Raw genomic sequence first — 57,671 nt, forward strand, 5'->3', positions numbered from 1 at the left:
GAAGCAGGCAATCCTGTTACCGTAGCATCAGTTGCATTTCCTCCCCAGGTAAAAACAATTGAGCCAATTGCAGTACCACTTGCTACTGTTTGGTTATTGTTTGAAGTAGAGGTCAAGGTTTGTGTTCCTGCTGGTGTAACCGTAATTGTTCCAGATCCTGTAGCCGGAGTTCCGGTTCCTGTAGTTGCAATTGAATAGGATAATGTTGCAGTTGGAGTTCCTGTAATTGTGATCGTTTTGGCGGTAGTGTTTTTTACAAAACTAATTCCTGAAGCAGGCAATCCTGTTACTGTAGCATCAGTTGCATTTCCTCCCCAGGTAAAAACAATTGAGCCAATTGCAGTACCACTTGCTACTGTTTGGTTATTGTTTGAAGTAGAGGTCAAGGTTTGGCTTCCTGCTGGTGTAACCGTAATTGTTCCTGAACCTGTAGCCGGAGTTCCGGTTCCTGTAGTTGCAATTGAATAGGATAATGTTGCAGTTGGAGTTCCTGTAATTGTAATTGTTTTGGCTGTAGTGTTTTTTACAAAACTAATTCCTGAAGCTGGTAAGCCTGTTACAGTAGCATCTGTAGCATCTCCACCCCAGGTAAATACAATTGAAGCAATTGCAGTTCCGCTAGTTACAGTTTGATTGTTGTTTCCAGTAGAAGTTAATGTTTGAGAACTTGTTGGCGGATTGCCTTCGCCCTGAACAGCAACTAATGTTCCTGTATAATTGGTTAATGCCGATTTAAGAGCTGCAATAACAAGTGAAGATGTATCGTCTACACTATTATCAAAAACCCATTTTAAATCTCCTCCTGAAACACGGCCGGCATACTGTGTTGTTTTTGTTTTGGCAGCGGCAGGCTGATCCACAACTAAGTTTTTTACGTACAAAGCTGCATTGGTATCAAAGTTATTATACGTGTTTGCTCCAGATTTAGATTTAACTGCACTGCTTACGGTTTCGCCTCTTGTTGTTGCCACGTATGCATCAAAATCAGTTGTTGAACTAATTTTCCCTGAGATGTTGTATAAAGGATTCGGATCATTGTAAGCAACAAAACGCATATTGTTTGTTCCATTTGAAGCATCAAAAGTGTTGTTGAACGCTTTGATAGACCCTCCATCTTCTCCAGAAAAGGTTCCCATAGTTCCGGCATTATTAACTTGATTAGCTTCATCCCAGATGTCACTTCCTTGTAAAGAAGTCATCATCGGATGTTTGCTATTTCTGTAATAGTTTCCTTCAACAAATAGCGACGAACCCAACGTGGAACCGGCACCGTATTTTGAAACACCATCATAATAATTGTTGTAAATATGAGCAGAGTAGTAGCGAACACGAGGATGACGAGAATCAGAGTGGTCAAACCAGTTATGGTGATACGTAATATATAAGCCAGTTGTGGTTCCTTCGCTTAATCCTAAAAGGCTCGCTTTTCCATTATCCCAGAAATGGTTGTATGACAAGGTAATGTATGTCGAAGCTTTATTATCTAAAGCTCCGTCGCCTTTAATTTGATCAGCGTCGCTTCCTGCATTTCCATAAAATAAATCACAGTTATGAACCCAAATATGATCGTTATCTTGTTGCATTCCAACGTTATCTCCTGCAGTACTGTTACAATTCATGAATCCAAGATTACTAACTTCTATGTTAGAAGCTGTTTTAATACGTACACCCCAGCCATTAGCTACAGCATCGGTTCCTACGCCTTCAATGGTAACATAACTTGCAGCATTATTAGCGTTCTCGATTACAACATCTCCGCCTTCCATAACGGTCATGTCCGTAATATTTCCAATTAATCTAATGATAAACGGACGAGTGTCTTTTCCTTTTTTGATGGCATACAAAATATTTTGCAGTCCAACACAAGGATTTGCACTTGCGCCAGTAATGTTCATTGAAATTGTGTTTTTGGTATTTTGTGTAATGTAAAGTATTACAGCATTGTCTTTTGGTGTTCCATCAGCTTTGTATCCTCCGGGAACACGACCTCCGTCAAAAGCGAAGCCATTACGATCTTGTGCTATAACAGTAAGATTACTTGTCGTACTTCCAGTCCCTTCAACGCCTGAAATTACAGGTTTTACTTTGACTGTGTAAGTTCCGGCTTGTAGCCCTGGGATATCAGCACGGAAATAATTTCCGTAACTTCTGATCAGTTGATCATCAATTTTTTTGTCAGTCACTCCTTGCCCGGTGTAGTAGACATTGTACGTTTGGGCACCGCTAACAGGTTGCCATTTTACAAAAGCCGACTCCAGCCAGCCGGATGCTTCATTAATTTGAACTTGTTGTGCCCAAATTTGAATAGTAATAAAAAACACAGTCAGAAAAAGTAGGTTTTTTTTCATAATTGTTTTGGTTTAAGTGGTTAAAATAGTTAAAGTGGTTTTTTGTCGATCACTTTTAATTTTAATTGTAATCGATTACACAAAAGTATATGAATTTTTTAAATTCTTAATATTTTTAGAATAAAAAAACATATAGTGTAAAAATATATATCTTGAAACTGTAATTATGTAATTAATTACACTAATTGTAACTTATTACATACAAAAAATAAAGCACGAAAAGTCTTAGTTTTACTCGGTTTTTTAAATATAACGAACAAGTCTATTTTAAAAAAAAGCTCTTTTTTTATTGAAATTTATTGAGGAGGAGAATAATTTTTATTTGAATGAAAAAGATTACTTTTTTATTTTTTAAAGCAGTGAATTTTCAGTAAAAAAGAATTAAATAGATTACTTTTTTGGAATTTTCATTTGAAAATTTAATTTGTTTTCCAGAAGCACTGTGCTAAAGAAGGAAAAAAGAATGTATAAAAAAAGCCTTTTTGAAACTCAAAAAGGCTTTTTAAAATATAGTATAAAGTAAAATTAGTCTTTACTTGATAATTTCGACAGTAATCTTAAAAATTCAACGTATAACCAAACTAAGGTGATCATTAAGCCCATAGCGCCAAACCATTCCATGAATTTTGGCATTCTTTGCTGAACTCCTTTTTCGATCTGGTCAAAATCTAAGAAAAGATTTAATGCTGCAATAATAATTACAAATACACTTATTCCAATACTCATCATACCATTGCCATAATGTACGGGAGTGAAATTAAAAATTAGAGAAGCTAACCATGAAAACAAATAGTAAGTCGCTATCGCCAGTGTAGAAGCAATAACTACAGATTTAAATTGCTCTGTAACTTTTACAATTTTAAATTTATATAAACCTAAGCAAACTAAGAAGGTTACTAAAGTTGCACTAACAGCATTAATAACGATTCCAGGATATTTAATTTCAAAAATAGCAGAGATTCCTCCAATAAATAAACCTTCAAATAAGGCATATCCTGGAGCTAAATAAGGTGAAAGCTGAGGTTTGAAAGAAGATATAACAACTAGAATTAAACCAATAATGGCACCTCCAAAAGCAGGTACGATTGGGTTCATTCCGTTAAATGCCATCCACCATGTTACCATAGCACCAGCCGTTAAAATTAAAAACAAAATAGCTGTTTTATTGATAGTACCTGACAAAGTCATTTCCTGATTGTAATCAATAATCTTTGCTTCGTGCACTTCTTCAGCTTTTGAAACAGCATTTGATGAAAAACGCTTGTCGCTTAAAAATGGATTTTTTGAATTGAAGTTCATATTTCTAATACATTTAATTGTACTCAAATATATGGAGTTTTTTTGAAGTGCAATTATTTCTCTAAAATTTTTAACATGAAATTTTCTTTGTTTTAAAAAGGCTTTAAAATAAAAAGTCCATCAAAAAAACTCTTGATGGACTTCTATTTATTTTGATGAAATTTTTACTTCAATAAATCTAAAACTAAAGACGGGAATAAACCTAAAACAATATTTAATACTATTGAAACTATCGCAACAGCATAGATAAGGAATGGTTTTCCGGTACGTTCCTGATTTGGTTCTTTAGAGTACATGGCTAAAATTAGTTTGAAATAATACCCAACACTTATAATTGAGTTGATAACAGCAACAATAACTAAAGCAATATATCCTGACTGAATGGTTTGATTAAACAAGAATAATTTAGCAAAAAAACCAGAGAAAATTGGAATACCGGCCATCGATAATAAGGAACCCGTTAAGATTGCAGCCAATAGCGGATTTGTTTTTCCTAAACCGTGAAAGTTGGTAATATCTTCGTTATCCTGATTTTTGCAAACATATAAAATAACACTAAATGCAGCAATTCCCGCTAATGCATAAGCAGCTGTGTAATATAATAAAACTCCTGCTGAAGTTGCAATTGTCAATAAAGTCATCAACATAAAACCTGCATGCGAGATTCCGGAGAATGCCAACATACGTTTTACATTTACCTGACGCAATGCCATTATATTTCCAACTGTCATAGAAGCAATAGAAATGATAACCACAATGTTTTCAAAAGTTGGTAATAAATCCTGATTTTCAAGTGATGGAATTAAATTCAATACTGAGATTAGTTTATATAATGTTGCAATCGCTACTACTTTTGCCAAAGTACTCATTAAAGCAGTTGTCAGAGCAGGTGATCCTTCGTAAACGTCCGGAGCCCAAAAGTGAAACGGAACTGCAGCTACTTTAAACAACATTCCGATTACCATTAAAACCATTCCAATAGGAAACCAGATTGGTAATTCGGCAGATAAAGAACTTTCGCTGATTTCAACAACATCAAAACTTCCCATTGCACCGTAAATCAAACAGATACCAAACAAAATAATTCCTGATGCGAAAGATCCCATCAAAAAGTATTTCATACCAGCTTCGTTACTTTTTAAATTCAAACGCTCACTTGCAGCAAGTACGTATAAAGCAATTGACAGAATTTCGATTCCTAAGAAAAACATTGCTAAGTTTCCAAAAGAAACCATTGCAACTCCTCCAGCTAATAAAAATACTTTTATAGCAACAAAATCTGAAATTTTGGTTGGATGGTTTTCGTAGAAATTATGACTTAATGCAACCAGGAAAATGGTCAGGATAATGAACAATGATGAGAACGCAGTAGAGAATTTACTCACTGTGATCATATTGTTGTAGTAACTTTCTGTTGATCCAAATTCAGAAAAATTAAGTGCCAACACACCCAATAAACCCAAAATGGTAATGGGAACAATGGCTTTTCTTAAATTAAGAATTTCAAATAATAGGCAGAAAATACCCAATCCTGTTATAGCTATTAATGTATTCATTTTTGCTTTTTTGATTTAGGAAATCCAAACTACAGATGTCCTAATTTATTTTTATTTAAAATATTAATTTTTATTGATAACGCTCAAAATTGTTTCTAAACTTGGTGTAATCAAATCTGTAATTGGTTTTGGATAAAATCCGAAGAAAATTAAAACAGCAATAATTACTACTAATGAAATTCCTTCATTAACAGATACATCTGCAAAAGTTTTCGAATTGGTTTCTCCTAACATTACACCTTGAAACATCTTTAGCATATAATAAGCTCCTAAAATAATAGTTGTTCCACCCAGAACGGCGAACCAAATATTGATTTGTGAAAGACTATACAAAACCGTAAATTCTCCAACGAAGTTAAAAGTACTTGGCAAAGCCACAGAGGCTAAAACCAAAATTAAAAACATAGAAGTGAATTTTGGCGATTGCGTACGGATACCACCCATTTCTGAAATGTTTCTTGTTTGAAATCTTCTGTAAATAATTTCTGCAGCATAGAATAATCCAACTACAACAAAACCGTGGGCGATCATTTGTAAAACGGCTCCACGTAAACCATCAACAGTTAGTGTGTAAGTTCCCGCAGCAATTAATCCAACGTGAGCAAGAGAAGAATAAGCCAATAATTTTTTTAAATCTTTTTGTCTCAATGCAACGATTGAACCGTAGATTACACCTGCAATTCCTAAAGCGATGAAAATATTCATGTATTCTTTTGCAGCAAGAGGTGCAATTGGCAATTGCCAACGAATTACACTATACAATCCCATTTTTAGCATGATACCAGATAAAAGCATAGTTCCAACTGTGGGCGCTTTTTGGTAAACATTAGCCTGCCAGGTATGAAAAGGAATAATTGGAATTTTAATTGCGTAAGCTAAAAAGAAAGCTAAGAATATCCAAAGCTGCTCATTAGCAGATAAGTTTACTTTGTATAAATCGTCGATTAAGAAACTTCCTGCCTTTTGGTATAGGTAAATGAAAGCTACTAACATGAACAATGAACCGGCAAGTGTATAAATAAAGAATTTAATCACTGCTTTTCTGCGCTCTTCAGCATCTCCATTACCCCAAATAAGTGCAATAAAGTAAATCGGAATTAAAGCTAATTCCCAGAAAATATAATATAAAAGACCATCTGCCGCCAGAAAAGTTCCTGTCATTGCAAAAGCCATAAATAAGATTAAAGCATAAAAGCCTTTTGCATTTTTATATTCATTCCCAAAAGAAGAGAATATAATAATTGGCGTTAAAGCTACCGTTAGTAAAAGCATAGCAATTGCCAATCCATCAGCATTTAAAGCAAATGAAATTTTAGGTTGTGTAATCCACGCATTAATTACGCTGATGTTTTCACCAGCACAAAAATGGTTTAACAAGACAACCGAACAGCCCAAAGCTGCCAAACTAAAGAACAAAGCTACTTTTGATGCTAGTTTATCACCAACAAAATAAGTGACAAATGCACCAATTAAAAGAATAATTAATATAAGAGAAACGTTCATAGTTATAAAATTATTGAGCTAAAAATATATAGGAAATAATGGCACAAAGACCCAAAACAAAAGCAAATAGATATAATCCGATACTTCCGTTTTGTAATTTTTTACCTTGAAAAGCCAGTTCATTAGTTACTTTACCTAATCCGAAAACAACTGCTGATAAACCAGTTTCAACATAGTCTCTAAAGAATTTTGACAATCCGTTTATTGAGCGTACAAATAGGACATCGTAAATTTCGTCTACATAATATTTGTAGTATAAAACCTTGGTTAAACCAGTGATGTTTTCATCTGATTCAGGAACATTATCTTGTTTGAAATATTTAATATAAGCAATCAAGATACCGATCAATCCACCTAAAACAGCAACTCCCATAAGAGTATATTCTGTTGTACCTAAATGGTGTTCTTCTCCCGCCACTTTTGTAAAAAGTGGAGCCAAGTATTCATTTAACCAGCTATTTCCAGGAAGACTGATTAGACCTCCAAAAGTTGCCAAAATGGCTAAAATGATTAAGGGAAAAGTAATTAATCCATCACTTTCATGTAAATGATGTTTTTGCTCTTCAGTTCCTCTAAAATCTTTAAAGAAAGTAAGGAACATCAATCTGAACATGTAAAATGCTGTCATGATTGAAGCAACAGAGCCAATAACATATAATGGAATACTATGGTGGAAAGCCGTTAATAAAATTTCATCTTTAGAGAAGAAACCAGAGAAAAACGGTACACCTGAAATTGCTAATGATGAAATCAACATCGTCCAGAAAGTGACTGGCATTGCTTTACGCAAACCACCCATTTTGCGCATATCTTGTTCGCCATGTAATCCGTGAATTAGAGATCCTGATCCTAAGAACAAACAAGCTTTGAAGAAAGCGTGCGTGATTACGTGAAAAACGGCTACTTCATAAGCGCCAAAACCTAACGCTAAAAACATTAGACCTAATTGAGAAACAGTAGAGTAGGCCAGCACTTTTTTAATATCTGTCTGTACCAGACCAATTGTTGCTGCTACTAATGAAGTCACAGCTCCAATAATCGCAATTACAGTCTGAACGTCTGGAGCTAAATCAAATACAAAGTTTAGTCTTGTTACCATAAAGATACCAGCGGTAACCATTGTTGCTGCGTGAATCAATGCAGAAACCGGAGTCGGTCCAGCCATCGCATCAGGTAACCAGGTATATAATGGAATTTGTGCTGATTTACCACAAGCTCCAATAAACAGACATAAAGCGGCTAACGAAAGCAAAGGTATGTTAAGGTTTGTTGCTCCGGCGATCGCTGTTTTTAAAGTTGCATAATCTAAAGTGGAGAACATTGAACCAATAATGAACATTCCGATTAGCAAACCTAAATCTCCAATTCTGTTCATGATGAACGCTTTTTTCGCAGCATCATTGTAATCCTGGTTTTTATGCCAGAATCCAATTAATAAGTACGAACAAAGTCCAACACCTTCCCAACCAATAAACAATACTAATAAGTTACTTCCAATTACAAGTGTAATCATGAAGAATACGAACAGATTTAAATACGCAAAAAACTTATGCATATTCTCATCGTCATGCATGTAGCTGATCGAGTATAAGTGAATCAATGATCCAATACCGGTTACAAAGAGCAACCAAAGAACAGATAATTGATCTAATAAAAATCCTAAATCAATATGAAGATTACTGATCTGGATCCAGTCAAATAAAGTTACCTGAATGGCTTTTCCAGTTGAAGTAATTTGATTAAAAAGTATAAGAGTAACCACAAAAGAGACTGCTACGGCAACTGTTCCGATAATACCCGAAACTGTTTTTCCTAAGCTTTTCCCGAAAAAAACATTGATTAAAAATCCTAAAAAAGGAGATAAAACTAAGACTAAAGCTAAATTGGTATCCATTTCCATTTATCCTTTTAAATTTTTTAAATTATCGATACTAATTGAGCCTAAATTTCTAAAAATAGAAACCAAAATGGCCAATCCTACCGCAACTTCTGCTGCAGCAACTGCCATCGAAAAGAACACAAAAACTTGTCCTTGTGCATCTTGATGATACGTTGAAAAAGCAACAAATAAAAGGTTAACTGCATTCAACATGATTTCGATAGACATGAAAACGATAATAGCATTTCGTCTGTACAATACACCAAAAACACCAATACAAAAAAGTACAACACTTAAAAAGATGTAGTTTTCAATACCTATTTGATTTAATATATTACCCATTATTTATTTAATTTTTCTTTTTTAGACAATAATACTGTTCCAATCATGGCTACTAAAAGCAAAATCGAAGCAAATTCAAACGGAACCATATACTCGTTCAATAATATTTTACCCAATACTTTTATAGATTGAAAATCTTCTCCAGTTGAATCGTATTCTCCAACAATCGGTTTAGAATTGATGAAAATTGCAATCAATACAATGCAAATCAAACAAAAAGAAACAATAGCGCCCAAACGAGTAATTCTAGGTCTGTGCACCTGATGGCGTTCGTTTAGATTCATTAACATAATCGTAAACAGAAACAAAATCATAATCGCCCCGGAGTAGACTATTATATGTACGATAGCCAAAAATTGAGAGTTTAATAATAAATAATGACCAGCAATTGAAAAGAAACAGATCACTAAATAAATAGCACTGTGAATTGGATTTCTACTAAAAATGGTCAAAAATGCGGTCATCACCGTAATAAACGCTAAGAAACAAAATATAATTTGTACAGTTGTTGCGTGTGCAAAATCAGGAATATGTATCATTTAGTTAGCATTATTAAGTTGAGCATTTTTGATCGCCACGTCAAGAGGCATAACTAATCTGTCTTTTCCAAAAATGAAATCTTCTCTTTCATAACTAGAAGGAACCAAAACTTTTGAAGTTGTCAAATAAATGGCATCTTTCGGACAAGCTTCTTCACAAAGACCACAGAAAATACATCTTAACATGTTGATTTCATAAATCGAAGCGTATTTTTCTTCTCTGTATAAATGTTTTTCATCTGGTTTGCGTTCAGCAGCTTTCATAGTGATTGCTTCAGCAGGACATGATAAGGCACATAATCCACAAGCTGTACAGTTTTCACGACCTTGCTCATCGCGTTTCAACTGGTGTTGACCACGATAAACCGGACTCATTTCACGTACTTGTTCTGGGTAATGAATGGTTACTTTTTTTCTGAAAAGGTGTTTAAGTGTAATAAACAATCCTTTCACAATCGCCACAAGATACAATCGCTCCCAAAAAGTCATCTCTTTGTTTGAGACCATCTTTTTTCTACCCGATAATGATATAGTTTCTATTGACATTTTTTACTGTATGATTTACGATTCATAATTTGACGGTTAAATCAAATCCAAAATCTGTTTTATTTTTAATTTGTAGCTAATCCCGCTATCCGCTTGTATCTTTTATGGTGAACCCCACCATAAAAGGATACCGCTTCTATCGGGGCTAGGGCACTCAGGTATTAAAATCCTAAGTAGGCTGCGATATCATGTCTTAAAATTACAGCCCCTGTAATCATGATATTAACGATTGAAAGCGGAATCAAAATTTTCCAGCCTAAATTCATTAATTGGTCATATCTAAATCTTGGAATCGTCCAACGTACCCACATATAGAAAAAGATCCAGAAACATATTTTGGCAAATAAAACCGCAATTCCTAAAACGTTAGCTACATTAACTCCAACATTTTCTACCATCCATTGCATTCCCGGATAATTATATCCTCCAAAGAATAATACAGAAATAATAGTTGCTGAGATAAACATATTAGCATACTCGGCAAACAAATAGAATCCCATTTTCATGGATGAATATTCAGTATGATAACCTCCAATCAATTCAGACTCACATTCTGCTAAATCGAAAGGTGTTCTGTTTGTTTCTGCGAAAGCACAAATCAGGAAAATTAAGAAGGATAATGGCTGATAAAAAACATTCCAGTTCATTCCTGCTTGTTGCTCAGAAATTTCTTTTAAGCTTAAAGTTCCGGTCATCATCAATAAGGCAATCATTGACAATCCCATAGCAACTTCATAAGAAACCATTTGTGAAGCCGCACGAACTGCTCCCATCAAGGAAAATTTATTGTTTGACGCCCATCCACCAATCATGATTCCGTAAACGCCAACAGAAATTACTCCGAAAACATATAATAAAGCAATATTTACATCTGTCGCCTGCAAAAGAACATCGCGTCCAAAAACGTGCAATCTGTCTCCCCACGGAATAACAGCGCTGGTCATCAAAGCAGTACTCATGGCAATTGCCGGACCAACAACGAATAAAAATTTATTTGGCGTGTTTGGTTCAAATTCTTCTTTTGAGAATAATTTCATACCGTCAGCAAGTGGTTGTAATAAACCTCCCCATCCGGCACGGTTTGGTCCTACACGATCCTGAAGAAAAGCCGCAACTTTACGTTCAGCCCAGGTAGAATACATCGCCATAATCATTGTTATAGCAAAGACCACCACAATTACAACACTTTTCTCTATAATAAACGTACCATCTACCATCATTAAGAAATTTTGTTGTTAGTGTTTAATGGAATTTCAGCCATACTAATTTTTTTACGGTCAATATCTCTACCCATAAGGATAGTTTTTTCAGTATCAATTTCTACTTTCTCTAATTTTTGAGTGTAGTTATTTTGGTTGATAACAGAATCTTTTTCAAATTCTCTTGGTCCTTCAATAACCCAGTCATTTACATTTTTGTGATCAAAACGACAAGAGTTGCAGATGAACTCTTCAACTTCATGGTACTCATCTTTACGACCTGTTACACGTTGAATTTCACCACCAAACATCCAAACTGTAGTTTTTCCACAACATCCCGGAGTTGTACATTCTCTGTGTGCATTGTAAGGTTTGTTGAACCAAACTCTTGATTTGAAACGGAAAGTTTTATCAGTTAATGCTCCAACCGGGCATACATCGATCATATTTCCAGAGAATTCATTGTCGATAGCTTTTGAGATTCCTGTTGAAATATTAGCGTGATCTCCACGATCTAATACTCCGTGAACTCTGTTGTCTGTTAATTGATCTGCAACTTGTACACATCTTTGACATAAGATACAACGGTTCATATGTAGTTGAATATTTGGACCAATATCTTCTGGTTCAAATGTTCTTTTTTCTTCAATAAAACGCGACTTCGGATTTCCGTGCTCAAAACTTAAGTTTTGCAAATCACATTCTCCAGCCTGATCACAAACTGGGCAATCAAGTGGGTGATTGATTAATAAAAATTCTGTTACAGATTTACGGGCTTCCGTTACTCTGTCAGAAGATTTACTGTTTACTTCCATTCCGTCCATACATCCTGTTACACAAGATGCCATTAATTTCGGCATTGGTCTTGGGTCAGCTTCACTACCTTTAGCAACTTCAACTAAACAACAACGACACTTTCCGCCGCTGCCTTTTAATTTTGAGTAATAGCACATGGCTGGCGGTACCAAATCTCCACCAATCATACGTGCAGCCTGCAGGATCGTTGTTCCTGGCTCTACGTCTATACTTTGACCGTCTATGGTTACTTTCATCTCTTAATTTTGTTTTTTTAGTTTCAGGTTTCACGTTTCAGGTTTTCACTTGAAACTAAAAAAACTTGAAACTTGAAACTTTTTTATACTGTTAATTTGCCTACCAAATGTTTCACTTGCGAGAAAGGTTCAGCAACAAAATGCTCTCTGTTTTTAATTTTTTCAGGGAAACGAACGTGGTATTCAAATTCATCTCTAAAGTGACGGATCGCTGCTGCTACTGGCCAGGAAGCGGCGTCTCCAAGCGGGCAAATAGTGTTACCTTCAATTTTACTTTGAATACTCCACAATAATTCGATATCTTCTTCACGGCCCTGACCGTTTTCAATTCTCCACAAGATTTTTTCTAACCAACCTGTTCCTTCACGGCAAGGCGTACATTGCCCGCAAGATTCGTGGTGGTAAAAACGTGCAAAATTCCAAGTGTTTCTTACTACACAAGCAGTATCATTATAAACGATAAATCCTCCAGAACCTAACATTGATCCGGTAGCAAAACCACCATCACTTAAAGATTCATAAGTCATTAATCTGTCTTCGCCATTTGCTGTTTTGAAAATCAATTCAGCCGGTAAAATTGGCACTGAAGATCCTCCGGGAACAAATGCTTTCAAAGGTCTGCTAGAAGACATTCCACCTAAATACTCATCAGAATTCATGAATTCATCAACACTTAATCCTAATTCAATTTCGTAAACTCCCGGATTTTTAATGTGTCCTGAAGCAGAAATTAATTTAGTTCCGGTTGAACGTCCAATTCCGATTTTTGCATAATCATCTCCAGAGTTGTTGATGATCCAGGGCACAGTTGCAATAGTTTCAACATTGTTTACTACTGTTGGATTAGCCCAAAGTCCAGAAACCGCTGGGAAAGGTGGTTTAATACGAGGGTTTCCTCTTTTACCTTCCAAAGATTCTATAAGTGCAGTTTCTTCACCACAAATATAAGCTCCGGCTCCACAGTGAACGTAAAGTTCTAAATCGTAACCTGTTCCTAATATATTTTTCCCTAACCAACCAGCAGCTTTAGCCTCGGCGATTGCTCTTTCTAAAATTTTGTAAACCCACATATATTCTCCACGAATGTAGATATACGAAAGGTTAGCACCCAAGGCAAAACTAGAAGTAATCATTCCTTCGATCAATAAATGAGGGATAAATTCCATCAAATAACGATCTTTGAAAGTTCCTGGTTCAGACTCGTCGGCATTGCAAACTAAGTGTCTTGGTTTACCTGATTTTTTATCAATAAAACTCCATTTCATTCCGGCAGGGAAACCCGCACCACCACGGCCACGAAGTCCTGATTTTTTTACTTCTTCAACAACTTCGTCTGGCGTAAGTGTTTTTAAAGCTTTTTCTACAGAAGCATAACCACCATTTTGGCGATATACTTCGTAGGTTTTAATACCCGGAACATTGATTTTATCTAATAATATTTTCTGTGACATCTTATTTATCGTGTAATATTATTTTATCATCTCTACAATCAGCGATTAACTGATCGATTTTTTCTTCTGTCAATTTTTCTTTGTAGAAATCACCAAGCTGCAGCATCGGAGCATATCCGCAAGCACCTAAACATTCTACTCCGGCAATAGTAAACATTCCGTCTGGAGTTGTTTCTCCCATTTTAATGCCTAATTTTTCAGAAGTATAATCCATTAAATTTTCAGCACCATTTAAACAACAACAAGAAGTCTGGCAGAATTCGAACATGTATTTTCCAATTGGTTTTTGGTTGTACATGGTGTAAAAAGTAACCACTTCATAAACCTCAATTGGTTTGATGTGCAAAATTTCAGCAACTTTATCCTGCAACTCAGTACTCAACCAGTTATCATGCGCATCCTGCACTTCATGCAAAACAGGCAACAAAGCTGATTTTCTTTTGTCTTCAGGATAATGACTGATCAATTCATTGATGCGAGTCATCAATGCTTCAGTCATGTTTATTTCTTGTTTGTAATGTTTACGTTCCATTTTTATTTTAGATTTTAGATTTTAGATTTTAGATTTTTCAATCTTTGTCCTTAATCCATATTCTGCAATCTCTTTTATTTTAGATTTTAGATTTATTATTTTTAGATTTTTCAATCTACATTCTAAAATCTAAAATCAACAATTTTTTTAGGCGTCTAATTCTCCTGCAATAACATTTAAACTTGAAAGGATAACAATTGCATCTGATAATAAAGCGCCTTTAATCATTTCTGGATATGCTTGATAGTAAATAAAGCAAGGTCGTCTGAAATGTAATCTATATGGAGTTCTGCTTCCGTCTGTAACTAAGTAAAATCCTAATTCTCCGTTTCCTCCTTCAACAGGATGGTAAATTTCTGCAACTGGTACAGGAACTTCTCCCATTACAATCTTAAAGTGATAAATTAAAGATTCCATTGAAGTGTAAACATCTTCTTTAGGAGGGAGGTAATAATCAGGAACTTCTGCGTGATATTCATTTCCGGCTGGCATTTTGTCTAAAGCCTGACGAATGATGCTTAAACTTTCGCGAACTTCAGCATTACGAACACAGAAACGATCGTATGTATCACCTGATTTTCCAACCGGAACAATAAAATCGAAATCTTCGTAAGAAGAATAAGGTTGTGCAACACGAACGTCGTAATCAACTCCGGCAGCACGTAAATTAGGACCTGTAAATCCGTAAGCCATGGCTTGCTCTGCTGAGATTGCACCAACGTTTACAGTTCTGTCAAGGAAAATTCTGTTTCTTTCGAATAAGTTTTCAAATTCTTGCCAGGCGACAGGAAAATCTCTTAAAAACACATCTAATTTGCGGAAAGCTTCTGGCGACCAGTCTCTTTCGAAACCACCAATTCTTCCCATATTTGTTGTTAAACGAGCACCACAAATTTCTTCGTAGATCTCGTAAACTTTTTCTCTAAATTGAAAAACGTATAAGAAACCAGTATAGGCACCAGTATCTACACCCAAAATTGAGTTACAGATTAAGTGATCTGTAATACGGGCTAATTCCATTACGATTACTCTTAAATATTGCGCTCTTTTAGGAACTTCAATATTTAACAATTTTTCTAAAGTCATCCACCATCCCATATTATTAATAGGAGAGGAGCAATAGTTCATACGGTCTGTAAGAGGCGTAATTTGATAGAAAGGACGATTTTCGGCAATTTTTTCGAATGCTCTGTGGATATAACCAATAGTTGGTTCAGCCTCAAGAATTCTCTCTCCATCCATCAATAAGATATTTTGAAAGATACCGTGTGTCGCTGGGTGTGTTGGACCTAAATTCAGTACAGAAAGTTCACTTCCGTCGTCGTTTAGTTTCTCCTGTATTATTTTAGCATATCGATGCTCTGGTGGTAATAATAGTTCTGACATTTTATAATGTTGAATTATTTATTTTTTAGCAATTTGTTGTTGTTCTTCCAAAGAATCTATCGTCTTTATCTGTTCTTCCGCTGTCTTCCATTGGGAATTCTTTTCGCATTGGAAAAGAGATCATTTCATCCATATTCAAAATACGTTTCAATTGTGGATGTCCAATAAAGTTGATCCCGAAGAAATCGTATGTTTCTCTTTCCATCCAGTTGGAGCTTAAGAAAATATTCGAAATGGTTTTTATCTCTGGTTTTTCACCATTAAGATATACTTTGATTCTGATACGTTTGTTTTCGTACCAGTTGTGCAAATGGTATACTATCGCAAACTGACGGTCTGTCTCATTGTCCGGATAGTGAATACCGCATAAATCGGTTAAAAAGTGAAAACGTAAATCGGAATCGTTTTTCAGGAAAAGAATCAAAGCCGTGATTTTATCAGCTGTTGTTTCTATAGAAAAAATATCTCTTTCTTGTTGAAAGTTAAAAACACTTGCATCAAATGTTTCTGTAAGTTTATCTTGAATCAGGGTATTTTCTAAGGCCATCTTATGAAATATTATATGAAGCTAGTAATTCTTGGTATTCTGGAGAGCTTCTGCGTCTAACAGATTCGCTTCTTACCAATTCCTGAAGTTTCATTACTCCATCAACAATTTGTTCTGGTCTTGGCGGGCATCCCGGAACATAAACGTCAACCGGAATTACTTTGTCAATTCCTTGTAAAACAGAATAAGTATCGAAGATTCCACCTGATGAGGCGCAAGCTCCAACTGCAATTACCCAGCGAGGCTCAGCCATTTGTTCGTAAACCTGTCTTAAAATAGGTGCCATTTTTTTAGAAATAGTTCCCATTACCATTAACATATCTGCCTGACGAGGAGAAAAACTTACACGCTCAGAGCCAAATCGTGCTAAATCGTAATGTGAAGCCATTGTAGCCATGAATTCGATACCACAGCATGAAGTTGCAAAAGGTAATGGCCATAATGAATTGGCTCTTGCTAAACCTACAACGTCATTTAGTTTTGTAGCGAAGAAACCTTCACCTACAACTCCTTCTGGCGGCGCAACCATATTTACATTTGAATCGCTCATTTTATTTTAGATTTTAGATATCTGATTTTAGATTTTGTAAATCTTGTAAATCGAAATCAATATTTTAAAAGTCAATATTATATTTTGAGAAATTGTCTTTCAAATCTAAAATTCTAAATAATCTAAAATTTAAGATCTGAAATCTAAAATTCCTTATTCCCAGTCTAAAGCTTTCTTTTTGATAATATAGAAAAAACCAACTAAAAGAAGTGCCATGAAAACAATCATTTTTAACATTCCTTCTATTCCTAATTCCTTGAAGTTTACTGCCCAAGGATAAAGGAAAATTACTTCTACATCAAATAACACGAACAAAATAGCTACCAGAAAGTATTTTACTGAAAACGGAATACGGGCATTACCAACAGATTCGATACCGCACTCAAAGTTCTTGTCTTTAATTTCTGAGGTTCTTTTTGGTCCTAATTTTCCGGAAATTATGATTGTTCCTACCACAAAACCAACAGCTAAAATGAACTGCATTAAAATAGGAATGTAACTGTATTGATCAGATTGCATAAACTTAGGGTTTTTACTTAAAGAATAAGCCACAAAGATAACTTTCAACTCTGTAAATCACAAGCTAAAAAAGGATTTAAGTGTGTAACAAAAGGGCTTATAATTGTAATTTTTATTGATTATAAATAACAGCTAACTATTTTAAGTTTTTTTTAAGATTTGAGCAAAAAAAAACGTTTCGAAATAAATCGAAACGTTTTAAAACCATTCAGAGGCAAAAAAAATAAATTGCTATATTTTTCTTAGATTACTGCTACTTTAGCAGCAACTTTCCCTTTTCTTCCTTCTTCTTCTTCGTAGCTTACACGGTCACCTTCGCGTAATTCTTCCGCGTTAATTCCTGAAGCGTGAACGAAGATATCTTTTCCTGTTTCTTCGTCTGTAATGAATCCATAACCTTTAGATTCATTGAAAAATTTTACTGTACCTGTACGCATTGTAATTGTAATAATAATTTATAATGAAGCAAATGTAAGATATAAATTCATACAAAAGACAATAAGGTGTTAATTTTTTGTAAAAATTATTGATTCACAGTCTTTTCGCTATTTATATTGCATCAAATCCTTTACAGGTGTGCTTTAATTGAGAATCGTTAATTGTAGGAAACGAACTAAGAAAAATTAACCTCAGTTTAAGGTCAATTTGACAATTATCTTATTTTGTGCAATAATTTTGAAGTAATTATTGTAAAGCCTCTTGTTTGTTATGTTTTTTAAGAATTTGTCCAGATTACAAAAAAGAAATAAAAAAAACTGCAATTAAATGATAATTGCAGTTTTGTATTTTAAAATTCTTTAAAGTTTTTATTGAATAGCAACTTTAATATGTAATTCTTTTAGTTGAGCATCATCAATTGTTGCAGGTGCATCAATCATAACATCACGACCAGAATTGTTTTTCGGGAAGGCAATAAAATCTCTAATTGTTTCCTGACCTCCTAAAATAGCAACAAGTCTGTCCAATCCAAATGCCAAACCTCCGTGTGGTGGTGCTCCAAATTGAAAAGCATCCATTAGGAAACCGAATTGCGCTTTTGCTTCTTCTTCGGTAAATCCTAAATATTTGAACATTAATTGTTGTGTTGCTTTATCGTGAATACGAATCGATCCTCCTCCAATTTCATTTCCATTTAATACCATATCATAAGCATTGGCACGAACTTTTCCAGGTTCTGTTTCCAATAATTGCATGTCTTCTGGTTTTGGAGATGTAAAAGGATGGTGCATTGCATGGTAACGGCCACTATCTTCATCTAATTCTAATAATGGAAAATCTACAACCCATAACGGAGCAAACTCAGCTGGATTACGTAATCCTAAACGAGTTGCTAATTCCATACGAAGTGCCGAAAGTTGTGCACGTGTTTTGTTTGCAGGACCAGAAAGTACAAAAATCATATCGCCAGGTTTTGCGCCTGTAATTTTTGCCCATTGTCCTAAATCGTCCTGATCGTAAAATTTATCTACAGACGATTTAAAAGTTCCGTCGTCATTGCATTTTGCATACACCATTCCTGAGGCTCCAACTTGCGGACGTTTTACCCAGTCAATTAATCCGTCAATTTCTTTTCGGGTATAATTTCCTGCTCCAGGAACTGCAATTCCCACTACTAATTCTGCAGTATTGAATACTGGAAAATCTTTATGTTGTGCAAATTCGTTTAATTCACCAAACTCCATTCCGAAACGGATGTCCGGTTTGTCATTTCCGTATGTTTTCATAGCATAGTCGTAGGTAATTCTTGGGAATTTATCTACTTCAATACCTTTGATTTCTTTTAATAAATGTCTTGTCAATCCTTCAAAAACATTCAAAATATCTTCTTGCTCCACAAAAGCCATTTCGCAATCGATTTGTGTAAACTCCGGTTGACGGTCTGCGCGTAAATCTTCATCACGGAAACATTTCACGATTTGGAAATACTTATCCATTCCACCCACCATCAATAACTGTTTGAAAGTTTGTGGAGATTGTGGCAAAGCATAAAATTGTCCTTCGTTCATACGACTTGGTACAACGAAATCTCTTGCTCCTTCAGGAGTAGATTTAATTAAATAAGGAGTTTCAACTTCGCAAAAATCTAAATCAGATAAATATTTACGAACTTCCATCGCTACTTTATGACGAAATAACAAACTGTTTTTTACAGGATTTCTTCTGATATCTAAATAACGGTATTTCATTCGGATATCTTCTCCACCATCAGTCTCATCTTCAATTGTAAATGGAGGCGTTAAAGCTGCATTTAAAATGTTTAATTCAGAAACTAAAATTTCGATTTCGCCAGTCGGAATGTTTTTGTTTTTGGCTTCACGCTCAATAACAGTTCCTTTTACCTGAATTACAAATTCTCTACCAAGCGTTTTTGCCAATTCAAAAACAGTTTTATCAGTACGACTTTCGTCGAAAATAAGTTGTGTAATTCCGTAACGGTCGCGTAAATCAACCCAATTCATAAATCCTTTATCGCGTGATTTTTGCACCCAACCCGCTAGTGTAACTTCCGTATTAATATTTGAGGCGTTTAACTCGCCACAATTATGACTTCTATACATGATCAAAATTTTAGACTGCAAAAGTAAACACAAAATTCAAATTAATTATGAAAAGTGTGCAAGTAGATGACTATTAATTTTAAATATTTTGTTAATTGTGCAATTTTGCCGCTGTTATTTCTTTAGATTTGATTCACTAAAAACAAATTTTAATTTATATGAACAAACTTTTTGTTACGGGTCTGTTGATTTTTAGCGCATTGAACGTCATCAGTCAAACCAAAAATCAAATTAAATTTACAGCTAAAATTGCCAATAGAAATAGTGACACTTTAGTCATTCAAGGGAAAGACTTTAAACAAGTTATTCCTATTGACAAAAAGGAAACTTTTGTAGCTTCATTTGATGCACCAAAAGGATTTTATGTGTTTTCAGATGGTATAGAATCTTCTCGTTTATATTTAAAGCCAAATTCAGAAGTAAATTTAACAATGAATGCCAAGGAATTTGATGAAACTATTGTATATAAAGGGAAAGGTGTTGAAGAAAGTAATTTTTTGGCGCAACAAGCTTTAAGAAATGAAAAACTTGAGGAAGCCTATTCTAAAGAGCCGGCTGAATTTGCAGTAATATTAGAGGCTAAGAATAAGACAGATAAGGAAAGTTTGGAGAAAGGAGCTTTTGATCCGGAATTTGTAACTGCAATGAAAGGTAATTTTGAGCGTTTTAATGAATTTGCTATTAGAAATTATGAAAGTGCAGCTAAAGCAAATAAATTTACCGGAAAACCTTCGCCTGAATTTGATTATGAAAACTTTAAAGGAGGCAAAACAAAATTGGCTGATTTAAAAGGAAAATATGTTTATATCGATCTTTGGGCTACTTGGTGCGCGCCTTGTAGAGCGGAAATTCCGTATTTACAAAAAATTGAAGAAAAATATCACGGAAAAAATATTGAGTTCGTAAGTATTTCAATTGATAAATCGAAAGACAATGAAAAATGGAAAAAATTTGTAACTGATAAAAACCTTGGCGGAATTCAATTATTTGCTGATAAAGATTGGGAATCTGAATTTGTTACAAGTTATGGTGTAACCGGAATTCCACGCTTTATTTTAATTGATCCAAATGGTAATGTTGTGAATGCAGATGCTGCAAGACCTTCAACTCCAGAACTTCAAACACAGTTAGATTCATTATTGAACTAATTTTTGTATGAAATTATAACGTTATCGTAATTTTATATTTTGTGTAAAATTCCAATGAAACCAATGCCTCAGCGTTGGTTTTGCTGTTTTTAGGAAATTCCCAATGTTAAGTTTTTATTCAATGTTACCAAATTGTTAAGTAAAAGTTTGTTTAATGTAAACAATTAACTATATTTGATAACGATTTGATAACATTAATACCTAAAGATATGAAAAAATGTGTGATTTTAGTTGCAATGATGTTCTCTGGAATTTTAGTTGCACAAGAGACAAAACCAGAATTAGAAGCTGTTGGAAATAAAGTAAAAGCTACTTATTACTTTGAAAATGGTAAAGTACAACAAGAAGGTTTCTTTAAAGAGGGTAAATTAGATGGCGTTTGGGTATCATATGATCAGAAGGGAAATAAAGTTGCCGAGGGAGAATACACAGACGGATTGAAAACTGGAAAATGGATTTTCGTTAATGAAAATACGCTATGCGAAGTTGCTTATGAAAATAACAAAGTGAGCTCAGTTAAAAACTTACAGAAAAATGCTTTAGCAAATAGAAACTAAGGTAATTTCTAAGATACATAAAAGAACCGCTTATATAAGCGGTTTTTTTATGCCTTTAATTTTTTTGCAGCTTTTCTTTCTTCTTCCATACCAAATTACAAAACCGGTTACCGGCAAAGCGGCAGCTATTAAACTTGCAATAAAAGCAATGATTTTTCCGGGTAAATCAAGAATCTGCCCAGTATGAATTCCGTAATTCATTTCGACAACCTTAAGTCCTAAGGTTTTTTTATCGTAAGGATCACTCTGGATTAATTTTCCGTCAAGCGGATGAAAATAGTAATTGCTTTGATGATCATATCGTAAGGTGTGAGGATAAGCTCCAGTGCTAATTATGTCACCTTTTTTCTGCGGAAGCAAAATAAAAAACATTTCTGCTTTTGGTTGTAATCTTGCAGTTTCAATAAAAGCACGATCTACTGCTGTTATGCTATTTGTTTTGAATTTTGTGGTGTCAATTACTGGTGTTTTTGTTTCTTCAGCTTTGTCTCCGCCAAGATTGAATGTTTTGTAAATGCTATCACCAACCCATTCGTAGGTAAAGGTTAAACCCGTTATAGCAAGAACAAGTACGATTAATGAAATGTAAAACCCAGAGGTATTGTGCCAGTCATAATTTACGCGGCGCCACTTCGCTGACCATTTAACGGTAAAACTTCTTTTAATGTCATATTTTCGTTTTGGCCACCATTGAATAATTCCGGAGATTAACAACAAAATAAAAATTATGGTTGCTCCGCCAATAATATGTTTTCCAATATAATCGGGCAGGAGTAAATACAAGTGAATGTATTCAACAATGATAAAAAAATCTGTTTTTGGATTTTCGGTTTTTAAATATTTTCCTGTGTACGGATTAAAATAGAGGTATAAATTTTCAGTATCAGAATAGGTGTAGACAATTGCGGAGCGATTTCTTCCGTAATACGAAACCATGCTTGCTGTATTTTTAGGAAGTATTTCTTTTGCTTTTTGCTGTAAAACAGAAGGCATCAAAAAAGATTTGTTCTGAGGTTCAACAAAACGCCATTCTTTTCTGGTAATATCTTTTATCTCGTCATGAAAACAGAAGATACAACCCGTAACACTAATAACAAAAACAATAAGTCCGGAAATTAATCCGAGCCATTTATGTAGAAAACGTACTTGCTTTTTGAATCCCATTTTTGAATAAAAGGGTAAAAGTATATCCTTAATCAATAACAGACAAATATTTAGCTTCTTTTGAAATAAATACGCCATTTATTCAACAGTAAAGATGTTTCGCGCAAAGACGCAAAGGCGCAAAGTATTTAGCGCCTTTGCGTGATTTTTTTAATAAAGAACAAAAAAGATTTTAACTATTTTTCGCCAATAACCGCTTTTTTCGGTTTTAAATGGTAGGCAACATAAAGCGATACTGAAGCCAGAGAAATCCAGAAAACATCAATAACAAAAACCTGGATTTTATTTTGCATAAAAGAAGTCCAAAACCAATTTCCGCTAACGATTCCGTTTGTTATTGGAATTAAGAAACCTAAAATACTTCCTGAAATCAGACAAAATTTATTGGTAAAAGCATCATTCTTTTTAAGTATAAAAAAGACGGTAAGTATGAGCCATCCCACAAAATAAACAGTGTAAAGATTATTCTGAGTTAAAGGATGAAATATTTTGGTAACGATAAATGCCAATGCAGTAATTGGGTACATACTCAAACAAATTGCCAAATAAATACGAACAACAGCTGCGTTGAAACGTCTTTTCTTTTCTGGCATATTGTTTTTTTGTCTTGCGACCAACCAAATCATTACTCCGGAAATAATCACAAAACAAGTGATAATTCCTAAAATGAAGCTGACTATTTTTAGAGCATATCCGCCGTAGTCACCGTAATGAATTCGGTATAAAACATTTTTCACGACATCTAAATAATTAGTTTGGGTGATTGGATTTTTCTTTGCAATTTCTTTTCCGTCAGCAATTCGGTAAACCACTTTTCCGATTCCGGTGAATTTTTTATGGTTCGGCATTTCGCCTTCGACCAAAACGTGCATGTTGGCATCACCATAATTTTGAATGAAAACACGTGTGATTTCAAAATCTGACCAATTACTTTTTGCTTTTGCAACTAGCTGATCAATATTAAAAGGATTGGCTAATTTTTTATTTTCAAATTTATAATCAGGATCAGTGTATTCTAATTCTTTATATAATTTATCCTGATCTCCTTTATATAATGCCATTACAGCGGGCGCTACAATCAAAAGTTTGATCATAAAAAAAGCTCCGGTCACAGCGTATATAAATTGAAAAGGCAATCCAATCATTCCTAATGCCGTATGTGCATCTGTCCATAATGTTTTTAATTTTTCCTTTGGACGGAAAACGTAAAAATTAGAAACAATTTTTTTCCAGTGTAATAAAACACCAGTTACAATGGCAAACAAGAAAAATAAAGCGACAAAGCCGGATAGGTAATAACCAACAGGATATGGAACTTGGGCAAGAAAATGCAATCGGTATAAAAACTCTCCTAAAGAATACGATTCTTCATAGGTAAAGGTTTTAAAGTTTTTAGTATCAAGATAAAAAAAAGATCCCTCTTTTTGTTTGGCCGGAGCCAAAGTATCTTTGGTTCCTTCCATGTAAATGGCAACCCTTCTTTCAGTGCTCGGTTTAGAAATAGTAATATTTCTTCCGTGTAAAACATATTTTTTGTCGAGCGTATCTAATGCCGTAGTATAGTCTAGTTGAATTTCTTTTGTAAGAGCAGTAGATTCACTTCTTTCCCAATTGATGATTTCATCTCTAAAAAAAGAAAAAGATCCTGCAAAGAAAATTACAAACAGTACAACACTAATAACGATTCCGCTAACGGTATGTGTATGAAAGTAGATATTATAATTACGATTGCTCATGCTTATTGTGCCGTTGGATTATAGGTTTGACCCAGATAAATGAAAAGAGAAAAAACTAGTGTTAGAAGAATGTAGATGCCCCAAATTTTCCATCCGCTTTTTGCCAGAAAAGCAATTACCATAAGTGCAACCCAAAGAATAAAGCCGCTAAAAGCCATTGTCATCAAAATGTTTGCACGGTTAAACCATGAAGCAAGTGCCAAATGAAAAGTAACGGAAACAAAATAGCCACCCAGAATGGCAGCTGTAATTTTGGCAAAACGTTGCCATTTAGATTGAGTTAAATATTTTGGATTTGCTGGCATAGACTGCTTAAGAAAAAATTAGTAGTAGTAAAATTCTAATAAGGCAACAATTATAAATAGCAATAGTAGAGCAATGCTGTTTACTTTTTTTAATGGTTTCAAGATGATAATTAAACTGCCAATAGTCATTAGCTGAATGAAAAACATCAAAGTACCGCAACACAATGATTGCGTAAAAAGCCATACAGAGTAGGCTACTAAGAGAAGTAATAAGCCTGTGATTTTAGTTTGTTTCGGATTGTTTTTCATCCATTTTTCAAAACCTAAATCATAAGATAAAGCAGCTCTTTTTGATGTATAATACAAAGTGTAAAAAGCTAAAAAAACGATAAGACTGGCTATTGTTATCATAATTTTAAAAATTTAAAAAACACCTTTCCGAATTAACAGAAAGGTGTTTTGCTTGTTTTTTATTAAAACTTATAAGAGAAATTTGCAGATACACTTCTCATGTTTTTCGGGTGGATTGTAGACCAGCCATCATAAGTATCGATGTTTGCAATATTATCAAGTTTAAGAGTCAAAACGTACTTTTCAGTTCCGTAGAAAATAGATGAATTTAAAACAGTATAAGAAGGCAATGTAAATTGACCCGTTACCGTTCTGTTCATGATTTTGTTCTTGTCAGCATAATTTCCTCCAAAACCTAAACCAAAACCTTGTAAACCACCTTCTAAGAATTTGTAGCTGGCCCAAAGATTCGCTGTGTTCTGTGGTCCTGCACTTTCTGGTCTGTGACCTACAAAATCCGGATCACCTGCAGTTAAAAGCGCATCATTATAACTGTATCCGGCAACAATGTTTAAACCGGCAATTGGGTTTGCAACGATTTCAGCTTCGAAACCTTTGTTTCTTTGTCCGCCATTTTGGTAAGATGTCTGAGTTGTTGCAGTATAAACCGTATAAACCTGATCTGTTACTTTAATATCATAGTAGCTGAATGTAGCGTAAAGTTTGTCTTGAAAAATATTTAATTTTGTTCCAACTTCAAACTGATTTGCGTGCTCTGGAGAGAAAGTTCTTGGTTGAGAGCTACCGTCAGGTAAAACATCATTTACCGGAGCTGTATTAGCAAAACCATCCATATAGTTAGCAAAAATCGAAACTTTATCTATAATTGGCTGATAAACCACACCAAATTTAGGAGAGAAAGAAGTCTGGTTGTAATCGTCAGCGTTTGTGCTAACATCACCTTCTGTCATAAAACGGTCAACACGTAAACTTGCCATCGCAGATAAACCAGGAGTAAAGTTGATTACATCAGATACATAAGCACTGTAAACTTCTTGTTTTGTTTTATTATTGTTCATTGGTGCTTTTGACAAAAGTGCATCAGATCCTGCTTTCGTTAAAATTCCGCTGTCACCATTTGTGATGTATTTCGTTGGATCAGTAATTCCATAAAGGTTTTCATTAACAGTTTTCAAATCAAGATTTCCAATATAAATGCCACCATTTTGTACATATCCAGAACCGTTATCAATAGCGCCTCTGTTAAAGTAATCTAAACCGGCAACAATTCTGTTTCTCATGCTTCCGATAACAAAGTCACCAATAAAGTTTTGTTGAATATCAGTTGTTAAAGTTGTAGAGTTTTGGTAGTTCATGTAACGACCTAAAACAATTCCTTCAGTAATTTTAGGATAAAATTGAGTTCCTTCATAAATATAAGAATAGTAGCCTTCAGATTTTGATGATCCTCTTGAAACTACAGTTTGTGAACTCCATTGATCAGAAAATTTATAGTTCATTTGTCCCTGAAGGTTAAATGAAGGAGTTTCGATTGCTAATTCGTTACTTGTGTAAGAACGTTTGTTGTCATATCCTAATTCATCAATATTATGAACTCTTAATTCGGCTCCTCTGTCTAAAAATAACATTGTCGGATTAGTAGCTTTGTTATTCATGAATTCAGTGTTGATGAAAAACGAAAGTTTATCATTAACCTGGTAAGATAAGGAAGGAGCAAAAAAGAAAGATTTTTTGAATCCTGCATCCTGAAAACTGTTTTCTGTATGATAAGCTGAATTTACACGAACATTAATTTTGTGCTCTTCGTCTAATGGAGTATTTACATCTACAGTAACTCTGTTTAAACCGTAGCTTCCAGCTGTATAATCTACTACACCACCAAAATGGTCGTATGGCTTTTTAGTTGTTAAGTTGATCAGACCTCCGTATGAGATTAAACTACTTCCAAACAAAGTTCCAGATGGTCCTTTGATAACTTCAATTTTATCAATATTTGCAGGATCGATAGTTCCGTTTGTTAGTCCAGGCAATCCGTTGATCATGGTTGGCTGAACAGCAAATCCTCTTAAAGAAAAATAACCTGCACCGTCACCTCCACGTCCTGTAGAAGCCCAAAGTGGTGATAATCCCGGAGCATTTTTAAGTGCGTCATCAAGATTTGTAACCACTTGTTCTTTTAAAAGTTCGCTTGTGATTGTAGTATAAACTTGTGGGTTTTCAAGATTTTTAAGTGGTAATCTTGATACTTGTTGTGTTTCTTTACGTGCTAATGGATTTTTTTTAGCACCACCGCTTACTACAATTTCATCTAATTGTTCAGAGTTTGAGGTGATAGTAAAATTTTCAATAACTTCATCACCACCATTAAGTGTAATGCTTTTTTCTTTAGAAGAATAACCTACTGCAGAAACTCTAATAACATAGCTTCCAGGTTTTACGTTTTTGATTTCGTAATTACCATTGTCATCAGTATTGGTTCCAATTTTTGTTCCTTTTAAAACTATTGAAACGTTATCTGCTGCCTGATTGTTTGCTAAGCTGATTTGACCTTTAATAGTAGCTTTTTCTTGTGCCCAAGTTGAAGTACTTGCTAATAGAAAAAAACAAAAGCTCAAAAAAGAAATTGTAAATTTATATTTCATTTTTATTTAGAATTGATTTTAATAGTGCAAATTTAGCTTTTGATTGCTAACTATACAAGCTATTCTTATTTATTCTAAATAAAATATTTTTTAAAGGGTAAAATTTACATTTTCTTAAAAAATTAACATCTTAAGACAATCTTAAGACAAAATTATATAAAAAAACCTGCTCAAATTAATGAACAGGTTTTGTATTAAGGGTAAGAATTACTTACAATTACAATTCTAAAGCACGTTTAGCATCGCCATTCATCAATAATTCTACTGGATTTTCTAATGCTTCTTTTACAGCAACCAGGAAACCAACTGACTCACGTCCGTCGATGATTCTGTGGTCATAAGAAAGCGCAACATACATCATTGGGTGAATTTCAACTTTACCGTTTACAGCGATCGGACGCTCGATAATGTTGTGCATTCCTAAAATCCCTGATTGAGGAGGGTTGATGATTGGAGTACTTAACATACTTCCAAAAACTCCACCATTAGTAATGGTGAAAGTTCCACCAGTCATGTCGTCAACAGTGATTTGACCATCACGGGCTCTTAAAGCTAATCTTTTGATTTCAGCTTCGATTCCACGGAAAGTTAATAACTCAGCATTACGAACAACAGGAACCATTAAACCTTTTGGTCCAGACACTGCGATAGAGATATCAGCAAAATCGTAAGCGATTTTGTAATCACCATCCATCATAGAGTTAACATCTGGATATAATTCTAAAGCTCTTGTAACTGCTTTTGTAAAGAATGACATAAATCCTAAACCAAGACCACCATGTTTCGCTTTGAAAGCATCTTTGTATTCATTACGAATTTGGTTAATTGGCGTCATGTTAACTTCGTTGAAAGTAGTTAACATTGCTGTTTCGTTTTTAGCAGCAACTAATCTTTCAGCTACTTTACGACGTAACATTGATAATTTTGTACGCTCAGATCCACGGCTTCCTCCAGTTGGAGTTCCCATAGATGGTACTGCGTTTACAGCGTCATCTTTTGTGATTCTTCCACCTTTACCAGTTCCTGAAACTGTTGCTGGTGCTATATTTTTTTCGTCTAATATTTTTCTAGCTGCAGGAGATGGAGTTCCGGCTGCGTAACTTGTTGCTGCTGGTGCTGGTGCTGCTTTTGGAGCTTCAGCTTTTACTTCAGCCTTAGGAGCCTCAGCTTTTGGAGCTTCAGATGCCGGAGCTGCTGGTGCATCACCTGCAGGTTTTGCTGCATCTGTATCAATTAAACAAACGACAGCTCCTACTGCAACTGTATCACCTTCTTCAGCTTTAAGCGTAATAATTCCACTCATTTCAGCAGGCAATTCAAGAGTAGCTTTATCTGAATCAACTTCAGCAATAGCTTGATCTTTCTCTACATAATCTCCGTCTTTTACTAACCAAGTTGCAATTTCAACTTCTTTTATTGACTCCCCTGGTGATGGGACTTTCATTTCTAAAATCATCTTTTGTAATTTTATATGTTAACTAATTGTTGTATGACATTTCAGGAAGCACTTTTGCAAATTCTTCTCCTCTTTCTTTTAATTTGTTGTATTTCTCTGTAGACTTTTTAATTATACTTTCATATTCTTCAAAGCCTTCTTTTAAATCTACATCAGTTGCAACATATTCTTTTTTTTCTAAAATTGCTTTTAAGATTGCGGCCTTCTTTTTCTCAAATTTCTTAGGCGTTTTATAGCTTTCAGGCTTAGGATTAAAAGGAATTAATTCAACACCAGCTTTGATTGCGCCCATTTGAGCTTCAGAGTCTACTATATAAATTTTCCCTTCCTCAAGATCAGCTTCAATAAAATCTGTGTTTTCTGATCTTGACCAAAAAATATGTTTACCTGACTCGCATTCGTAAGCCAAATATTCACCATAATTGAATTTGCCTAAATATTTTTCTCCATCGAAGTATTTAAAATTTACTAAAAATCCCATTGCAGAAGAACGTACAAAATAAACTATTGATTTTCCTTCACTTGGTTTTTTTAATTCCTGAGAATAAACTGTAATGGATAATATTGTTAAAGCAAATACTATTATTTTCCTCATAAATATTATCTAAATAAATTTTTATCGAAAACCATTCTAATCGCATCTGCATGACGACGTTTAGCTCTTGTGTAACTTCCTGATGCCGGAGCAGCGTAAGCTTTTAATGAAGCTAATCTCCATTTTACAAGATCGAAGTTCATTAACATAAAACTGTAAGCTCCCATGTTTTTAGGTTCTTCTTGTGCCCAAACATAATCATCAGCATTTGGATATTGTGCAATAATTGCTTTTAATTGCTCCACTGGTAATGGGAATAATTGCTCGATACGAACAACTGCAACATCATTTCTTCCGTTGTTTTCTCTTTCAGCAACAATATCATAGTAGAATTTACCTGTAACAAAAACTAACGTTTTTACTGCTTTTTTATCTACTGTGTTATCGTCAATAGTTTCCTGGAAACTTCCTGTTGCTAATTCTTCAACTGTAGAAACGCATCTTGGGTCACGCAATAAACTTTTTGGAGAGAAAACTACCAAAGGCTTACGGAAATTCGTTTTCATTTGTCTTCTCAACAAGTGGAAGAAGTTGGCTGGCGTTGTACAATCTGCAACGTACATATTTTGTCTTGCACAAAGTTGTAAATAACGCTCCATTCTTGCAGAAGAGTGTTCTGCACCTTGTCCTTCATATCCGTGAGGTAACAATAAAACAATACCATTTTGGTTGTTCCATTTGTCTTCACCACATGAAATATATTGGTCAATCATAATTTGCGCTCCATTAGAGAAATCTCCAAATTGTGCTTCCCAAATCGTTAATGCATTTGGATTTGCCAATGCATATCCATAATCGAAACCAAGAACACCATACTCAGATAAAAGAGAGTTGAAGGCACCGAATTTTCCTTTTTTGTTTTCGATAGCATCTAACAGAATTACTTCTTCTTCAGAATCTTCAACTTTAACGACAGCATGACGGTGAGAGAAAGTACCACGCTCTACATCCTGACCTGAAATACGAACATCAAATCCTTCTGTCAAAAGAGAACCGTAAGCAAGTGCTTCAGCTGTTCCCCAGTCAATAGTATTATTGTCGTATCCTGTTTTTCTATCCGTAACAATTTTGGTTATTTTGTTGATGAATTTCTTGTCTGATGGTAAAGTTGAGATGGTATTGATGATAGAATCCAATCCTGTTTTGTCGAAAGAAGTATCAACTTTTTGAAGCATTTGGGTATCCGTTACCTGAACAAATCCATTCCATTCGTTTTTCATGAATGGCGTTATAATAGTCAAATCTTTTTTACGGGAAGCTTCTAAATTCTCCTCCATAGTAGATTTGTATTCTTTTTCTAAAGCATTTACATAAGAAGCATCAATTACGCCGTCAGACAATAATTTTTCAGCATAAATATCTCTTGGATTTTTATGTTTTGCGATGATTTTATATAAAACCGGCTGCGTGAAACGAGGTTCGTCACCTTCGTTATGACCGTATTTTCTGTATCCTAATAAATCGATAAATACATCACGTCCAAATTGCATTCTGTAGTCTAATGCAAAAGATACCGCATGTACAACAGCTTCAGCATCATCAGCATTTACGTGTAATACCGGAGATAAAGTTACTTTGGCAACGTCTGTACAATAAGTAGATGAACGAGCGTCTAAATAGTTTGTAGTAAAACCAACCTGGTTATTAATTACAATGTGGATTGTTCCTCCAGTTTTGTAACCGTCAAGTTGTGCCATCTGAATGATTTCATATAAGATACCCTGTCCTGCAATTGCAGCATCTCCGTGAACGGCGATTGGTAATACTTTAGAAAAATCGTCAGCATAATATTTATCTTGTTTTGCTCTTGTGATTCCTTCAATTACAGCTCCAACCGTTTCTAAGTGCGAAGGGTTTGGTGCTAAATTGATATTAATGCTTTTTCCTGATCTTGTTTTTTTGTCAGCCGTAAGACCTAAGTGGTATTTTACGTCACCATCAAAATATTCCTGATCGTAATCTTTACCATCAAACTCACCAAAAATATCCTGAGTTGATTTTCCGAAGATGTTTGCCAAAACGTTCAAACGGCCACGGTGAGCCATTCCCATTACGAATTGTTCAACACCTTTTTCAGCAGCTTGCTCGATCAAAGCATCTAAAGCTGGAATAATAGATTCTCCACCTTCTAGTGAAAAACGTTTTTGTCCAACATATTTAGTATGTAAGAAGTTCTCGAAAGAAACTGCTTCGTTTAATTTATTTAAGATTGTTTTCTTTTCTTCTGTAGAAAAATTAGGCTGATTAACGTTAACCGCTAATTTATCCTGAATCCATTTTACAACACCAGGATTTCTGATGTACATATATTCAATTCCAATATGTTGACAGTAAATAGATTTAAGACGCGTTACAATATCTTGTAAAGTAGAAGGTCCAACTCCGATAGTCTTAGCTGCATCAAAAACTGTTGAAAGATCAGCAGTTGTTAGTCCGAAATTCTCAATGTCTAAAGTTGGAGATGAAGTTCTACGATCACGAACCGGGTTTGTTTTGGTAAACAAATGTCCGCGTGTACGGTAACCATCGATTAATTTTAGTACGTTGAATTCTTTTTGAAGTTTTTCTGAAACTTTGCTGTAATCTGTGTTGTCGCTAGTCACATATTCAACAATCTGCTGAACCGGATTTTCGTCATTATAAGTGGTCATTCCAAAGTCGAAACCTTGAAAAAAACTTCTCCAGCTAGGCTCAACGCTGTCTGGGTTTACTAAATATTGATCGTATAATTGTGCGAAAAACTCTGTATGCGCTGCATTTAAAAATGAAAACCTATCCATAATATTAGTGAATATACTTTTTGTTAAATAGAATGGCAAAAGTACAACAATCGCATTTATTTAAATCTTTTTTTTACGTACTTTTACGTAAAAATTTGTTAAAAATAGATCTAACTATGAAGAAAAATCAAATTTCAATCGTTTTCAAATCTTTTTTTGTGATTATGACAGTCTTTTTTTCTAGTTATGCAAGTGCCCAGCAAAACTATGTTATTGATAACAGCAATCACTTTTGGGATAAAGTTCAGTTTGGAGGTGGATTAGGTCTTGGATTTGGATCTGGATACACTAATATTTCAGTAATGCCAAGTGCTATTTATAATATTAATGAAGTGGTGGCGATGGGAGTTGGTTTGCAGTTTGGCTATTTATATCAAAAAAATTATTACGAATCTTTTGTTTACGGAGGAAGCTTTATTACGCTGGTAAATCCGATTCCCCAATTGCAGTTATCTGCAGAATTGGAGCAGGTTAGGGTCGATACAGACTATGAAGAAAATTATTATCACCCCGGTTATTCCGATGCTTATTGGAATACCGCCCTATATCTTGGAGCAGGTTACAGAACCGGTAGTGTAACGATTGGTGCACGCTACGATGTTTTGTACGATCCAAATAAAAGTCTGTATGGATCAGGATTTATGCCTTTTGTGAGAGTTTATTTCTGAAAAAGGGGCTAAGGTTCTGAGGAGCTAAGATTCTAAGGTTTTTAAAACAAGAAAATTATAATTTTTAATGCGAAAATATTTTACTCTATTTTTCGGAGTTCTATTTGGAGTTTCTTCGTGCCAACAGAAAGAAACAAAAGATTTTGAGAATAAAAAACAAGCGCAAATAAATGCAAATTTAAAAGTAATTAATTCTTTAAGGAACGAAGGTGATAATCTTATTGTTTCAAGAGAAGTTTTTCATTGGATTTATTTCAAAAATGAAAATGAAAAAAACAGTTATCTAAAAGAGGTTCAAAAGCAAAGATTTCTGCTGGTAAGCTCTAATAAAATTGATGATAAATTTCCATATCAATTACAAATTAAGAGGGTTGATAAAGTTGATGAAAGTAGTGTAAATGAATACGTTATTTATTTATGGGAAAAAGCACTCGAATATAACGGGGATTATGATGGCTGGGAAACAAGTGTAGAAAAATAATCTAAAAACCTTAGAACCTTCTACCTAAAATTCTTTCGAAACCAAACCTTCTGCCATTCTCTTTTTAAAATCAAAAACGAAACCTGTTCGGAAAGAATTACTAAATCTGAACCATCTAGTTTTTTTATTTCAATTTCAGAAACATCAATAATATAAAGAAGATTCAAATATTCAGCAAATTTGTACTGAATCATTCTGTAGATTTTTTCGTGTAGCTGAATCTTTAATTCATCTGGTGAAATACTTAGCGGAAAATCGATTCCTTCATTGGCCAAATTAAAATCCTTGTTAATTTGTTCAACCAGGTTGAGATATAAAGTGGCTGCCTGAGCTTCTGCTAATAAGGATTCGGTATTTATTGGTGCTACAAACATATTTAATTTTAGATTTTAGATTGCTGATTTATGATTGTAGATTTTTTGTTGAAAACTGAAAATTGCGACTGAAAACTAAACCTTTCTTCCCATTAAATTTTCACCGAAAGTTCTCAGAATATCTTTCTTTTCGGCATTGATGTTCATTTTTTCTAAAGTTTCAAAAGCTTTAAAAGTGTACATTTCTATAGCTTCCTGAGTCGCTTTTGAAGCTCCTGATTTATTAAAAATCGCTTTAGCAGTTTCTATTTTTTCTGAATTATCTTCTAACTGCAATCCGAATAATTGTTGTAATTCTGTTGCTTTTTCTTCAGATGAAAATTCAATAGCTTTTAAATATAAGTAGGTTTTTTTGTTTTCAATAATATCGCCTCCAACTTGTTTTCCAAACGTTTCCGGATCTCCAAAAGCATCTAAATAATCGTCTTGTAATTGAAATGCCAATCCAAGATTAAGTCCGAAATCATAAATTAAATCGGCTTCTTTTTCAGAAGTTTTAGCTACAATCGCACCCATTTTCATAGCTGCAGCAACTAAAACGGCTGTTTTGTATTCAATCATTTTCAGGTATTCCGGAATGGTAACGTTGCTTCTTTCTTCAAAATCAACATCCCATTGTTGTCCTTCGCAAACTTCAAGAGCCGTTTTGCTGAATAATTTTGCTAAATCCCTAAAAACAGTTGGTTCGTATTGCTCAAAATACTGATAAGCGAGAATTAGCATGGCATCGCCAGAAAGAATTCCGGTATTGATATTCCATTTTTCATGAACGGTTACTTGCCCTCTTCGTAAAGGAGCGTCATCCATAATATCATCATGAACCAATGAAAAGTTATGGAAAACTTCAACCGCCATTGCAGCCGGAAGTGCTATTTTATAATCGGCATCAAAAACTTCTGCAGCCATTAAAGTTAGTACGGGACGCATTCTTTTTCCTCCAAGCCCTAAAATATAGGAAATAGGTTCGTAAAGATTTTTGGGTTCTTTGTCTATGCTTTGGTTTTCTAAATAACTAATGAAAAATTCCTGGTACTGACTTATATCGTGCATAAAATGAAAATCTGATTATCGAGGCCCAAAGATACAATTCAAATATGAATTATTCTTCGCTAAAATTTAAATGCAAAACAGATTTAAAATGAAACCGAATTCGACTGATTTTTAAGGTGTTAATTTTTTTTTAAAAAAAACACGGAAACTTATTTGGTGTTTAGAGTTTCCTGTTTATATTTGCACTCTTATTTGGAAACGCTGAACACTGTAAAAGTTTCCAAAGGAAGTTTAGATGAATTTTAAACTAAACAAAACCAAGTATTTATGAAAACAACATGGACCTTAGATTCTAGTCAATCAGATGTTTTAATTAAAATGAGACATTCGATTATTGCATACATGGGAGGAACGACAAATAAATTTGATGGTTACGTAAACATCGAAGACAATGAAATTGAAGATGCTTCGGTTGAGTTTTCATTAGATATTAATAATAAAAATGACAGTTTTCAGCACGTCGATTCTCACATGCAACTGAATGATTTATTCAATGTAAATGAGCATCCAATTATCAGTTTTAAATCGACCTCATTTCAGAAAATCAATGATAATATCAATTTTTTCAAAGGAGATTTAACTATAAAGGATGTTACCCGAGTTGTAGAACTTGATGCAGAATTTATTGGGGTCAATTCTTATAACGGGCAGAAAAAAGTTGCTTTTGAAATTAAGGGAGATATTAAACGTCAGGATTTTGGTTTAGATTATAATGCATTTAATTTCAACGGTGGTTTGGCATTAGGAAAAGATATCAAACTTATCGCGAATCTTGAATTTAGCATATAAATCTTACATAATGAATAACTTAATGTAAAATTATTACAAATATAATGGAAACTATTTTTTAAGTTTTAGTTTCCTAATTATATTTGTAATGCAATTTGAAATTAAAATGAAAGAGAAAATCATATCAAAAGCGAGTGAATTATTTTTAAAACTCGGTTTTAAAAGTGTTACGATGGATGATATTGCAGGCGAAATGTGTATTTCGAAAAAAACGATTTACAAATATTTCTGTAATAAAGAAGTGCTGATTGAAGAGAGTACTTCAATGGTTCACAAACAAGTTCATGAGGTTATTGATACTATAGTTGCAAAAAATTATAATGCCATTCATGAGAACTTTGAAATTCGTGAAATGTTTCGGGATATGTTTAAAAATGCGGGCGATACTTCTCCTCTTTATCAATTAAAGAAACATTATCCGGAAATTTATCAAAATGTAATGACGCATGAAATAGATCAGTGTAATCATTATTTTAAAGATAATATCTTAAAAGGAATAAGTGAAAATTTGTACAGAGCAGATTTGAACATTGATCTTTATGTAAAATTTTATTACACTTTAATTTTTCATATTAATGCCACTACTGTCTCAGAAAGAGAAGCACAAAAAATAGAATTAGAAGCTTTGGAATATCATACAAGAGCTATGGCAACAGAAAAGGGAATAAGCGAATTAGAAAAACAACTTAAAAAAATTAGTACTTAATTAATCAATCTATATGAAACGAATAATTCTTATATTTTTGTGTTCAATTGGCTTGACTGCCAACGCACAAGTCAAAACCCTAACCCTAAAAGAGGCTCTTACCTACGCGTTGCAAAACAAAGCGGATGCTAAAAAATCTAAACTACAGGTTGAAAATAGTGAGTATCAAATTCAGGAAATTCGCTCAAGAGCTTTACCGCAAATCTCAGGTAACGCAAGTTTAACCTATAATCCAATTCTACAAACAAGTGTAATCGATGGAGGATCTTTTGGTCAGCCAGGAACTTCTATTCAGGCTACTTTTGGTCAAAAATGGACTTCGGGAGCAGGAATCTCTTTGAGTCAGGCTTTGTTTGATCAATCTGTTTTTACAGGTTTGAGAGCTGCTAAATCGACTCGTGAATTTTATCAAATAAACGATCAGTTGACAGAAGAGCAGGTTATTGAAAGGGTTGCAAATAATTATTATGGTGTTTACGTACAACGTGAAAGATTAATTTTATTAGATAGTAACTACGTTAATACTACTAAAGTTCGTGATATCGTACAAGGACAGTTTGATAATGGTCTGGCTAAAAAAATTGACTTAGACCGTATTATCGTAAAAATGTCAAATATTGATACAGAGCGTCAACAAATTAAAAATCAGATTACTTTACAGGAAAATGCTTTGAAGTTTTATATGGGAATGCCTATTGAAGCTCAAATCGAGATTCCAAAAGAAGAATTTGAAGTAGTTCCGGCTGCTTTGACAGAAGTTCCGAATGTTGAAAACAGAACAGAATATCTGCTTTTGAAAAAACAGGAAGAATTATTAGTGTTTAATAAGAAAGCTACTGAAGCACTGTATTACCCAACTTTAAACTTAGTTGCAGGTTACAATTATATAGGACAAGGTCCTGAAATGCCTCTTTTTGGAAAACCAAGAGATGGTGTGTATTGGTCTGATTATTCTGCAATTGGATTGAATTTACATGTACCAATCTTTACAGGTTTTGGAACCCGTGCCAAAGTAAGACAGGCAGATGTTGAAATCAGATCGCTTCAGGAAGATATTAAAGACACCAAACTTTCACTTGATTTAGATTACAGAAACGCAATGGCTCAAATTGAGAACAATCTTATTACGATTAATAATCAAAAGGAAAACATGCGTTTGGCTAAAGAGATTTTAAGCGATACAAAAAACAATTACCTTCAGGGATTAGCATCATTAACCGATTTACTGGATGCTGAAAACGAATCTCTTGAAGCTCAAAATAATTTTACAAGAGCAGTTTTAAATTACAAAATTGCTGAGATAACACTAATCAAATCAAAAGGCGAACTAAAAACTCTTATTAAATAACTAATTACAATGAAGAAAACTATTATAACAATCGTAATCATAATCGCAGCTTTAGGGGTGATTGGATATGTCCTAAATAATAATAAGAAGGAGAATAAGGCAAAAACAGATATTGTTGCTGAGAAAAATGCTGCTGTTTCAGTAAAAGTAACTCCTGTAAAAACAGAAGAAATTTCATTAGATTTCGTTGCAAACGGAAACTTTCAACCCATCCAACAATTGACTTTCTCTGCTGAAAAATCAGGAAAAGTAATCAGCGTTTTGGCAAAAGAAGGAGATTACGTAAAAGTAGGTCAGACTTTATTGACAGTTCGTGGAGATGTAATCAATGTAAATGCACAACAAGCACAAGCTGTTTACGCAAATGCAAAATCAGATTATGCTCGTTACGAAAATGCTTTTAAAACAGGGGGTGTTACAAAACAACAACTAGATCAGGCAAAACTGGCTTTAACAAATGCTCAATCTAGCTTAACTCAGGCAAATATTAATGTTGGAGATACAAGAGTAAAAGCCCCAATCAACGGATTTATTAATAAAAAATACATTGAGCCAGGATCTATCTTAACAGGTATGCCGGCAACTGCACTGTTTGATATCGTTAACGTTTCTAAATTAAAATTAGTAGTTACAGTAAACGAAAATCAAGTTGCAAGTTTGAAAGTTGGAAACACTATCAATGTAACGGCTAGTGTTTATCCTGATAAAACTTTCTCTGGAAAAATCACTTTTATTGCTGCTAAAGCGGATGAATCTTTAAACTTTCCTGTTGAGATTGAAATCACAAACAACGTAAACAACGACTTAAAAGCGGGTATGTACGGAACTGCAAATTTTGCATCAAACCAACAAAAACAACATTTGATGGTTGTGCCTAGAAATGCTTTCGTAGGAAGTGTAAGCAGCAACGAAATATTCGTGGTTGAAAATGGTAAAGCAAAATTGAAAAAAGTAACTGCTGGAAGAATTTTAGGAGATCAGGTAGAAATCATCAATGGATTATCTGACGGAGAAGTTGTAATTACGACAGGTCAAATCAACTTGCAAGACGGTAATACAGTAGAAATTATTAAGTAAAAGTAATTAGTACAAAGTACTTAGTCCTTAGAATTAGTCACACTAAATAGCTTCTAGGACTAAGGACTAAAAACTAAGGACTTAATAAAATTTAAAAAATATATATGAAATTAGCCGAAATATCCATAAAACGTCCGTCGTTGGTAATTGTATTGTTTACAATTCTAACACTTGGTGGATTGTTCAGTTACAGCCAGTTAGGCTATGAGCTGATCCCGAAATTTGAACAAAACGTTATTACAATTTCTACTATTTATCCTGGAGCTTCTCCAAGTGAGGTAGAAAATACCGTAACTAAGAAAATTGAAGATGCGATTGCTTCTTTAGAGAATGTCAAGAAAATCGACTCAAAATCATACGAGAGTTTATCTATTGTTTCGATCACATTGACATCAAACGCCAAAGTCGATTTCTCCTTAAATGATGCACAGCGTAAAATTAATGCGATCATCAGTGATTTACCAGATGATGTGAAGACGCCGGCATTAACAAAATTCTCGCTGAGTGATTTACCAATCATGACACTTGGTGCCAACGGAAAAATGGACGAAGCAGCATTTTATGACTTAATTGACAAAAAAATTGCTCCTATTTTATCTCGTGTACAAGGTGTGGCACAGGTTAATATTATTGGTGGTGAAGAACGTGAGATTCAGGTAAATCTTGACGCTTTGAAAATGCAGGGTTACGGATTATCTATTCCGCAGGTTCAACAAAATATTTTGACTTCGAACTTAGATTTCCCAACCGGAAATATTCAGACCCGTAACCAAAAAATATTAATTCGTTTAGCGGGTAAATACAAAAGCGTTGAAGAATTAAGAAACCTTGTAGTTTCATCTCAAAACGGAATTCAGGTTCGTTTAAGTGATATTGCAGATGTTCAGGATACTCAGAAAATTGCAGAAAAAATATCTCGTGTAGATCAAAAAAGTGCTATTGTTTTGCAAATCGTAAAACAATCTGATGCAAATGCAGTAGCGGTAAGTGAGCAGTTATTGAAAACAATTGCTATTCTTGAAAAAGATTATGAAAAAAGTCACTTAAAATTAGAAGTTGCAAAAGACAGTACAATCTTTACTCTTGAAGCAGCAGATTCTGTTGTACACGATTTATTGATTGCGGTTGTTCTGGTAGCGTTTGTAATGTTGTTCTTCCTGCACAGTATTAGAAACTCATTAATCGTAATGGTTTCGATTCCAGCATCTTTGATTGCCACTTTTATTGGTATTTATTTAATGGGATATACTTTAAACTTAATGAGTTTACTAGGATTGTCTCTTGTGGTAGGTATTCTGGTCGATGATGCGATTGTAGTCCTCGAGAATATTTACAGACACATGGAAATGGGTAAAAGCCGAATTCGCGCCTCTTATGACGGTACTGCCGAAATTGGTGGAACGGTAACGTCGATTACGTTGGTAATTGTGGTGGTGTTCTTGCCTATTGCGATGAGTTCTGGTTTGGTTTCTAATATTATTACACAATTTTGTGTTACCGTAATTATATCAACGTTACTTTCACTTTTAGCTTCATTTACCATTATTCCATGGTTATCATCTCGTTATGGTAAATTAGAACATATTGAAGGAAAGAATTTATTTGGAAGAATCATTCTTGGTTTCGAAAGTTATTTAACACGCTTTACGGAATGGATTTCTGAATTATTAACATGGTGTTTAGATCATTATGTTAAAACAATTTTAGTTGTAGTGCTGTTATTCTTTAGTTCTATTGCATTAATTCCGGCAGGTTTCATTGGAGGAGAGTTTTTCGCTTCTTCTGATAGTGGAGAGTTCTTGGTTCAAATCGAAATGCCAAAAGATGCGTCGTTAGAACAAACGAACTTTATGACGCAAAAAGCAGAAGCTTATTTGAAAGCTCAGGAATATGTTCACAGTCAAATTACAACAGTAGGACAAACTTCTGAAGGTTTTGGAGCATCGCAAGCTACAGCTTACAAAGCAGAGATTGACGTAAAAATGATCGAACAAAAAGATCGTACTGATAATGCAAACGTTTACGCTGCAAAAATTAAACGTAAATTAGAAAAAGTATTAGTTGGAGCAAAAGTTAAAACGGTTCCGGTTGGTATTTTAGGAACTGCTGAAGATGCAACTTTAGGATTAATTGTAACGGGTCCTTCAACAGAAGCGGCTATGGCATATGCTAAACTAGCGGAAGCTGAATTACGTACAATTCCCGGAACAACAGAGATCAAATTGACAGTTGAAGATGGAAACCCTGAAGTAAATGTAAAAGTAGATCGTGATAAAATGGCTGCTTTAGGATTAACACTTCAAACAGTTGGTTTAACGATGCAAACGGCTTTTAGCGGAAATACAGATGGTAAATACAGAGCTGGAGAATATGAGTACGATATCGATATTAGATACAATGCGTTCGACAGAAAAAGTATTACTGACGTTAGTAATTTGATTTTTATCAATGCTGCTGGTCAACAAATTAAATTATCTCAATTTGCAACCATTACAGAAGGTTCAGGACCTAGCCAGTTAGAGCGTAGAGATAAATCGGCGTCGGTAACGGTTAAAGGACAAAACGTTGGTGTTCCTTCAGGAACAATTGTACAACAATGGCAGGTTAAATTAGACAAACTGAAAAAACCAGCCGGAGTAAATTATATCTGGGGTGGAGATCAGGAAAACCAATCTGAAGGATTTGGTACTTTAGGAATCGCTTTATTGGCCGCTATTATTTTAGTTTACCTTGTAATGGTTGGACTTTACGATAGTTTCGTACACCCGTTTGTGGTATTATTTGCTATTCCGCTTTCGTTTATTGGTGCGATGTTGGCATTGGCTTTGACCAATAACTCATTAAACATCTTTACGATTTTGGGTATCATTATGTTGATTGGTCTGGTGTGTAAGAATGCGATCATGCTTGTCGATTACACCAACCAAAGAAGAGCAGCTGGAGAATCAATCAGAACGGCATTAATTCAGGCAAATCACGCTCGTTTACGTCCGATTTTGATGACTACAATTGCGATGGTATTTGGTATGTTCCCAATTGCATTAGCATCTGGAGCAGGAGCAGAATGGAAAAACGGATTGGCTTGGGTAATTATCGGAGGATTAATTTCTTCTTTATTCCTAACCTTGATCGTAGTTCCGGTTATTTATAATATCATGGAGAAAATTATTCATAAATTCTCTAAAGGAGAAAAAATCGATTACGAAGCTGAAATGGTTGCTGATTATGAGCATAAAGAATTAAGCGAAGACGGTTTTAATCCTAAACATACGCATTAAGAAATTACAATATTTAAACTCCAAATTCCAATTCATTGGTGGAGTTTAAAAAAATAAAAAAACCCAAATTCCAATTAAGGAGTTTGGGATTTTTTATTTGACTGAAGTTCCTAATTTGGAATTTATTTATTAGAATTTAAACCCCTTTATTTCTTCACAATTTTGGTTGTTTTTTCTTTAGGTTTTTCCTTTAAATAAAATCCCAAATTCCGATTAAGGAATTTGGGATTTTCATTTAGCTGAAGTTCCTAAGTTGGAATTTGGAATTTATTTATTGGAATTTAAACCCCTCTATTTCTTCACAATTTTGACTGTTTTTGTTTTGCCTTCTGATTTTACTTTTAAGAAATACATTCCTGAAGCAACATTTGACAAATCAATTTCAGAGTAATCATTGTCTACTTTTTTAGATAAAACAGTTGTTCCTGACACCGAATATATTTCGATTTCATCAATTACAGCCGTATTGCTTATAGTAAGAGTATGAAGCACAGGATTTGGATAAAATGTGAAATTTGGAAGTACAAAATCTGGTGTAGAAAGCGCTCCATTCAATTTTACAGTTACTGCAAGACGTTCTTTGCTCTCAATTCCGTTTATGGTTTGAGAAGCGTAATAAGTTGTTCCGTCAACCAAAACTGTTGATAAAGGCAGAGGAGTTTCTTTTGTTTTACTTGTGCTTCCGTCCGTGATGTTTAAATTCATATACCATCTGATGTTTTGTCCATTAACAACTATATCAGCTAAAGTCAGCCCTGGTTTTAATTCGATTTCGAACTTGTTTAAGCCATTTATTACTGGCGAAGGCGGATCAACCAAAACATTTATTGTGGCGCTGCATCCATTTAAATCGGAAGTAATAACAGTATAAGGACCGGGATTTAATTGCGAGAAAACATTATTTGTTGAAAACTTATCTAGGTTTGGAGATAGGGCAAATTTGTAGCCACCAGCTCCTCCGGATGGCTCAATAGTAATGGTTTGATTTTGAACAGTTATACCTGAAATTAATGGGGATGCAGGTTCTGTAATAACAATTTGATTGGTTGTCAGACATCCTTTAGCGTCTTTTACTGTTATACTATAAACACCAGCTTGTAAATTATAAAAACTAATACTATTACCGCTATTAGTAGTAAAAACACCATTGTTGAGAGAATATGTATAAGGAGCCTGGCCACCAGATATAGTAGCTGTAATCGAACCGCTTGCTCCTCCTTTACACTTAATGTTAGTAGCTGTTGCCGTAATTGCGGGAGCATTTATCTGGCTAATTGCGGCGGTAAGAGAAACTATGGTGTTTTTATAATCACGGACCTTGATAGTATAATTTCCAGGTAAAAAGGTGGAATACACATTTGAATTTGTGTAGGTTACACCATTATCAAAGGAGTAATAATAAGGCTGAAAACCTCCTGTGGCGTTCACGGTTATAGTTCCGGAATTGGCGCAAGTTGCAGCAAGAACATCGGCCGTGGCAGAAAGTGGAGGTGACGGTATGACGTTAATTCCTGACATAATATAACCACATCCGTTTGCATCTGTGACTTGTGCACCGTAAAGCCCTAAAGGTAGTCTGGTAAATACTCCATTGTCTTGTGGGCCTGCAACTACAACTCCGCCTTTATCCTGTAAAAAATATTGATAAGGTCCAGTTCCGCCTTTTGCATTCACAATTATAGACTGATCATTAGCAGGAAAAGCAGTTGCCGACAATGCTTCAGATGGTTCGGTTAAAGTAATCATTGTTGTGGCAAGACAGCTATTGGCATCTCTCACGGTAATAGTAAATGTACCAATGCGTAAATTAGTAAAGGTATTTGCAGGACTAAAAGTAACACCATTTATAGAATAACTATAAGGAGCTTTTCCTCCAATAGCCACTGCTGTTACACTTCCTGTATTATCACCTTTACAAAGTATATTTGAGGTAACTGCTGCGGTTATAGAAGGTACGCTTACCTGAGTTACATCGGCAACAATGGAGCTTAGATTATTGCCGGCATCGCGGACAGTTATTGTATAAGTACCTGGTGCCAAATTAAAAACGTTTAAAGAAGCATAACTACCACCATTTAGTGAATAGTTATAAGGAGCTGTGCCTCCAGATGCAGTAACAGTTACTGTTCCAACAGGATTTACACATGTTGCCGGCGTTGTAGCAAAAGTTACTAAAAGAGGATTAGGATTACTAGCTATCGTGATATTTGCCTTTGAGTAGGCACAACCGTTCGTATCTTTTACCTGAACACCATATGATCCAACTTTTAGACCTTTAAAAACATTTGATATTTGGAAAGGACCAGTTGGCAATCCAAAATTGTCTGTAATAGCATAAGTATAAGAACCAGCTCCGCCTGTGGCAATAACCGTTATTTCTCCATCATTGTTACTGGCGGTTGTATTTTTAACAGAAGAAGTTACAAAGATTGGATCAGGTTGGGTTATTCTCATAAGTGAGGTAGCAGGACAGCCGGCAGCATCTATTACATTTAAGGTGTAATCTCCGGCAGCTAAAGAACTAAAAGTTGCACTCGAAGTATAAACACTATTATTTATTGAATACAAATAAGGAGCTTTTCCGCCTGATGCAATTATTTCTGCAGATCCGTCATTAGACCCGTTACAACTTACATTTTTGTAACTACCAGAAACTGTTAAAGAAGAAGAATAAGGAGGGATTATAAAACTACTTGTTTTGGTGTCATTATTAGCATCCTTGACAGTGACAGTATAAGTTCCTCCAGGGATATTGGTAAAAGTATTAGTACTTTGATAAGTTATCCCCCCATCTATAGAATAGGTATAGGGTATCTGACCTCCAGCTGCAGTAATAGCAATTGAAGCATTACTTGTACAATCTATTGTTTTTGTAATAGCTACTGTAGAAGTTAATGAATTTGGCTGTTCGATTGAAAAGCTTATTGGATAAGGAGATTCGCAACCTGTTGAATCTTTTATTTTTATAAGATGGTGTCCAGGTGTTACATTTGTAAAAACAGGGCTAGTTTGAACACTTCCTTCATCTAAAGAATAAAGATAAAACCCACTTCCTCCACTAACACTCACGACAGTTGCCGTTTGCCCTTCAATATTTATTGTACCAAGAATGTTTTCCAGCGGCGCTATAACATGTACGAACTTGTTAACGCAGAAATTAGCATCTCTTACCGAAATAGTGTACGTTCCGGGACTGACAGTAGTATAAGTAATCGTGCTGGTATAAGCCTCATTATTTACTGAATATTGATATGGGGGCTGACCACCAGTAGCATTAATTGTTATTGTTGCATTATAATTGGTACAATCCAGAGGTGTTGAAGTTGCAGTTGCAATTACCGGGACAAGTGCGTTGATTAAGATTTCATTTGAATTTGAGATATTATCTGCGGCATCCTTTACTTTTACACTATATGTTCCGGCAGGAATATTGGTAAAACTAGGAGTACTTTGATAGGTCAATCCGTCATTTATAGAGTATTGATAAGGATCATATCCTCCTTTAGCATTAACAGTTATTTCGGCATTACTAACACAATCCAATTGTTTAGTAACAGTTGATACAGAAGTTAAGGGAGCTGCAACTCTAGCCTCAAAACGAACAGGCTCACAATTAGTTGAATCCTTTAATCTTATTTGATAATAGCCAGGTGCTAAATTTGTAAAAACATTATTGGCTTGAAAATCACCTGTACCAATAGCATATTGATAAGAGCCAGTTCCTCCTTTCACATCAATGACAGAAACAGTTGAGCCTTCAACAAGCAAGTCTCCAAATAGAATTTCCGGTTCTACTATAGTGTGAGATAGCGATACTAAACAGCTGTTGCTATCTTTAACTGTAATAATATAATTTCCGGCTTTTAATTTTGTAAAAGTATTGACGTTTGTGTAGGTACCGCCATTTATAGAATACTCAAAGGGAGCTTCTCCACTTAAAGCAGTAACAGTTAACGAAGCCGTTTCGCCGGCACATAGTATTGGTGTACTTGTTGCTGTTGCGGTTACGGCAACAGGTGGACTTATAATTATTTGACTTGTACTTGAAACAGAATTTAATGCATCTTTTACAGTTAGATAATAAGTACCAGGAGGTACTTTACTAAAAATATTCCCGGATTGATATGATGTTCCACTCATTGAATAGGAAAGGGAATAATAATATGGACCTTGCCCGCCTGCAGCGGCAAGAATTATTTGTGTCTTACCACTACAATCTGCCTGTTTAATAGTGGAATATGTAAAAGTTACAGGACTTGGATTCTCAATAGTAACAATAAAATCATAAGACTCACATCCTTTTGAATCCTTCACATGTACAATATGATTTCCGGCACTTAAGTTTGTAAACACATTTTCAGTCTGATAAGCTGCTAAATCTACTGAATATTGATAAGGTGCTGTTCCCGCCTGACCATTAAGAGTTAGAGTTTGACCCTCAATAACAATATCAGGATATATTGGTGTTGGCTGTGCAATAATATGTTCAATTGAAACAATACAACCAACTGCATCTTTTACGGTGATAAAGTAAGTTCCTCCAGCAACATTATAAGTATTGGCAGCTGTGAAACCACCATTGTTTATAGCGTATTGATAGGGACTTTGTCCTCCTGTTGCATTAATTGTTAGTATCGTTTTGTCTTTAGCACAAACTAATGGTGTGCTTGAAGCTGTTGCAAGTAGTGGAGCAGGAGGTTGCTGCACCATATTAAATAACGGAGGAGAAACACAGCCTTTACTATCCTTTATTAAAAAAGTGTAATTGCCTGGAGTCAAATTATTAAAAATATTGCTATTGGTAAAAGTTTGTCCATTATCAATAGAATAGTAAAACGGAGACTGTCCAGACGTTGCATGTACCATCATCGATGCACCTGTGCAACTTGTGGCATTGGTAACGAGTGCAACTCCATTTACAGCAACCGGTTGAGCTATGGTTATTAAATTTGGATTAGTCACCGAATTTAAAGCGTCTTTTACCGTAACAGAATAAGTACCGGCACTTAGATTATTAAAAATATTAAATGTTTGATAAGTATAACCGTTATCTACTGAATATAAATATGGAGCTTGTCCGCCAAAAGCAGTAATATTTAGCTGGGCATTATTACCGTTACCTGTGCAATCTAATTCTCTGATAGCTACTGCAGCATTCAAAAAAGGAGCTACAGTTGCTTTTACCACTGCTACACAGCCCTGAACGTCTTTTATTCTTACATCATAATTTCCGGGAATAAAATTTGTGAAATAATTCGCTGCCTGATAAGTCAATCCATCTAAAGAATATTGGTAAGGAGCCGTTCCTCCTGCAGCAGTAATCAGGATTGTATTTTGGTCTAAAACCCTGGAAGTTGCAGTTACAGCAATTGGTGCCGTTATGGTATAGTTAGCTGTAGTCGGGCAGCTTGTACCCGTATCTAATACCTGTATACTATAAACTCCGGCAGATAAATTAGTAAAAACAGGACTGCTTGAGAAAGAACCGGCATTTAAAGCATAATAATATGGACCAACTCCACCAGTAGCAGTTACGGTCAATGATGACTTGTCGCCAGCACATAAAATAGCGGTATGGGTTGCTGTTATATTTAAAGCGGCAACAACTTTTATATTAAAAGAATTGGTGGTTATATTCTCATTATTGTCAATTCTGACGTAGATGGTTGTAGCACCTACAGCTGCATTGTAATTGGAAGGATTTGCAATTGGATTTGTATTATTGAGTGCGGCAGTAAGGCTTAAGTGAAAACTTACGGTTGTCTCATCCGGATTCAAATTTCCAATCAAAAGAGGTTTTTGTTTGGCTAAATCAAAATTGTTGTCTCCTGGACAATGTACAATATCACTAACCTGGGCATAAAAAACAGTAGTAAACAAGAAAAGAAAACAAAGTAGAGTTTTTTTCATAGTATTAGATTTGTTAAAATGGACTTAACAAATATATACAAAAAGCTATTCTACAATTGTATAAACAATAATTTTCTTGCAAATCTAAGTGCAATTAAAATTTTCTTTAAACAGTAAATCCTGAACTTTAAAGTTTTGGAATTTCGAGAATTGAAATTTATAATTTTAGGTACAAATAATGATTGTAATAATCAATAATAGCTTTACCTTCCAATAAAACATCGGCACCAATAATGCCCTGAACTGCTTTTGTTTTATAGGCTTCTAAAGCTTCATTGACATGCGAAAGATCAAAAATGACCAAACTGAAATCGGAGTTTTTCCAGCTTCCGATTTGCAAAAGATTACTGGCCGAAATTTGCGTTCTCATGCCGGTTCCGCCAGCTCCTGAAGCTTTGGTTTTTGATTTTTTTGCTGTGATACTAAAAAGTTCAACACTTTCAAAACCTATGCAGGTATTGGAAGCTCCAGTATCAAGAATAAAATTTCCCAAAATACCATTAATTTTAGCTTTTATCAAAAGATGCTGTGTTCTGGTGACTTTAAATTTTATTTTTTTATAATTCTCTTTCTTGAGAGCCACGTGAAGATTTTCCATTTTCGATAGTGATTGAAAATCAAAAATAAACCAATTATAATCAATATACTAATGATGTAATAGATATAATTTGATGCTTTTTCCTCCTGTGAGATTGAACCGTAATACACAAACGAACTCCAATAATAGGGAGATTTCTTTACATTTGGAATCGATTTGTCATTCAAAAAAGCAATTTTTGCATTACTATTAGCTTCAAAATAAGGAACAGCATTTTTGACATTTTTGTAAAAATCAGCCATAAAAACGGATGTTGTATAATCGTTTACTTTCCATAAAGAAAACAACAAATTCTGTGCACCTGCAAACTGAAAACCCCGGGCCACACTCATCGCACCTTCCGCTTTATATAGTTTTCCAATTCCGGTTTCACAGGCGCTTAAAACCACTAAATCAGGATTGATGTTAAGGTTATACAATTCAGAATACAATATTTCCTGATCAGAGAATTTAATGCTTGCCGGAGTTTCAATATCGCCGGAAGAAGCATGTGTACTCAAATGCAAAATCGAATAATTAGAAGCATTATTTTTGAAATTGGAGAAACTGGCTTCTAAATTTTCTAAATATTTTCCTTTAAAATTAGTTCGAATGGCTTCTAACTCTTTCTTCGAATAGCTCAATTCAAAAGCCGTTTTTTCGAATATGGGAAAAACACCCAAAACTGTTTTCTCCGTTTTTGAAATTGCTTTTGAATTCAAATAAAAATTCGCCGAAATAGTATACCCAATCTTGAAATCGTTTAGTAAATAATGCATTTTAGCAAAATTTGTTGTGTTTGATTCCTGCGTTATTAAAGCCTCAAAAGGAAGAAAGTTTAAAATTCCGTCCGGAACAATAATGAGGTTTTGATAAACAAGATTAGTTGGTAATCTTAATAAGTCGTAAGCAGCTTTTGCAGATTGATTGTAGCCTGAAATGTCATTTGTAATTGAACTTGCATCATTAAAATAATCTATGAAATGAATAATATTAAACATTTTTCCATCTCCAATAGGAACTCGATTTAATGAAATTCTACTATGCTGTAAAGTGAAATAATACAATTTTTCATCACCCATAAAATAATAAATCATTATCGCTTTTTCATTTTCTAATTTTGAAAAAAGTGGTTTTAAATCCATTTTTTCAGGAATAGAATTCAGGTTTTTAGATTGGATTTCTTTTAGTGAAAGCATCAGTTCATTTTGCTTTTTTATAGCCGAATTAATATTTGAAATATTAGCCGAGTTTCCTTTTTGTTGTTCTTTTAGAATCTTATTATTTAAGTTTTGAAGTTGTTGTAAAAGTTGTTTTTCTGCGGCTGAAGCATTTTTAATATTCGATCGATAACCTTGCAAAATCCCCGATTTTGTTTTTTCTGATAATTGAAAAGCTTTTTCTAAATATTGAGTTTTACCTTCTGCCTGATACATACTTTCATAAATAGAAATACATTTTTCAGTTCGATTACGATTTCTGATTTGGGTAATAATTTTTGAGTTTTCATATAACAATGAATTCATCAATAAATCTTCAATGTAGAAAGAAAGTTCAAAGGTTTTTAATGCTTTTTTAGGTTGGTTGAGTAATAAAATTTCTGCCTGCAAATCGAGCGCATCTATTAAAACTGTTTCAGCATATAATTGATTTTGATTTGGAAGAATATTTTTGGAGTTATAATTCGGGATTAAAAGTTTAAAAATTGCCGAAATCTGTTTTGTGCTTTCATCAAATTTTCTTTCATCAAAAAGTAATAAAGCTTTTTCATAATACAGTTTGGCAATTTTTCTGGGTTGCTGATTCGGTAATGCAAAAAAGATTTTTTCTGCTTTTTCGAAATAAGAAATGGCAACTTCAGGCGGATATCTTTGACGATGCAGTGCTGCCAAATTTCGATAAGAATTAGATAAAGCTTCTGATTGTTCTTTCTCATTTTTGAGATAATTTACCGCCGACTTAAAAGCATTATCGGCCTTATCGTAAACTTCTGGGGGCATTAGATGTATTCCGGAACTTAACAGATAGTTATTTCCGAGATTGTTAAGTAAAATTCCCTTTTGAACATTCGATAATTTCTCCGTTTTCAAAGTATTTTCTAATAACTCAATGGCGAAAGTAATCTTGCCCGAACTCTGGTAAACATTTGACAAATTCAGAATTGCAGCAAATTTTTGTTGCTGTGCATCAGGATAATTTTTGGTCGTATTGACAATGAAAAAATATTGTTTAATAGTGTTTTCGGCACTGTCATAATCGCCTAAAACAGTATATAAATTACCCAAAGGTTTCAGACAAAATTCAATAATATCATAATTGGATAACTTCTTTTTCTGATAAATTTGCCAGGCTTTTTCGTAACTCGAAATTGCTTTTTCCGTTTGTCCGAATTGATTTTCATAATACGCTTTGTTGCAATTTAAAACCACAATTGCCAGGAATTCATCGGGAGTTTTTGGTTGAGAATTTTTCCAGAAATCAGCTTCCGTTTTGGATAAATTTTGTAACGCTTTCGCGGAAGGATGAGCGACAAAAACATCAATTGCAGTATATATTTTATCTTCTTGAGAAAGAGGTTTCTGTCCGAATAAAATCAGAGTAAAGAAGATGAAAATATAGCAATATAGTTTTGTCATAAATTTTTTGTTTCACAGAGATTCGCAAAGTTTTTCACAGAGATTCACAAAGTTATTTTAAATTCTCTGTGAATCTCTGTGGTACAACTCTTAAAACTTCCAAATCCCGTAAAACTGGAAATAATTAAAATTCTGCTCAAAGTTGATTACATAACGTGCTCCCAAACTCGGACCAATTCTCGCGAAACCCGCTGTAAAATCAAATAAAAGACCGGTTTTTACATCCGTAAAAGAATTTTTCACTGTATTAGTTGTTGTAGTCGTACTGATTAGAAAATTCGCCTTATCGCCTTCAAAAGTTTCGACTTTTATATTTTGGTTTTGCTCTTCAGAGACATTAATGTTGGCCTGAATTCCGGCACCAACTCCAATATAATTATTAAGGTTATATCGAATCAAAAGCGGAACTTCCCAATTGACATTTTTGTTCTCCGTTTCAGTCGTTGTACGCACCAATTGTCGTACTCCGTTTGCGTTAGTATTGAATACATCTTCAACCTTAATTGCGCTGTCATATTTATTCAAAGCATTAACCCATTCTGCTTGCCAGTAAAAACGATACGATTTAAAAGGCGAAATCGTGGCGCCGACAAAATAACTCGTCGATTTTTCTAAATCAGGATACAAATTATAACCGGCTTTGGCACCAATAGAAATTCCGGGCAGGAATCGGGTCGTGGCGTAATTGGTAATTATAGGTTCATTTTTATCAAATATAATCGCAGTTCGGCTTCGGGTTTTTACTTTATGAAAATCCTCTGCAAACTTCATCGAATATTTTACAAATCCTTTGGTAGAATCTTTTTCATGTACATTTTTCTGCTCGCTTCCGGGCAAATAAATGTTTTTAAAAGTGAAAAAAATCTGTTTTTGTTTAATTATGGTATCCAGGCAGCTCACGGTTGGTTCTTCGCCTTTTGGACAAATCGGGCATTTTGGATACATGTCTTCAATCTGAAAAGTCTTTTTATCAAACATATCTGGTACATCCGTTTCTAAACGAATCATTCTCGCCGGACCTTCGCCATTATTTTGAAAACGGGTTTTAAAATTCACTCTTTTAAAACGCACCAATCTGTAATTCATAAAACTTCCGTTAGATCCCATTTTGTTTGGGTCGTGAGAAGTTACTATTTCCATTTCGAGGTTTTTTATTTTATGGTTTTTATAACTTCGATTGGGTACAAAAATTCCACGCATCGTAACTGTTGCACTGGTATCTTTTATCATTTCCGGAGTTGTTTTAAACGTGTAAAAAACATTGTGCGTTTCTCCCGGATTAGCATCGTCAAATTCTAAAACATTAACATTATGATATAATTTATTAGCTTCTAACAACGAAGCATCCAAATCTTCTTCTGTAGTTGTATTTCGGTATTTTTTGAGTTTGATTGTATTTTCGGCAGAAGCCAGATAATTTTTAGAATCATCAAGATCATCAACCGAAGCAACAGTGTTTTCTTTTACTTCGCGTTCGTTGGCATAGGTTCTAAAATCGATTAATTCGAAATTATTGTTTTTGAATTGCTTTTCATTATAAAACAAATAGAGCTTTCCGCTCGCCACATAATTCTCCAGATTTTGATAACCTACTACAACTACCATTTCCTGCTCCGGAATAGGATCACAGTTTTTGATCATCGCAAATCCGTTTTGGTCTTCTATTGAGGCAATGTCCTTATAATTGGTATCCGTAATATCGTTAATTGCTACCTTTTTTGGTCGTGTTGCCGGTGGTTTCCCGTTGTCGTAGTTGTTGGTTACAGCCACTCGGGTGGTGTATGTTCTCTTGTTTTTATAGACATGTTTTGGTTCTGCTTCTTTGCTGTAATGGCCGTCGCCAAGTTCCCATAAATACGAATAACTTGGTTTTGGTGCACCCGCAATCGGAATCAAAGGTGGTGTTTCGGGCTTAAAAGTAACGGCATTTCCGTTTTGAATAAAACCAATATTGGCTCTTCGGGTTATGGTGTCTTTTACTTTGGTTTGTCCTATTGAGAGAACAGAAAATAGCATAAAGAAAATAGACAAGAGTGGTTTCATAGCTAGTAGTTTTTTAGCTTTAAAATCATCAGAATTAATTTTAAAACTGGATTAAATGTAAAAAAAAGTGATGAGCAAATCACCACTTTTTCTTAAAAGTATTTTGTAAGTTACTGAATAGCATTGATTGCGGCTACCAGTTGGGCCTCTGTTCCAATAACAGCTTCTGCAAGAGTAAAGGTATAAACGTCATTTGCTGCAACGGTTACTGCTTTGATTGCGTAACGCCAGTTTCCATTATCTTCAGTGGCAAAAATCACGTGGCATTTTAAACCAATCGGAATTTGACCGTAATGCTCGCTGAATAATCCTGCGGTTGTGTAAGTATCTAATTTAGCCAATGCATTTTTTCCTTCACCATCATAAGATAAATAAACGGCGCTGTTTGTGTTGTCATAACCATCAGGAGCATCTACAAGAAGCGTTGTTTTAGGTCTTGGATCACTATAAAAACGATCCACATTTGTCCATCCAAAGTTTCCGAAAGTTACATAATAATTGTTTCCTTCGCCCTGAACGCCACCTTTTCCGCCAGTTCCATCAGCATTTGGTTTATTGGCATCTCTCCAGGCTAATTCTCCTTTTTCGTCGATTACCCCGGTCCATAGCGTCATGGCATTGTCAAGACCAGCTGTTAAAGCCGTCGGAATCAGCATATTCATTGTACAGGAGTTTTTAAGCTCTACACCACCCTGAGTGGCTTTGATGAAGATTTCTCCTCCTGAAATCAATAGAGTTTTCTTTCCGTCAGCCGTAATTCCCATTGTTGGTTTGTTGGTTACCAACATATTTCCTTTGTCAAAAAGTTCGATGTATTCGATATCGACTGTTCCCGTTACCGGATTTCCGTTTTTAGTTAAACAGTTTCCGTTGATGTTTACTTTTACCCCTTTAGCTGATGTAAAAGTTACCGCACCCGATCCGGCTGTGATGGTGAAATTTTGCGTATTTCTTTTGATTCCTTTTTCAGTTATTCCTTTAAAAGCTGCTGAAGTTGGTGGAGAAATAATAATATCATTGCCGTCGCTGTTGGTGTCACAACTTACTAAAGTGATCACTAATAAAAATAATAGACTGATAGTTTTAAATTTTGTGTTCATGATTTCTGGTTTTTATAAATCTGTCCTGATTCGTCTCAGGTGGTTTTCAGATTCTGGTTGCTAATTTTAATTTTATATTCTTATATCAATTCGGGTTTCGTATTGTTACCCCTGATTTTTATTTTTTTGATTTATGCGGAGAGGCATTTGTCTTCAAAGAGATTTCCGTCTTCGTCAACGGCGACCAATATGTTTTTCTTCCGCGAAAGCGCAATTATTAAATACAGCCAGACAATTGACCAAAGTCCGAATGTGAGACAAGTCAGAAAGAGGTGAAGAGAATGTTTGATGGCTTTTTTTTCTTTGGATAAAACCACATAAGGCAGTTTTTCATTGTGTTCGACAATTACAAAACCATTTCGTTTTTTGGCCGAAATCATTTCGTAAAATGTAGCCAGATTTTTTTCATTGGTAAATTGATACGTTTCCATTTCTCTTGTTTTTTTGATTTAAAAGATAATTGTAGTTCTATATCAACTTGATTTTGTAATTGTTACCCCAAGAAATGAGAATTATTCCAGTTTCTTTTTCTAAATTAGCTATCAAAAAGTTTTTTTATGGGCAATAATAAAATTCATCCTGACCAAATGTATATTGAAGGGCTTGCTGCAAATGACTCGGGAATCATTCAGTCTATTTATAAAAAGTTCGTACCCAAAGTAGTTTTTTTCGTCATGAACAATTCAGGCGATAAAGAACAGGCACAGGATATTGTTCAGGAAGTGATGATTTTGCTTTTTAATCAGGCGAAAGCCAATACCTTAAAACTGACCTGTCCGTTTGATGCCTACTTCTTTTTATTGTGCAAAAGGAAATGGTTGAATGAGTTTAAAAAAACATCTAATAAAGGGGTAACAATTCATGAAGACATAGTATCTATGAATGAATCTGCACTCGAATTAATTGGACAAACAGAAGAATTTGACGAAAAACAACAGCTTTTTGACACCATGTTTCAGAAATTGGGGAACAAATGTCAGGAGCTTTTAAAACTAAGTTTTTCAATTAAATCGATGGAAGAAGTTGCTGAAAAACTCAACGTAACGTATGGTTATGTGCGTAAAAAGAAATCGTTGTGCGTTGGTCAATTAACGCAGTGGATTCAGGAAGCCAAAAATTTTAATTCTCTAAAAAACAATTAGTCATGAACGAAGAACGCTATATATTATTTGATCAATATCTTCAAAGCGAAATGACTGCTGCCGAAAAAACTAATTTTGAAAAACAATTAGCCGAAGATTCGGAATTTGCATCAGAGTTCGAGACTTTCAAAGCAGTAGAGCTTCAATTGCAAAATAAATTTGGATTTGAAGCCGAAAGAGAAGCGTTTAAGGAAAATCTGGATCAGATTGCAGAAAAGCATTTCAATAAAGAAAAACCAAAAGTAGTACTGATGCGTCCGTGGTATTTAGCGGCGGCAGCCTCTGTTGTTATTTTATTTGGACTGTTCTTCTTTGACTACAATCAAAATCCGTCTTTTAATGATTACAATCATCCCGGACAAGCTCATTTTACGGAAAGAAGCACTACGGATATGCATCTCTTACAAGCCGAAAAAGCGTTTAATAGCCGAAAATTTAAAGATGCGATTCTGTTTTTTGAAATGGCTTTAAAAGACAACAAAACACCAGAAGTTCAATATTATTATGGAGTTTCTTTGATGGAAACCAGTGAATACCAAAAAGCAGAAGCAGTTTTTAATGAACTAAAAGCATCAAGCCCTGTTTATAAAGACAAGTCACTTTGGAATTTAGCAATAATGAAATTAAAACAGAAAGATTACAAAGGATGCAAGCAAATCCTGCAAACTATTTCTCAGGATTATGAAGATTATGATGAAGTTCAGGAGCTTTTAGATGCTTTAGATTAGGGGTGTTTCACAGAGATACACGAAGATTTTTAACCGCAAGGTTCGCAAAGAGTTTACGTAAAGATTCGCAAAGTTTTTAATTTCTTTGCATTCATAGCGTAAACTCTTTGCGAACCTTGCGGTTTAACCTTTTTTTACTTTACGTAAAACCGTAAGTAAATTTGGATTTTAATAATTACTTTCGATTTTAATTTCAACCCAAAACTATAATTGTAACCTTCATTAAATGAAAAAAAGTGCCCTCTTTTTTCTCTTGGTTCTTGCTCAAATTACCTTTGGACAAGCCAAAATTACAGAAACGGAAAAACTTGCCGCAACCTGTAAAGTTTGGGGATTCTTAAAATATTATCATCCAAAAGTGGCTAATGGAGAATTGAATTGGGATCAGCAGCTTTTTGATATTTTGCCTAAAATTGACAAAGCACAAACCAAAGCGGAATATTCAGCAGTAATCGAAAAATGGATCGATGAATTAGGAGTTGTAGCGGCAAATAAACCTTTGGCAGACGATCCTAAAAAAGATTATTTTAATAAAAATCTAGATTTAGAATGGACGCAAAAAGACAAGTTATTTTCAAAAAGTCTGTCTAAGAAACTTAAATTTATTACAGAGAATAGATTTCAGGGTGCAAATCATTATGTAAATCGTAATGGTGAAAAAGTGGCGCTTCAGTTTGTAAATGAACCTGTTTATGCTGAATTTCAATGGACTGATAAAAATTTGCGTTTATTGGCATTATTCCGTTTTTGGAATTATACAGAATATTTTTTCCCATATAAATATGTAATGGATCAGAAATGGGATGAGGCTCTGGTCGAAATTTTGCCGGCTATTGCAACTCCTGCTTCTGAAAAGGAATTTTTACTGGCGATGCGTGAAATATCAATAAAACTGAACGATACTCATGCAGCGACTTTTAATACGGAAATGATGAAATATTTAGGCGGAGAGAAGTACACCGTTTTCGGAGCCAAATTTATAGACAATAAAGCCGTAATTACTAGTATATCAAACGATTCTTTAGGAAAGATTGATGATTTAAAAACAGGAGATATTATCACGAAAGTTGATGGTGTAACTGTTGAACAAAAACTAAAAGAAGTTTTAAAATATATGCAGGGTTCTAATAAACCTGTAGCGATATTAAATGGAGGTTTTGTAATGTTTACAGGAAATGAAGATACTTTAGAGATTGAATTTATTAGAGATAATATCACTTCAAAAAAAATAGTACACCGTTATCCAAATGAAAAAATTAAAAGATCTCCCCCAAAAGCTTCGGCAAAAAAATGGGAAATTCTGGAGAATAATATTGGTTACAT

Annotated in this window: 46 protein-coding genes (1 of these 46 running past the window's edge); 12 read left to right on the forward strand and 34 right to left on the reverse strand. The window is 34.5% G+C overall.

Annotation, left to right across the window (positions count from 1 at the left end):
• From B0A65_RS14240 to aspS, 18 genes are all read right to left on the reverse strand, one after another.
• The coding region (locus B0A65_RS14240) for a pectate lyase family protein (RefSeq protein WP_242670287.1) at positions 1-2,348 on the reverse strand (2,348 nt) is incomplete at its 3' end.
• 525 nt (positions 2,349-2,873) lie between these two features.
• On the reverse strand, positions 2,874-3,647 hold the full coding sequence (locus tag B0A65_RS14245) for a Bax inhibitor-1/YccA family protein (RefSeq protein WP_074662528.1): 774 nt from the start codon (positions 3,645-3,647) through the stop codon (positions 2,874-2,876).
• A gap of 164 nt (positions 3,648-3,811) precedes the next feature.
• Entirely contained in the window at positions 3,812-5,203 is a 1,392-nt protein-coding gene (locus B0A65_RS14250) for an NADH-quinone oxidoreductase subunit N (protein ID WP_074662531.1), read from the reverse strand.
• Positions 5,204-5,266: 63 nt separating this feature from the next.
• Positions 5,267-6,706, reverse strand: coding sequence for a complex I subunit 4 family protein (locus B0A65_RS14255; protein WP_074662535.1), 1,440 nt, complete (start codon positions 6,704-6,706; stop codon positions 5,267-5,269).
• Positions 6,707-6,716: 10 nt separating this feature from the next.
• Positions 6,717-8,600 carry an NADH-quinone oxidoreductase subunit L gene (gene nuoL / locus B0A65_RS14260; RefSeq protein ID WP_074662823.1) on the reverse strand — a complete coding sequence of 628 codons (1,884 nt, stop codon included), beginning with the start codon at positions 8,598-8,600 and terminating at the stop codon, positions 6,717-6,719.
• Positions 8,601-8,606: 6 nt separating this feature from the next.
• Positions 8,607-8,927, reverse strand: a complete 321-nt coding sequence (nuoK, locus tag B0A65_RS14265; protein ID WP_026982591.1) for an NADH-quinone oxidoreductase subunit NuoK — start codon at positions 8,925-8,927, stop codon at positions 8,607-8,609.
• A complete protein-coding gene (locus B0A65_RS14270; RefSeq protein WP_074662539.1) occupies positions 8,927-9,466 on the reverse strand; it encodes an NADH-quinone oxidoreductase subunit J family protein in 540 nt (179 codons plus the stop codon). Before B0A65_RS14270 ends, nuoK begins: the two co-directional genes overlap by 1 nt.
• Positions 9,467-10,012 (reverse strand): NuoI/complex I 23 kDa subunit family protein, encoded by a 546-nt coding sequence (locus B0A65_RS14275; protein WP_074662542.1) that lies wholly within the window; start codon positions 10,010-10,012, stop codon positions 9,467-9,469.
• 161 nt (positions 10,013-10,173) lie between these two features.
• Positions 10,174-11,232: an NADH-quinone oxidoreductase subunit NuoH gene (nuoH, locus tag B0A65_RS14280; protein ID WP_207556439.1), complete on the reverse strand. Its 1,059-nt coding sequence runs from the start codon at positions 11,230-11,232 to the stop codon at positions 10,174-10,176.
• Positions 11,232-12,263 (reverse strand): 2Fe-2S iron-sulfur cluster-binding protein, encoded by a 1,032-nt coding sequence (locus tag B0A65_RS14285; protein ID WP_074662550.1) that lies wholly within the window; start codon positions 12,261-12,263, stop codon positions 11,232-11,234. Before B0A65_RS14285 ends, nuoH begins: the two co-directional genes overlap by 1 nt.
• Before the next feature lie 83 nt (positions 12,264-12,346).
• Positions 12,347-13,714 (reverse strand): NADH-quinone oxidoreductase subunit NuoF, encoded by a 1,368-nt coding sequence (gene nuoF / locus B0A65_RS14290; RefSeq protein WP_074662554.1) that lies wholly within the window; start codon positions 13,712-13,714, stop codon positions 12,347-12,349.
• A gap of 1 nt (position 13,715) precedes the next feature.
• Entirely contained in the window at positions 13,716-14,246 is a 531-nt protein-coding gene (locus B0A65_RS14295) for a complex I 24 kDa subunit family protein (RefSeq protein ID WP_074662557.1), read from the reverse strand.
• Between the two features lie 147 nt (positions 14,247-14,393).
• A complete protein-coding gene (locus tag B0A65_RS14300; RefSeq protein ID WP_074662560.1) occupies positions 14,394-15,632 on the reverse strand; it encodes an NADH-quinone oxidoreductase subunit D in 1,239 nt (412 codons plus the stop codon).
• Positions 15,633-15,657: 25 nt separating this feature from the next.
• Complete coding sequence (locus B0A65_RS14305; RefSeq protein ID WP_074662563.1) at positions 15,658-16,179, reverse strand: NADH-quinone oxidoreductase subunit C; 522 nt, start codon at positions 16,177-16,179, stop codon at positions 15,658-15,660.
• Between the two features lies 1 nt (position 16,180).
• Complete coding sequence (locus tag B0A65_RS14310) at positions 16,181-16,729, reverse strand: NADH-quinone oxidoreductase subunit B (protein WP_056189678.1); 549 nt, start codon at positions 16,727-16,729, stop codon at positions 16,181-16,183.
• A 153-nt stretch (positions 16,730-16,882) separates the two neighbouring features.
• A complete protein-coding gene (locus B0A65_RS14315) occupies positions 16,883-17,248 on the reverse strand; it encodes an NADH-quinone oxidoreductase subunit A (protein WP_074662566.1) in 366 nt (121 codons plus the stop codon).
• Positions 17,249-17,490: 242 nt separating this feature from the next.
• Positions 17,491-17,685 carry a cold-shock protein gene (locus B0A65_RS14320; RefSeq protein ID WP_007137066.1) on the reverse strand — a complete coding sequence of 65 codons (195 nt, stop codon included), beginning with the start codon at positions 17,683-17,685 and terminating at the stop codon, positions 17,491-17,493.
• 369 nt (positions 17,686-18,054) lie between these two features.
• Positions 18,055-19,806: an aspartate--tRNA ligase gene (gene aspS, locus B0A65_RS14325; protein ID WP_074662569.1), complete on the reverse strand. Its 1,752-nt coding sequence runs from the start codon at positions 19,804-19,806 to the stop codon at positions 18,055-18,057.
• A gap of 158 nt (positions 19,807-19,964) precedes the next feature.
• On the opposite strand from aspS, the gene B0A65_RS14330 reads away from it, so the two are divergent.
• Complete coding sequence (locus tag B0A65_RS14330) at positions 19,965-20,954, forward strand: TlpA family protein disulfide reductase (RefSeq protein ID WP_074662572.1); 990 nt, start codon at positions 19,965-19,967, stop codon at positions 20,952-20,954.
• A 209-nt stretch (positions 20,955-21,163) separates the two neighbouring features.
• Positions 21,164-21,511 (forward strand): toxin-antitoxin system YwqK family antitoxin, encoded by a 348-nt coding sequence (locus B0A65_RS14335; RefSeq protein WP_074662575.1) that lies wholly within the window; start codon positions 21,164-21,166, stop codon positions 21,509-21,511.
• Positions 21,512-21,541: 30 nt separating this feature from the next.
• Here the strand turns inward: B0A65_RS14335 and B0A65_RS14340 are convergent, their stop codons facing one another.
• From B0A65_RS14340 to B0A65_RS14375, 8 genes are all read right to left on the reverse strand, one after another.
• On the reverse strand, positions 21,542-22,675 hold the full coding sequence (locus B0A65_RS14340) for a PepSY-associated TM helix domain-containing protein (RefSeq protein ID WP_074662826.1): 1,134 nt from the start codon (positions 22,673-22,675) through the stop codon (positions 21,542-21,544).
• Between the two features lie 176 nt (positions 22,676-22,851).
• Positions 22,852-24,411, reverse strand: coding sequence for a PepSY-associated TM helix domain-containing protein (locus B0A65_RS14345; protein ID WP_074662578.1), 1,560 nt, complete (start codon positions 24,409-24,411; stop codon positions 22,852-22,854).
• Between the two features lie 2 nt (positions 24,412-24,413).
• On the reverse strand, positions 24,414-24,716 hold the full coding sequence (locus tag B0A65_RS14350; protein WP_074662581.1) for a hypothetical protein: 303 nt from the start codon (positions 24,714-24,716) through the stop codon (positions 24,414-24,416).
• A gap of 18 nt (positions 24,717-24,734) precedes the next feature.
• A complete protein-coding gene (locus tag B0A65_RS14355) occupies positions 24,735-25,067 on the reverse strand; it encodes a hypothetical protein (protein WP_074662584.1) in 333 nt (110 codons plus the stop codon).
• A gap of 62 nt (positions 25,068-25,129) precedes the next feature.
• Entirely contained in the window at positions 25,130-27,610 is a 2,481-nt protein-coding gene (locus B0A65_RS14360) for a TonB-dependent receptor (protein WP_074662588.1), read from the reverse strand.
• Positions 27,611-27,827: 217 nt separating this feature from the next.
• The gene (odhB, locus tag B0A65_RS14365) at positions 27,828-29,066 is read right to left on the reverse strand and encodes a 2-oxoglutarate dehydrogenase complex dihydrolipoyllysine-residue succinyltransferase (RefSeq protein WP_074662591.1); all 1,239 of its coding nucleotides are present in this window, start codon (positions 29,064-29,066) and stop codon (positions 27,828-27,830) included.
• A 22-nt stretch (positions 29,067-29,088) separates the two neighbouring features.
• Positions 29,089-29,661 carry a hypothetical protein gene (locus tag B0A65_RS14370; protein ID WP_074662594.1) on the reverse strand — a complete coding sequence of 191 codons (573 nt, stop codon included), beginning with the start codon at positions 29,659-29,661 and terminating at the stop codon, positions 29,089-29,091.
• Between the two features lie 5 nt (positions 29,662-29,666).
• Positions 29,667-32,441 carry a 2-oxoglutarate dehydrogenase E1 component gene (locus B0A65_RS14375; RefSeq protein WP_074662597.1) on the reverse strand — a complete coding sequence of 925 codons (2,775 nt, stop codon included), beginning with the start codon at positions 32,439-32,441 and terminating at the stop codon, positions 29,667-29,669.
• 116 nt (positions 32,442-32,557) lie between these two features.
• Here B0A65_RS14375 and B0A65_RS14380 point away from each other — a divergent pair, with 116 nt between their 5' ends.
• Both B0A65_RS14380 and B0A65_RS14385 read left to right on the forward strand, forming a co-directional pair.
• Complete coding sequence (locus tag B0A65_RS14380) at positions 32,558-33,109, forward strand: hypothetical protein (protein WP_074662829.1); 552 nt, start codon at positions 32,558-32,560, stop codon at positions 33,107-33,109.
• Positions 33,110-33,176: 67 nt separating this feature from the next.
• A complete protein-coding gene (locus B0A65_RS14385; RefSeq protein WP_074662599.1) occupies positions 33,177-33,590 on the forward strand; it encodes a ribonuclease E inhibitor RraB in 414 nt (137 codons plus the stop codon).
• A 20-nt stretch (positions 33,591-33,610) separates the two neighbouring features.
• Here B0A65_RS14385 and B0A65_RS14390 read toward each other — a convergent pair whose 3' ends face one another.
• A complete protein-coding gene (locus B0A65_RS14390; protein ID WP_074662602.1) occupies positions 33,611-33,964 on the reverse strand; it encodes a hypothetical protein in 354 nt (117 codons plus the stop codon).
• A 75-nt stretch (positions 33,965-34,039) separates the two neighbouring features.
• Entirely contained in the window at positions 34,040-35,014 is a 975-nt protein-coding gene (locus tag B0A65_RS14395) for a polyprenyl synthetase family protein (protein WP_074662605.1), read from the reverse strand.
• A 267-nt stretch (positions 35,015-35,281) separates the two neighbouring features.
• Between B0A65_RS14395 and B0A65_RS14400 the strand changes: the two genes are divergently transcribed.
• From B0A65_RS14400 to B0A65_RS14420, 5 genes are all read left to right on the forward strand, one after another.
• Positions 35,282-35,803 (forward strand): YceI family protein, encoded by a 522-nt coding sequence (locus tag B0A65_RS14400; RefSeq protein WP_074662608.1) that lies wholly within the window; start codon positions 35,282-35,284, stop codon positions 35,801-35,803.
• A gap of 106 nt (positions 35,804-35,909) precedes the next feature.
• Positions 35,910-36,509 carry a TetR/AcrR family transcriptional regulator gene (locus B0A65_RS14405; RefSeq protein ID WP_074662832.1) on the forward strand — a complete coding sequence of 200 codons (600 nt, stop codon included), beginning with the start codon at positions 35,910-35,912 and terminating at the stop codon, positions 36,507-36,509.
• A gap of 13 nt (positions 36,510-36,522) precedes the next feature.
• Entirely contained in the window at positions 36,523-37,857 is a 1,335-nt protein-coding gene (locus B0A65_RS14410; RefSeq protein ID WP_074662611.1) for a TolC family protein, read from the forward strand.
• 9 nt (positions 37,858-37,866) lie between these two features.
• Entirely contained in the window at positions 37,867-38,934 is a 1,068-nt protein-coding gene (locus B0A65_RS14415) for an efflux RND transporter periplasmic adaptor subunit (protein ID WP_074662613.1), read from the forward strand.
• Positions 38,935-39,038: 104 nt separating this feature from the next.
• Positions 39,039-42,212 carry an efflux RND transporter permease subunit gene (locus B0A65_RS14420; protein WP_074662615.1) on the forward strand — a complete coding sequence of 1,058 codons (3,174 nt, stop codon included), beginning with the start codon at positions 39,039-39,041 and terminating at the stop codon, positions 42,210-42,212.
• Positions 42,213-42,503: 291 nt separating this feature from the next.
• Here the strand turns inward: B0A65_RS14420 and B0A65_RS14425 are convergent, their stop codons facing one another.
• The 6 genes from B0A65_RS14425 to B0A65_RS14450 all read right to left on the reverse strand — a co-directional run bounded on the left by B0A65_RS14425 (position 42,504) and on the right by B0A65_RS14450 (position 54,909).
• Entirely contained in the window at positions 42,504-48,122 is a 5,619-nt protein-coding gene (locus B0A65_RS14425) for a T9SS type A sorting domain-containing protein (RefSeq protein ID WP_074662618.1), read from the reverse strand.
• Between the two features lie 157 nt (positions 48,123-48,279).
• Positions 48,280-48,720 (reverse strand): retropepsin-like aspartic protease, encoded by a 441-nt coding sequence (locus B0A65_RS14430; RefSeq protein ID WP_074662621.1) that lies wholly within the window; start codon positions 48,718-48,720, stop codon positions 48,280-48,282.
• Positions 48,672-51,335 carry a CHAT domain-containing protein gene (locus B0A65_RS14435; RefSeq protein WP_074662624.1) on the reverse strand — a complete coding sequence of 888 codons (2,664 nt, stop codon included), beginning with the start codon at positions 51,333-51,335 and terminating at the stop codon, positions 48,672-48,674. Before B0A65_RS14435 ends, B0A65_RS14430 begins: the two co-directional genes overlap by 49 nt.
• A gap of 90 nt (positions 51,336-51,425) precedes the next feature.
• Complete coding sequence (locus B0A65_RS14440) at positions 51,426-53,378, reverse strand: DUF7849 domain-containing protein (RefSeq protein WP_074662627.1); 1,953 nt, start codon at positions 53,376-53,378, stop codon at positions 51,426-51,428.
• A 110-nt stretch (positions 53,379-53,488) separates the two neighbouring features.
• Positions 53,489-54,478: a hypothetical protein gene (locus tag B0A65_RS14445; RefSeq protein ID WP_074662630.1), complete on the reverse strand. Its 990-nt coding sequence runs from the start codon at positions 54,476-54,478 to the stop codon at positions 53,489-53,491.
• 131 nt (positions 54,479-54,609) lie between these two features.
• Positions 54,610-54,909, reverse strand: a complete 300-nt coding sequence (locus B0A65_RS14450) for a hypothetical protein (RefSeq protein ID WP_074662632.1) — start codon at positions 54,907-54,909, stop codon at positions 54,610-54,612.
• A 126-nt stretch (positions 54,910-55,035) separates the two neighbouring features.
• Here B0A65_RS14450 and B0A65_RS14455 point away from each other — a divergent pair, with 126 nt between their 5' ends.
• The 3 genes from B0A65_RS14455 to B0A65_RS14465 form a co-directional block, all read left to right on the forward strand.
• Entirely contained in the window at positions 55,036-55,620 is a 585-nt protein-coding gene (locus tag B0A65_RS14455) for an RNA polymerase sigma factor (RefSeq protein ID WP_074662634.1), read from the forward strand.
• Between the two features lie 2 nt (positions 55,621-55,622).
• On the forward strand, positions 55,623-56,348 hold the full coding sequence (locus B0A65_RS14460; protein WP_074662638.1) for a tetratricopeptide repeat protein: 726 nt from the start codon (positions 55,623-55,625) through the stop codon (positions 56,346-56,348).
• Between the two features lie 226 nt (positions 56,349-56,574).
• Positions 56,575-57,671, forward strand: partial view of a S41 family peptidase gene (locus B0A65_RS14465; RefSeq protein WP_074662641.1) — the 5' portion only. Its footprint extends 562 nt past the window's final position; the window shows 1,097 of its 1,659 coding nt (coding positions 1-1,097); the start codon lies at positions 56,575-56,577; the stop codon falls past the right edge of the window.

Origin of the sequence: Flavobacterium frigidimaris, assembly GCF_002217275.1 — a bacterium.
In the GTDB taxonomy this organism is placed as follows: Bacteria; Bacteroidota; Bacteroidia; order Flavobacteriales; family Flavobacteriaceae; genus Flavobacterium; species Flavobacterium aquidurense.

What these genes read in the sequence shown, in the direction of transcription:
- B0A65_RS14245 (WP_074662528.1), bottom strand. Translation starts at nt 3,647, where the DNA reads ATGAACTTCAATTCAAAAAATCCATTTTTAAGCGACAAGCGTTTTTCA.
- B0A65_RS14250 (WP_074662531.1), bottom strand. Translation starts at nt 5,203, where the DNA reads ATGAATACATTAATAGCTATAACAGGATTGGGTATTTTCTGCCTATTA.
- B0A65_RS14255 (WP_074662535.1), bottom strand. Translation starts at nt 6,706, where the DNA reads ATGAACGTTTCTCTTATATTAATTATTCTTTTAATTGGTGCATTTGTC.
- nuoL (WP_074662823.1), bottom strand. Translation starts at nt 8,600, where the DNA reads ATGGATACCAATTTAGCTTTAGTCTTAGTTTTATCTCCTTTTTTAGGA.
- nuoK (WP_026982591.1), bottom strand. Translation starts at nt 8,927, where the DNA reads ATGGGTAATATATTAAATCAAATAGGTATTGAAAACTACATCTTTTTA.
- B0A65_RS14270 (WP_074662539.1), bottom strand. Translation starts at nt 9,466, where the DNA reads ATGATACATATTCCTGATTTTGCACACGCAACAACTGTACAAATTATA.
- B0A65_RS14275 (WP_074662542.1), bottom strand. Translation starts at nt 10,012, where the DNA reads ATGTCAATAGAAACTATATCATTATCGGGTAGAAAAAAGATGGTCTCA.
- nuoH (WP_207556439.1), bottom strand. Translation starts at nt 11,232, where the DNA reads ATGATGGTAGATGGTACGTTTATTATAGAGAAAAGTGTTGTAATTGTG.
- B0A65_RS14285 (WP_074662550.1), bottom strand. Translation starts at nt 12,263, where the DNA reads ATGAAAGTAACCATAGACGGTCAAAGTATAGACGTAGAGCCAGGAACA.
- nuoF (WP_074662554.1), bottom strand. Translation starts at nt 13,714, where the DNA reads ATGTCACAGAAAATATTATTAGATAAAATCAATGTTCCGGGTATTAAA.
- B0A65_RS14295 (WP_074662557.1), bottom strand. Translation starts at nt 14,246, where the DNA reads ATGGAACGTAAACATTACAAACAAGAAATAAACATGACTGAAGCATTG.
- B0A65_RS14300 (WP_074662560.1), bottom strand. Translation starts at nt 15,632, where the DNA reads ATGTCAGAACTATTATTACCACCAGAGCATCGATATGCTAAAATAATA.
- B0A65_RS14305 (WP_074662563.1), bottom strand. Translation starts at nt 16,179, where the DNA reads ATGGCCTTAGAAAATACCCTGATTCAAGATAAACTTACAGAAACATTT.
- B0A65_RS14310 (WP_056189678.1), bottom strand. Translation starts at nt 16,729, where the DNA reads ATGAGCGATTCAAATGTAAATATGGTTGCGCCGCCAGAAGGAGTTGTA.
- B0A65_RS14315 (WP_074662566.1), bottom strand. Translation starts at nt 17,248, where the DNA reads ATGCAATCTGATCAATACAGTTACATTCCTATTTTAATGCAGTTCATT.
- B0A65_RS14320 (WP_007137066.1), bottom strand. Translation starts at nt 17,685, where the DNA reads ATGCGTACAGGTACAGTAAAATTTTTCAATGAATCTAAAGGTTATGGA.
- aspS (WP_074662569.1), bottom strand. Translation starts at nt 19,806, where the DNA reads ATGTATAGAAGTCATAATTGTGGCGAGTTAAACGCCTCAAATATTAAT.
- B0A65_RS14330 (WP_074662572.1), top strand. Translation starts at nt 19,965, where the DNA reads ATGAACAAACTTTTTGTTACGGGTCTGTTGATTTTTAGCGCATTGAAC.
- B0A65_RS14335 (WP_074662575.1), top strand. Translation starts at nt 21,164, where the DNA reads ATGAAAAAATGTGTGATTTTAGTTGCAATGATGTTCTCTGGAATTTTA.
- B0A65_RS14340 (WP_074662826.1), bottom strand. Translation starts at nt 22,675, where the DNA reads ATGGGATTCAAAAAGCAAGTACGTTTTCTACATAAATGGCTCGGATTA.
- B0A65_RS14345 (WP_074662578.1), bottom strand. Translation starts at nt 24,411, where the DNA reads ATGAGCAATCGTAATTATAATATCTACTTTCATACACATACCGTTAGC.
- B0A65_RS14350 (WP_074662581.1), bottom strand. Translation starts at nt 24,716, where the DNA reads ATGCCAGCAAATCCAAAATATTTAACTCAATCTAAATGGCAACGTTTT.
- B0A65_RS14355 (WP_074662584.1), bottom strand. Translation starts at nt 25,067, where the DNA reads ATGATAACAATAGCCAGTCTTATCGTTTTTTTAGCTTTTTACACTTTG.
- B0A65_RS14360 (WP_074662588.1), bottom strand. Translation starts at nt 27,610, where the DNA reads ATGAAATATAAATTTACAATTTCTTTTTTGAGCTTTTGTTTTTTTCTA.
- odhB (WP_074662591.1), bottom strand. Translation starts at nt 29,066, where the DNA reads ATGATTTTAGAAATGAAAGTCCCATCACCAGGGGAGTCAATAAAAGAA.
- B0A65_RS14370 (WP_074662594.1), bottom strand. Translation starts at nt 29,661, where the DNA reads ATGAGGAAAATAATAGTATTTGCTTTAACAATATTATCCATTACAGTT.
- B0A65_RS14375 (WP_074662597.1), bottom strand. Translation starts at nt 32,441, where the DNA reads ATGGATAGGTTTTCATTTTTAAATGCAGCGCATACAGAGTTTTTCGCA.
- B0A65_RS14380 (WP_074662829.1), top strand. Translation starts at nt 32,558, where the DNA reads ATGAAGAAAAATCAAATTTCAATCGTTTTCAAATCTTTTTTTGTGATT.
- B0A65_RS14385 (WP_074662599.1), top strand. Translation starts at nt 33,177, where the DNA reads ATGCGAAAATATTTTACTCTATTTTTCGGAGTTCTATTTGGAGTTTCT.
- B0A65_RS14390 (WP_074662602.1), bottom strand. Translation starts at nt 33,964, where the DNA reads ATGTTTGTAGCACCAATAAATACCGAATCCTTATTAGCAGAAGCTCAG.
- B0A65_RS14395 (WP_074662605.1), bottom strand. Translation starts at nt 35,014, where the DNA reads ATGCACGATATAAGTCAGTACCAGGAATTTTTCATTAGTTATTTAGAA.
- B0A65_RS14400 (WP_074662608.1), top strand. Translation starts at nt 35,282, where the DNA reads ATGAAAACAACATGGACCTTAGATTCTAGTCAATCAGATGTTTTAATT.
- B0A65_RS14405 (WP_074662832.1), top strand. Translation starts at nt 35,910, where the DNA reads ATGAAAGAGAAAATCATATCAAAAGCGAGTGAATTATTTTTAAAACTC.
- B0A65_RS14410 (WP_074662611.1), top strand. Translation starts at nt 36,523, where the DNA reads ATGAAACGAATAATTCTTATATTTTTGTGTTCAATTGGCTTGACTGCC.
- B0A65_RS14415 (WP_074662613.1), top strand. Translation starts at nt 37,867, where the DNA reads ATGAAGAAAACTATTATAACAATCGTAATCATAATCGCAGCTTTAGGG.
- B0A65_RS14420 (WP_074662615.1), top strand. Translation starts at nt 39,039, where the DNA reads ATGAAATTAGCCGAAATATCCATAAAACGTCCGTCGTTGGTAATTGTA.
- B0A65_RS14425 (WP_074662618.1), bottom strand. Translation starts at nt 48,122, where the DNA reads ATGAAAAAAACTCTACTTTGTTTTCTTTTCTTGTTTACTACTGTTTTT.
- B0A65_RS14430 (WP_074662621.1), bottom strand. Translation starts at nt 48,720, where the DNA reads ATGGAAAATCTTCACGTGGCTCTCAAGAAAGAGAATTATAAAAAAATA.
- B0A65_RS14435 (WP_074662624.1), bottom strand. Translation starts at nt 51,335, where the DNA reads ATGACAAAACTATATTGCTATATTTTCATCTTCTTTACTCTGATTTTA.
- B0A65_RS14440 (WP_074662627.1), bottom strand. Translation starts at nt 53,378, where the DNA reads ATGAAACCACTCTTGTCTATTTTCTTTATGCTATTTTCTGTTCTCTCA.
- B0A65_RS14445 (WP_074662630.1), bottom strand. Translation starts at nt 54,478, where the DNA reads ATGAACACAAAATTTAAAACTATCAGTCTATTATTTTTATTAGTGATC.
- B0A65_RS14450 (WP_074662632.1), bottom strand. Translation starts at nt 54,909, where the DNA reads ATGGAAACGTATCAATTTACCAATGAAAAAAATCTGGCTACATTTTAC.
- B0A65_RS14455 (WP_074662634.1), top strand. Translation starts at nt 55,036, where the DNA reads ATGGGCAATAATAAAATTCATCCTGACCAAATGTATATTGAAGGGCTT.
- B0A65_RS14460 (WP_074662638.1), top strand. Translation starts at nt 55,623, where the DNA reads ATGAACGAAGAACGCTATATATTATTTGATCAATATCTTCAAAGCGAA.